This is a genomic window from Amycolatopsis sp. lyj-109 (assembly GCF_046548995.1).
In the GTDB taxonomy this organism is placed as follows: domain Bacteria; phylum Actinomycetota; class Actinomycetes; order Mycobacteriales; family Pseudonocardiaceae; genus Amycolatopsis.
Window position 1 is genome coordinate 1 of sequence record NZ_JAJPWR010000044.1, and the last position, 42,274, is coordinate 42,274.

The window sequence follows — 42,274 nt, forward strand, 5'->3', positions numbered from 1 at the left end:
GACTGAATGACGGCCTCGACCCAGCGCCAAGGACACACGACGTCACGCAAGCGACCAGACACGATTTTCACCCCAGCACGGACGTCCCGCCAGGGACACCGACAACTGAATGAGTCATTCAAGACGCGCTTTCAGGCGCCGGAGCGGGGCTTCCCGTCCGGTCGGCGCCCGTCGGCGACCTGCCGCAGGAAGGCCACCGGGTCCGCGCCGAGGCGGGTGAGGCTGCGGTGGCGGATCACCGCCGTCACCGTCGCGGTCGCCACCGCCCACACCGCGATCACCAGCACCACCGCCGGGGCGGGCAGGACCCGGTCCAGGAACGCCAGGTTCACCGTCGCCGCCAACGCCGCCACGCGGGCCAGTGCGAAGTACCAGCGGTGCGACCCCTCCGCGAAAACCCGCGTCCCGGCCAGGTAGATCGCCAGGCCGGCCGTCGTGAACCAGGCCGCCGCGTGGGGTGGGGACTCGTGCAGGGACAGGTTCACCCCCGCCGCCATCAGCACCAGGGCGAACGCCGGCATCAGGTGCCCGCCCGCGTACAGCGAATACGCCAGCGCCGGGTTGCCGCCGGAAAATCCGAGCATGCGCTCGTAGATCTCCACCGCCGAGGAGAAGTACACCCACCACAGCGCCCCCGCCAGGACGAGTCCGCCGGCCAGGGCCAGCCAGTACCCCAGATCGTCGGCCGGCCGTTCGAGCGCCGCCGTGCCGACCGTGAACACCAGCTCGCCGAGCAGCAGGATCATGAACAGCCCGAACCGCTCCGCGAGGTGCGCCGAGTCGATCGCCAGGTTCGGGTCGCGCGGCGGCGCCAGCATGATCCGCCACCTCGCCTCCCGTGTGGGCCGCTCGCCCCGGCGCCGTTCGCGACGGTCGCCGAGCAGCAGGAATCCGGCCTCCTGCACCAGCGCGAGCGCCCACAGCACCCCGTAGTGCGGCAGGACCGCCGAGGCGCCGAACAGGACGGCCGACAACGTGTAACCCCAGCTGATCCGCCGCTGGTCGATCCCGGCGCGTGGCCAGCGGTGCGCCGCCGCCAGGATCAGGCGGACCCCGGCCATCGCCGCGGCGAAGATCGCCGGATGCCCTTCGAAGACGTGGTGCGCCTGCGTCGCGGCGATCCCGCAGGGGATCGTGCCGGCGAGCACGAACAGCCGGTCGGCGACGCGGCTGTCGTCGCCGCGGCGGTTGTACAGCACCGCGAAGCCGATCCACGTCCACCAGAGCGTCGCGAACAGGCCGAGCGCCGCGGCGGCGCGCGCCCAGTGCGGGTCCGCGACGATGCCGTGCGCCACCTGTCCCACCGCGAACACGAAGACCAGATCGAAGTACAGCTCGACCCACCCGACCCGCTTGCCGCCGCGTTCGTCCACTTCGGTCACGGCGGCGATTCTGCCGGGTCCCGGGTCGGGACTTCCACCCGGGCACCTCGTGGAAATTAATAACCCACCATTCGAACGAAAGCCGAATTAGCCCCGGTGACTGCTGTGGGTAATTCTGCCGCCAGTGTCCGGATCGTTTTATCTACCGCCGAGTAGGCGTCGGAGCTGCGGCAATGTGCTTGAACGATGTACAAGCAGCGACCGCAAGAACACGATGCGTCAACCGCGGGAGTGCGCGGGAAATGATTCGATCACAGCGTTCCGAAACGCCGCGGTACAGGGTTGACAAGCACGCCGGGGGTGATGTCTTCTGCTGATCGGCCGATCAACGCCACGTCGTGCCCGGTGCGGGAGCCGGGTTTCCGTCCACTTCTCCGGCGTCCGTGATCGGTCCTGGGGCCCTCGTCCTGTCCGAGTTCGACGTCAGCCGTGCGCGCGGCTGGGAATCGAGCGATTCCGCCATGCACGAAAGCAGATCCACGCCCCGCCGCCCGGCGGACGCCGCGTGGTGGCCGGCGCACTGGAGCGTCCGCACCAAGATCAGCGTCGTCCTGCTGCTGCCGGTCCTGGTCGCGGTGGCGCTCGCGGAAATCCGGATCCAGGGTGAACTCGACCGGGCGACCGCGCTCAGCGCGGCCCGCGACCGGCTGCCGGTGCTGCGCGACACGATCGACCTGACCGGGTCGCTGGGCGAGGAAATGGTCGCCGCCGTCGCGATCCCGGCGGGTGCGCCGGACACGCTGATCGCGGCCGTCGACGCGAAGGTGGCCGCGGTCCAGCGCGACGCCGGTTTCGCGCCGCTGCCCGGAGACACCGGCCGGGCGCTGAACACCGCGCTGGGCAAGCTCGCCGGGATCCGCGCGGCCGGTGTCGGCGGTGGCGACGTCCGCACGAAAGCCGCCGGCTACAACGACATCATCGCCACCCTCGGCGACCTCGTGCCCGAGTTCGTCCCGGCCGACGCGGGCCCCGAAACCACGGCCGGCGCGGAAAACGCTCGGCTGCTGGTGCACCTGCGGGCCGAGCTGGCCACCGAGGAGACGTTCGCGCGGGCCGCGCAGAGCAGCCCCGACGACGCTTCGCTGCGGCCGGCGATCGTGCGGACGGCGGCCGAGCAGGAGGTGCTCGGCGAGCAGGCCGAACACCAGCTCCCGGGTAACCTGCTGGGCCGGTTCAAGGTCGCGACGAGCTCGGCCGAAACCCGCCTCGACACGTTGCAGGAGACCGGCGCGCCGCTCGCGTCGTTCGTCCCCTCCATCGCCGCCGAGACGACCGGCGTGACGGCCGTGCTGACCGACGTCGCGGCGAAGCTGGCGGCCGACGTCTCGACCGCGGCCGACCGGGCCCGCGCGGACTCGCTGCGCGACACGGCGCTGGTGCTCGGATCGCTGCTCGGCGCGCTCGCGATCGCGCTGCTGGTGGTGCGGTCGCTGGTCACGCCGGTGCGCCGGCTGCGCGCGGCCGCCCTGCGCGCCGCGAACGACCAGCTCCCGGCGACCGTCCGGCGGATCCGCGAGGGCCAGGACGTCGACTGGCGCGCGGTGCCCGGCAGCGGGGTCCGGACCGACGAGGAGATCGGGCAGCTGGCGCGGGCGTTCGACGACATGCACCGCCAGGCGGTCCGGCTCGCCGTCGAGCAGGCCGAGCTGCGCAAGCAGGTCAGCGAGATGTTCATGACGCTGTCGCGGCGGAGCCAGTCGCTGGTCGAGCAGCAGCTGTCGATCATCGAAGACCTCGAGGCGGGAGAGCAGCACCCGGGCCGGCTCGACGAGCTGTTCCGCATCGACCACATCGCGACCCGCCTGCGCCGCAACGGCGAGAACCTGCACGTGCTGGCGGGCGGCCGCCCGGTCCGCCACGGCCGTGAGCCGGTGCCGACCCGGGACCTCCTGCGCGCGGCGACCTCGGAGGTCAAGGACTACCGCCGGGTGGCGCTGGGCAACGCACCGCGCGGTTCGGTCCAGCCCGAGGCGGCGGCGGACGTGGTGCACATCCTGGCGGAGCTGCTGGAGAACGCGACGCGCTTCTCGCCCCCGGAGCACAAGGTGGCCCTCACGGCCGACCGCGGCGCCGACGGCGGGCTGCTCATCGAGGTGGTCGACCAGGGCCTGGGCATGACGCCGGAGGAGCTGGCCGCGGTGAACGACCGCCTGGCGGCGGCCGGGACGGTCGGCCCGGAGACGACCCGCCGGATGGGGTTGTTCGTGGTCGGCAGGCTGGCGGCGCTGCACGGCGTGACGGTCCGGTTGCGCGCGACGGGAACGGCGGCCCGGCACGCCGGCGTGACGGCGAGCGTCCACGTCCCGGGCGCGCTGGTGATCGCGGACCTGGCCCGCCCGATCGGCGCGGGCCGCCTGATCTCGGCGGCCCGCAACGGCCACTCGCGGCCACCGGTGGTGCCGGCCCAGGCCTCGACGCCGATCTTCGAGCAGGTGGTGACGAGCTGGTTCACCGAGCCGGCGGCCAAGCCGGTGGTGCGGCGCAACGGTGCGGCGGGCCCGGTGAAGTGGCCGGCGGTGGGCGAGCGGGCGGCCGAGCTGCCGGGCCACGCCGAGCAGAGCGAAACCGCTGCGGGATCTCCGGCCGGAACGAGCGCTGACGGCCGCCCCGGTTCCGCCGCGGCGCACCGGGCCGCCTCGGCTGAGCCGGCGGATCGGCCTTCGCCGGCCGAGCCCGTGGAGTGGCCTCCCGCGGTCGAGCCCCCCGCGGTCCCGGCCGACCGGGTCGCCGAAGCGGCGTCGGCGAGAGAGACGTCCGGAGCGCACCGGGCGATCTCGGCGGAAATCGCCAGGGATGCACCGGCGGCGCACGCCGCGGATCCCGGCACCCACTCCCCACTCGCCCCCGTCGGCGACTGGGACACCCCTGCCGACCGCACGCGGCAAGCCGCCGAAAGCGCTCTCAAGCCCGCCGTCGCCCAGCGGCTCACCGATGCCGGCCTGCCCACCCGGCGGCCCGGTGCCCAGCTCGCGCCCGGTGCCGTCCTTCCTCGCGGTCGTGAACAGACCGGCGGCGCCTTCCGCGACGCCGCCGCCGTGCGCAGCAGTCTCTCGCGGCACTACCAGGGCATGCGTGCCGCGCGGTCGGAGACCGCCGCGCGTGCCGAACAATCCGGAAAGGACGAAGTGGATCCGCGATGACGGAACTGCACCCCCGGCGCTCCGCCACCGAGCCGGCGGCCCGATCCCTCAGCGGGACACTCCCCGCGCCACCCGAACGGTCCGCGACGCTGAACTGGCTGGTCCACGGGTTCGTCCAGGACGTCTCGGGCGTCGCGCACGCCGTGCTCGTCTCCGCCGACGGGCTGCTCGTCGCCGCCGACGAAAACCTGCCCCGGGAACGCGGCGACCAGCTCGCGGCCATCGCGGCCGGCCTGTCCAGCCTCTCGCTGGGCACCGCCGAGCTGTTCACCGCCGGGCGGGTCGTGCAGTCGGTGATCGAGATGGAGCAGGGGTTCCTGCTGCTGATGAGCGTCGGCGACGGCTCGAACCTCGTCGTGCTCGCCTCGACCGGCTGCGACATCGGGCTGGTCGGCTACGAGATGACGATGCTGGTCGAGCGGGTGGGGCGGAAGGTCGACGTGCCCGCGCGCGAGATGCCGGTGGCCCAGGACCACCGGTGATCGACGACGCGCCCGGGGACGAGCCGCGCCGCAGCCCGGCGCTGGCCCGCCCCTACGCGTGGACGGAAGGCCGGACGGCCCCGGCGATCGACATCGCCGTCGAAGCGCTGGTCGAGACCACCGCCGACGGCCGGGCCGAAGCCGTCTACCAGACGTCGAGCGCGCTGGCGGAGGTCCTCGAGCTGTGCGTCCGGCCGCGGTCGCTGATGGAGATCGCCGCGCTGCTGGCGCTGCCGCTCGGCGTGGTCCGCGTGCTCGTGTCGGACCTGATGGAGGACAGCCTGGTGATCGTCCGCGACACGCTGTCGGACACCGCCACCTGGGACGAGCGCCACGACCTGATGGAACGCGTGCTGTACGGGCTGCGCGACCTGTAGAGAGGACTTCGCCATGGAGCACTTCGCGCTCGGGCACTGGCTGCTCGTGCTCGCCTACCTGACGTCGGTGGTCGGCTGTGCGCTCGGCCTGGCGTGCGCGGTCCAGGCCCGCCACGCCGCCGAGGCCCGGCACCGGATGCGCTGGCTGGTGCTGGCGGCGATCTCGATCGGCGGCGTCGGCATCTGGCTGATGCACTTCGTGGCGATGCTCGGCTTCAGCACCCCGGGCATGCCGGTCCGCTACGACATCTTCCGCACGGTCCTGTCGGCGATCCTTTCGGTGACGGCGGTGTTCGCGGGGCTCGTGGTGGTGGGCGGCCGGGCGAAGTTCGGCTGGTGGCGCCTCGCGCTCGGCGGTGTCATCACCGGCCTGGCGGTGAATGTCATGCACTACACCGGGATGTCGGCGCTGCGGGTGAAGGGCGACTTCGGCTACGACGGCGGCCTGGTGGCGCTGTCGGTGGTGATCGCCGTGGTGGCGGCGACCGCGGCCCTGTGGTTCGCGGTCTTCCTCGACCGCCTTTCGTTGCGGCTGCTGGCGGGTTTCGTGATGGGCGCGGCGGTCACCGGTATGCACTACACGGGCATGGCGGCGGTCCGGATGACGATGGACATGAACGCCCCGGACCCCGCGGGTGCGGAGGTGTTCTCCTTCCTGTTCCCGGTGTTCGTGCTGGCCGCGATCGCGATGGCGGTGCCGCTGTGTGCGGTCCTGATGGCGCCGGCCGTCTCGCCGAAGGCCCTTGAGCCGGCCGACGCCATCACGTCACCTCCCTACAGGATGCACAGCAGCGAACAGGCCTTCGCCGCCGACCAGTCCGTTGTGGACGGAGGCGTCCCCGGCGGGACGTTCACCGGTAGGTAGCTCACCTTCGCCTTGTTGGTGATCGGGAACAGGTTCAGCAGCGCGTACGTCGCGCAGTACACCTGCTTCGACTGGCCCGCCGCCAGCGTGAACGGGCCTGTCTGGCACGACGGCTCCACCGTGTCGACCACCTGCGCGGACGTGATCCCGACCGGACCCTGGTTCGTCACCGTGATCCGCCAGTACGCCGACGCGGCGAGCACGCCGAGCAGGCCCACCGGGGCCTGTTTGGCCCACGGTCCGGCGCCGCCCGGGCCGCAGCCGGCCGGGTGGACCGCCGTGCAGATCTCCTTCTCCACGGTCACCTTCGGGGTGCACGACGCGCCGGGAGCGACCGGCAGCGTCACCGTGTTGGACGTGAACGAACCCGTCGAGTCCGTGCCCGTCGCCGTGTTCGCCACCGACGTGACCAGGCAGTCCGCCGAGATCGTCGTGCGGAAGCACAGCTGGGGTGCGTCGCCCGCGAAGTCGACCACCAGCGAACCGCTGAAGCCCGCCGCACTGTGCAGGACCAGCGTCGTCGTCACGGTGATCGACGGGTGTGCCGCCACCGAGACGCCGCTGAGGTCGACCGAGCCGTCCGGGGCGAAGCCCGGCGTCGGCACCACGGCGTTGTCCTGGTCGACGACCGTCACCCGCGACGCCGCGAAGTCGACGTTCGCCGGGTCGACGCCCGTCAGCCGCGCGGACGTGTAGCCCTGCACGTGCGAACCGCCGTCGCAGTAGAAATCACCCGGACGCAGGGTCACCTGTCCGCCGGAGCGGACACACGGGGTGGCCCCGGTGGCCGGGTCCATCGAGAACAGCACCCCGGCGTCGCCCAGGCCGATCAGGCAGCCCGACGGCGGGTCGTACGCGTAGCCGTAGTCCCGCGTGGCCCCGCCGTTCACCGACGGGTGGGTGATCCGGGCGGGCAAGCCGGCGCACGCCGCCCCCGTTGCCCAGTCGTGGCACACCGCCGCGCCCGCGACACCCCCGTTCCAGATCGGGAGGTAGCTGCGCACGTGGCCGCTCGGGTCGGTGACGACCTCCGGGTTGAAGACGTAGATCCCACCCGTCAGCGCGGCCGCACCCGGCGGCGCCGGCAAGGCCGACCCGTCCAGCGCGTAGCAGGTCGTGACGTTCGTGCCGCCGGTCGTCGACGAGCACGCCCCCACCGGGACGCCGGTCGTGCTGAACGCCGTGTAGGCGTTGTAGGTGTGGTTGCCCGCCGGTCCGGTGGGTCGCGACGAAGCCCAGCCGGCGCACGCCGTGGCCGTCGCCGGGTCGAAGCAGCCCAGTGCCGGCTGGAGCGCGGCGCCCGGGTTCGACGTCGACGCGAACACCTTGCCCGCCACCACGGTCATGCCGCCGACGACGTACGGCTGGTTGACCGCCGGCAGGATCGGCGCGTACGGCTGGCTGCCGCAAGCGCTCTGCGTGGCGATCGTCCAGCAGACCACCGCGCCGGTGCTGAGCACGCCGTACAGGTTGCCGCCGCTTTCCACGAGCCCGGCGAGGTTGCTCACCGGCGGCGACCCGCCGAGGGTGGCCAGCGGCCAGTAACCGCAGTTGGCCGCGGCGGCCATGTCGAGACAGGCGACGCCGGCCGATGTCGCCGTGACGGCCGGGTAGTAGACCTTCGCGGGCGCGGCGGGGTCGCGCACGTACTGCTCGATGAGGGTGGTGGCGATGTCCCCGGCCCCCAGGGTGCCGAGCGGTCCGGACGCGGTGTTGAGCACCTTCGGCCACGGGCCGCCCGGGCACCGCGTCCCGGTGGCGAGCTCGGTGCAGACCACCTTCGGCGACGTGGCCCCCAGGTGGTGGTAGATGTTCCAGGCCTGCAGCGCGCCGCCCTGGGTGCGGTACAGGATCGGCGAGTAGCCGTCGCCGCCGGTCGGGGTGGTCACGGCCTGCACGGGCGGGGTGAGGGCGCCGGTCAGCTGGGTCGCGTCGGGACCCGCGGCGGGATTCGTGCCGCGGACCGCGGTGACGCCGGACGCCGGTTCGGTGCCGGTGAACGTGCTGCCGTCGGTGGACCACGCCGGCGTCCAGCCGGGCGGGGCGTGGAGCGAACCGGACTGGTAGGCCTGCCCGGCCCCGACGGCGTCGGTGATCGTGGCGGCGCCGGTCGTGGTCGCGTGGTCTTCGTAGCCGACGACCCAGTTCGCGGTCGCGCCGTGCGCGGCCGGGGAACCGGTGCCCTGCACCGACTTCGTCAGCGCCGAGACCGGTGGGGCGGGGTCGGCGGCCGCGGGCAGCGGGACGGCGGTGGCCGCGGCGAGCGCCAGGGGCAGGACCGCCCCCAGCATGCGTCTTCGCATGATTGGTCCTCGATTCCGGAAATGGACAGAATTCGCCAGGAAACGTTTTCCTGGCCGAAGGAAAATCCTATGCCGAACCGGCAGTGTGGTTGAAGTACTCTCACCCGGGCGCCGAAAAGGCGATGCGAACAGCGCAATTCTTGGGTTGTATGCCGTGGTCGGCCCATGCCGTGACGAGCGGATTTCGGGGTGGACGTCACCCGGACGCCGCCCGCGTTCACTCGTTCGGGTAATGAGGGCAAGCTAAGAAAGCGCGTTTCCCGACGTGGCCGATGATTTATTAACCGGAAGCCCGATCCGGCGAGTCGTGATCCGCTGTGAGCGAATTCGCTGGCCGTGCGGTGATCTTGGTGCTTGGGTGTCGGTATGGAGATCCTGGTGCTGGGCGGAACAGCGTGGGTGGCTCGGGAGCTGTCCCGCCAGGCGATCGGACGCGGCCATCGCGTGACCTGCCTCGCGCGCGGCGAGAGCGGGGGAGTCGCGGAGGGAGCGACCCTGGTCGCCGCCGACCGGCGCGATCCGTCGGCGTACGAGTCCCTGCTCGGCCGGGTGTGGGACGCGGTCGTCGAGGTGTCGTGGCAGCCGGGTTTCGTCCGTGGGGCGCTCGACGCACTGGGCGGCAAGGCCGGGCACTGGGTGTACGTCTCGTCCGTCAGCGTCTACGCCTCCCACGCCACGCCGGGGGCGGACGAGTCCGCGGCCCTGCTCGCCCCGACCGACCGGAGCGAGGTCGACCGGGAGCTTTACGGCGAGGCGAAAGTTGCTTGCGAGCAGGCGTCGGCGGCCGCGGTGGGGGACCGCCTCCTCGTCGCCAGGGCCGGGCTCATCGGCGGCCCCGGCGATCACGGCGGGCGCTCCGGCTACTGGGTCGCCCGAGCGGCCCGCGATCCGCGCGGGCCGATGCTGGTCCCGGCCACGCCGGCGGTGCCCACCCAGGTGGTCGACGTACGGGACCTCACCGCGTGGCTGCTCGACTCCGCGGAGACGGGCACCACCGGCACCTACGACGCCGTCGGCCCGGTCGTCCCGTTCGGGGAGTGGGTCGAGCTGTCCCGCGCCGCCGGCGGGCACACCGGTCCGGTGGTCACCGCCGGGGCGGAGTGGCTGCTCGCCCACGGCGTGGCCGAGTACATGGGGCCCGAATCGCTGGCGATGTGGCTGGTCGAGCCGGGCTGGGAAGGCTGGTCGGCCCGGGACGGGTCCGCGGCGCGCGCCGCGGGGCTGCGGCACCGCCCCCGGACGGAGCTGCTGGCCGACACCCTGCGCTGGGAACGCGAGCAGGGGCTGGACCGGGACCGGCGCGCCGGCCTCAGCCCACAGCGCGAACGCGAGTTGCTCGCCGCCCTCGGCTGACGGCCCAAGCGCCCCAAGGCGGCCTTGGTTGCGTCTCACGCACCCAAGGCGGCCTTCGGTGCGTCAGACGCACCGAAGGCCACATTGGGGCGCTTGAGACTCAGCTCCCGCGGCCGCCGGGGTGGACCACAACGCGTGCGGCGCCGAACCGAGTCAGCCGACCCAGCCGCGGTAGGCGGTCAGGTCCACGTTGCCGCCGCACACGATGGTCACCACGTGCCGGCCGGCGAAGCGGTCGCGGTCTTCGAGGATCGCCGCGATGCCCAGTGCGGCCGACGGTTCGACCACCAGGCCGGCGTGCTCCAGCAGCAGCCGCATCCCGGCGATGATCGACGCTTCCGCGACCAGGACGGCGTCGTCCGCGACGACGAGGAGATCGGCCAGGACCTCCGGGATCGGCCGCCGCCCGGCGACGCCGTCGGCGATCGTGTGCGTCGGGCCGGTGGTGACCACGCGCCGCGCGTGCCACGAGCGCGTCATCGCCGGGGCGCCCGCCGGCTGGACGCAGACCACCTCGGCGCCGGGAGCCTCGGACCGCACCACGTGCCCCACGCCGGTCGCCAGCGCCCCGCCGCCGAGGGCGATCAGGACGGCGTCGAACGACGGCGCGGCGGCCACCAGTTCCAGGCCGATGGTGGCCGCACCCTCGCACGTTTCGAGGTCCAGGCTGTCCTCGACGAGCCGGATGCCGTCGCGGCGGGCGATCGCCGCCGCGCGCTCGCGGGCCAGTTCGTGGTCGCCGTCCACCAGTTCCAGCCGGGCGCCGAGCGCGCGGATGCGCTCGAGCTTGGCCGCCGTCGCGTGCCGGGACGCGACGACGGTGACGTCGAGCCCGCGGCCGCGCCCGGACCACGCGAGGGCTTGGCCGAGGTTGCCCGCGCTGGCGCACACCGCCGCCCCGGCGAGCCCGCTCACGACCACTTCGGTGCCGCGGCCCTTGAAACTCCGCACCGGATTCGCCGTCTCGAGCTTGATGCTCACCGCGCACCCGAGAACGGGTTCCAGCGCTTCGCAGCGGTACAGCGGCGTGTCGAGGAAGACCGGGTCGATCACCTGGCGGGCCGCCCGGATCCGGGCGAGGTCGAGGCGCGTTTCCGGCACGGCCGCAGCCTAGTGGTCGGTTTCGGAGATCCTTCGGGGTCTCGACGGCCCAGCTTCCCGCTGGACGCACGGCCGAAAGGCCCAGCGGAAACCTGGATCCGCCGATACCCACGAAGGACTTCCGAAACCAATCACTCAGTGTGCGGGCTGGAACAGCTCCACGAGGTTTCCGGCCGGGTCCGCCAAGAGGATTTGCCGCCCGCCCGGACCCGACACGACGCCGGTGCGGAAGGCCACCCCGGCGTCGGTCAGCCGGGCGACCTCGGCGTCGAGGTCGTCGAGCACCAGGTGGATGCGGTTCCGGCCGGCGGTGGCGGCGTCCGCGGGGGTGGCGCGGGCGCCGGAACTCGCCGGGCCGGACAGCAGCAGCCGCAGCGGGCCGCGGACGACGTCGGCGAACGCGGGCGCCGCGCTCATCCGCACCGTGAACCCCAGGTGCGTGGTGTAGAAGCCGATGGCCGCCTGGACGTCGTCGACGACGTACCGGACGCTGGCGTACTGCTCGCTCATGGCCGGACCTCCTTGCCGGGTGCGAGTTCCGGCAGCAGGTGCCGGACGCGGGTGTCGAGCTCCGCCGCCGTGTGCGCGAAGGAGCCGGGATCCGCCGCGGGGTCGGGGATGCTCCAGTGGCGGCGGCGCGGGTGGTGCGGGAACTCGGGGCTGACCTCGCGGACCCGGTCGCACACCGTGATGACGTGGTCGAACCGCCGGCCGGCGACCGTGTCCAGGTGCCGCGGCCGCTGCCCGGTGACGTCGATGCCGAATTCCTCGCCAAGTACCCGGATCGCGCCGGGGTGCAGGGCGGCCTTCGGGTGGCTGCCCGCGCTGGTCACCGTCACCGTCCCGGCGGTTCGCCGGCGCAGCAGGGCTTCGGCGATCGGGGAGCGGGCGCTGTTGCCGGTGCAGAGGAAGAGCACGGCGACCCGGCCGGGCGGCGGCGCGATTCCGGGGCGCAGGGCGGGATGCAACGCCGCGGCGGTTTCGGTCAGCGCGCCCGCGCAGCGGTCGAGCTCGAGGTGGTAGTAGCTGTCCCGGCCGTCGAAGCTGCTGCGGGTGGCGGTGACCAGGCCGCCGCCGCGCAACAGCCGCAGGTGGTAGGAGACCAGGTTCTGCGGCTCGCCGACGCGGTCCACCAGCTCCCGGACCCGCAGGTCGCCACCGGCGAGCGCGGTCAGCAGCGACCACCGCAGCGGGTGGGCGGCCAGGCGGACGAACTCGGGTGGCTGGGCGGCCATCCCCGGAGAATACATCAAATGAGTTTGATGGAAAAGGGCGTCATGATGAGGGCGCGACCCGAGCGAGAGGACAGCGGATGGACGGGCTGACCGAGGAAGAAGCCGCGGTCGTCGCGGTGGTGCGGGACTTCGTCGACCGCGACGTCCGGCCGGTGGCGCGGGAACTGGACCACACCGACACCTACCCCGAAGCGCTCATCGAGCGGATGAAGGAGCTCGGCGTCTTCGGCCTGGCCGTTCCCGAGACCTGGGGCGGGACGCCGGTCTCGGCCCGGTGCTACGCCGAGGTCACCGAGGAACTGGCGCGCGGCTGGATGAGCCTCGCCGGCGCGATGGGCGGCCACACCGTCGTCGCGAAGCTCCTCGACACGTTCGGCACCCGCGAACAGCGGGCACGCTACCTGCCGCGGATGGCCACCGGCGAGGTCCGCGCGACGATGGCGCTGACCGAGCCCGGCGGCGGGTCCGACCTGCAGGCCCTGCGCACCACCGCCCGCCGCGACGGTGAGTCCTATGTGGTCGACGGCGCGAAGACCTGGATCACCAACGCCCGCCGGTCGCAGCTGGTCGCCCTGCTGTGCCGGACCGACCCGCACGCCGAACCCGCGCACGCGGGCATCGGCATCCTCCTGGTCGAGCCCGGGCCGGGGTTCGAAGTCGCCCGTGACCTGCCGAAGCTGGGCTACAAGGGCGTGGAGAGCTGCGAACTGTCCTTCGTGGACTTCCGCGTCCCGGCCACCGCGCTGCTGGGCGGGGAAGAGGGCCGGGGCTTCGCGCAGATGATGCGCGGGCTGGAGATCGGCCGGATCCAGGTGGCCGCCCGCGCTCTCGGCGTCGCCCGTGCCGCCCTGGAGGATTCGCTGCGGTACGCCCAGGAGCGCGAGACGTTCGGCAAGCCGATCTGGCAGCACCAGTCGGTCGGCAACCACCTCGCCGACATGGCCACCAAGCTGGAGGCGGCCCGCCAGCTGGTCCACCACGCCGCCCGTCGCTACGACTCCGGGGAACGCGCGGACCTCGAAGCGGGGATGGCGAAGCTGTTCGCCTCCGAGGCGGCGATGGAGATCGCCCTCGACGCGGTCCGCATCCACGGCGGCTACGGCTATTCGACGGAGTTCGACGTCGAGCGGTACTTCCGGGACGCGCCACTGATGATCGTCGGCGAGGGCACCAACGAAATCCAGCGGACGGTGATCACCCGCGGGCTGATCCGGCGGCACCGGCACGGCTGAGGAGGGTGAGCGTGGTGGGGCCGTGCCGACTTGGGGGGAGGGGAAGGCACGGCCCCAGCACGCTCTGCCGGGCGACGCGAGGTGGCAACGCGTGCCCGGCTGGTCCGGAATGGCCTATCGGGTCCGGTTTTGCGTCGAGTGCGCCACCCAGGGCAGGTTGCCGCACTGCGGGCGCCAGGTGCCGACGTGCACCCACTGACGGCCCCAGGCGTGGGACATCAGGACCGTCGGCCGCCGGCACTGGGGACAGGTCTGCGGCGCCGAATCGATGGACACCTCGTCCTCCTCCGGGCGGTGTGTGGTCGCACGAACAGGATCGTCCGAACCGGACCGGAGGGGACCGGGGAAACTACCCGGACGGCTACGCGGGTTGCCGGGGCTGGCCCGCGAGCCACGAAGCGACCTGGGTGCGCGAGGTGAGGCCGAGCTTCACCAGGATGTTCTCGACGTGGCCTTCCACGGTCCGTCCGCTGAGGACCAGGGCGGCCGCGATCTCCTTGTTGGTCATCCCGCGCGCCACCAGCTCGGCGATCTCGCGCTGCCGCCGGGTCAGCCCGCCGGGTTCGGCCGCCTTGCCCGCCACGCGCGTGGCCGGCCGCTCCCGCAGCGCGTACCGGACGACCTCGTCGATACCGGAGCCGGCGGCCTCGGCGAACGCCGTGTCGAAGACGTCGTCCCCGAGCGCCTTGCGGGCCAGGGCGGCGCACTGCTCGTCGACACCCTGGTACGGGCTCATTTCGCCGACGCGGGCGCCGCTGAGCCGCCAGACCGCGCCGGCGCCGCCGAGCAGCCGGGCCACTCGCTCGTGCTCGCCTTCGGCGGAGTGGCACCACGCGAGCGCCTCGAGGAGGAACGCGAGCAGCGTCCGGTCGGGCAGCCGTAGGGCGACGGCCTCGTGCAGCAGGTCCGCGGCCTGCCGGGGCTCGCCGGTGCGCCAGCGGTGGATCGCGACGGCCCACAACGCGTAGCCGCGGGACCAGCGGGCTTCGTGCCGCTCGGTGAGGGCGAGCGCCTCCTCCGCGGCGGCCATGCCCCGCGGATCGCCGAGGAAGAAGCGCGCGGCGGCGAGCAGGATCAGCGTGTCGAACACCAGCAGCGCGTCCCCGGCGCTGCGGTACCCGGCCAGCGCCCGCTCCAGCAGCTCGGCCCCGCCGGTCAGGTCGCCGGTGAAGAACGTGGCCATGCCGGCGCATTCCGCGTGGCCGGCCCGGAGCCGTTCGTCGGCGAACTCGTCGGCGAGTTCGGCCAGCTCCGCCAGCAGTTCCGCGTGCGGCGCGCCGGTCTGGATCGCCAGGAACGCCATCGCGTACAACCCCCGGGCCCGGACCAGGGTGCGCTCGCCGCACAGTTCGAGGCCGCGCCGCAGGTAGCCGCAGCCCTCCGGGACGAGGCCGCCGCCGTACCAGAAGTTCCACAGCGAAGCCGCGATGTCGAGCGCCTGGCTCGCCTCCCCGGGACCGGACAGGCAGTGTTCCAGCACGGCCCGGAGGTTGGCGTGCTCGCGGCGGAGCCGGCCGAGCCACTCCGACTGCCGCGGGCCGAACCCCTCGGTCCGGTAGCGCCGCGCGAGGTCCGCGTAGTACCCGGCTTGCCGGGCCCGGACGCCGGCCTCGCCGCCGCCGGTGGCCAGCCGGGCGCCGCCGTAGTCACGGACGGTCTCCAGCATCCGGTACCAGGCGCGCCGCCCGAACGTGCCGTTCTGGCGGCTGAGGACCGATTTGTCCACCAAGCCGGTCACGACGTCCAGTGCGTTGCCGCTGCCGTCGTCCGCGGGCGCGCAGACGTGCTCGGCGGCGTCGAGGTCGAACCCGCCGGGGAACACCGACGCCAGCGCCCACAGCCGCTGTTCCGCGGGCGTGCACAGCTCGAAGCTCCAGTCGATCGCCGCTTCCAGGGTCCGGCGGCGGGGCGGCACGGCGGCCGGGCGCGAAGTGAGCAGGCCGAGCCGGTCGTCGAGCCGCTCGAGGACCTGGTCGACCGACAGCACGCGCACGCGGACCGCGGCCAGTTCGATGGCCAGCGGGATGCCTTCGAGCCGGCGGCAGATCCGGCTCACCGTCGCGCGGTTGTCCGGGGTGAGCTCGAAGCCGGGGGAGACGGCCGCCGCGCGATCGGCGAACAGCGTGACCGCTTCGACCGGGCCACCGCCGGTGTTCCCGGCGCGGGGGACGGGCAGTGGCTCGACGTGCAGGAGGTGCTCGCCCTCCCCGTGCAGCGTGTGCCGGCTGGTGGCGAGGACCCGGAGCCCGCCGGAGACCGCGAGCAGTTTCGCGATCAGCGTCGCGCACTCGTCGGCGACGTGCTCGCAGTTGTCCAGCACCAGGAGCAGCTGCTTGTCTTCGAGGTACTCGGCGAGCCCGGCGGCCTGGTCGCTGGTGCCGCGCAGGCCGAACGCCGTCGCCACGGTGTTCGGCACCAGGTGCGGATCACCCACGTCGGCCAGCTCGACCAGCCACACGCCGTCCGGGAACGCCCGGCGCACGTCGGCGGCGGCCCGCAGGGCCAGCCGCGTCTTGCCGACGCCGCCGGCGCCGGTCAGCGTGACCAGCCGGGCCGTGGCGAGCAGGCGTTTCGCTTCCCCGAGCTCGTGGCGCCGGCCGACGAAGCTGGTCAGCTCGGCCGGCAGGTTGCCGACGTTTCGGCGGGAGCGGGCACCCATGCGCAGAGTCTAGGTCCGCGGCCCCGTGTCGTCCGTGTGATCACGCGTGATGCCCCGCCAATCACGCGTGATGCCCGCTCAATCACACATGAAGCCCGTTCCCGCCCATCGAGCCGTGTGCGGAAGGAGGCATCTCGCGTGATCAGGGAGGCATCACGCGTGATTGAAGGGTCGACACGCGTGATTGAAGGGGCATCACCCGTGCCAGGCGGCGAGAGTCCCCATCGGCCCCGGCCTGACCGTCGGCGATGGTGGCCGGCCTCCGCACGCGCTACCGTGAGCCTCTTGGGCAACGCTCTGCGTGACAATGCCTGGGGGTGGGGATGGGCGCGACGCGGTCCGCGTTCGCGGTTCGCGGCTTCCGCCTGCTCTGGCTGGCCGGCCTGCTGTCGGTCGCCGGGGACCAGCTCGCCCGGGTCGCCTTGTCGATACTCGTCTTCCAGCGCACCGGTTCCGCCGCGCTGAGCGCCGCGACCTACGCCCTGTCGATGCTGCCCGCCCTCGTGTCCGGCGCGCTGCTGTCGTGGCTCGCCGACCGGTACCCGCGCCGCCGCGTGATGGTCGCCTGCGACGTGCTCCGGGCGGCGCTGGTCGCCGTGATGGCCGTGCCCACGGTGCCGTTGCCGCTGATGGCCGCGCTGCTCGTGCTCGTGCAGCTGGCCGAAGCCCCGTTCTCGGCCGCCCAAGGCGCCGTCCTGCCCGAGCTGCTGGGCGCTCGTTACGAGGCGGGGCAATCGGTCCAGCAGGTCACCACGCAGCTGTGCCTGGTACTCGGGTTCGCCGCGGCCGCCTTCGTGGTCACCGGCGTCGGTGCGCACCCCGCCCTGGCCGTCGACGCCGCCACCTTCGCCGCGTCCGCCCTGCTCATCCGCGCCGGCCTCGGCCCGCACCCGCCACCCGCGGCCACGGAAGGCGAGGCGACGTGGTTGCGCCGGCTCGCCGCCGGTGCGGTGGCCGTGGGCAAGGACCGCACCCTCGGCACGCTGGTCTGGCTGGGCTGGCTGGCGTTGTTCACCGTCGTCCCGGAAGGGCTCGCGGTCCCGTTCGCCCACCAGGCCGGGGTGGGCGCCGAATGGATCGGGGTGCTGCTCGCCGCGGAACCGGCCGGGGCGGTCGCCGGCGCGCTGCTGCTGCGGCGGGTCGCCCGGCCGGTGCGGGTGCGCGCCCTCGGCGTCTTGGCGGTCGGGACGTCCGCGCCGCTCGTGGCCTTCTGGGGCCGGCCGACGCTCGGCATGGCGCTGGCGTTGCTGTTCCTGTCGGGGCTCTGCTCGGCCTACCAGGTCACCGCGGGCGCGACGTTCGTCCAGCTGTCCCCGCCGCGGGTGCGCGGGCGGACCCTCGGGTTCGCGCGGACCGGCATGATCGCCGGGCAGGGGCTAGGGATCGTGGCCGGGGGCGTCCTCGCCCAGCTGGTCGGGCCGGCGGCGGCGATCGCCTGGGCGGGGACCGCGGGAGCGCTGGTCGCGCTCGCCGCGGCCGCGGCGTGGGCGCGCCGCCGCCCCAACGTCGTTTCGGCCGCGCTCCCGGCCGAGGCCTGAGGGTTCACCAGCCTTTGTCGCTCATCGCGGGCTCCTTCCCGGTGGCAGGGGAGTGGGTCTGCGGTTCACCAGCCCTTGTCGCTCATCGGCTCGCCTTTCCGTGCGGTTCGTCCGGTCCCGGATACCCGGAATGGTCTCAGCCGCCCGGTCGGGTCGCGATGGCGGGAATTGCCTGACATCCGGCCGGGACGCGACTACCCTGGGCAGTCGGGGGATCACCGGCGCGGGGGAGGCGCTGCGATGGGGGAAAACGTGGTCACCGGCGGGGGCTGGTCGCCGTCGGGCTGGAAACTGTGGTCGTTGCCGGGGCGGGTGCGGTTCCTCGTCCTGGGCGTGGACCTGCTGGCGGTCGTTGTGTTCGCGCTCGCGGCCCGCGCGGCACCGACACCGGGACAATGGGTGACGGCGGGCTGGCTCGCGGCGGCGGCCTTGCCGCACCTGCACGCTTCGCACCTCATCGAACGGCGGCGCCGCGACCGCTCGGGCACGCCGTACGTCGACCTCTGCAGTGTCTGGATCTTCGCCGGGGCGATCGCCGTGCCCCTGGTGCTCGAACTGGCGCTGGTGGCGGTGATCTACGCCCACCGCTGGGCGCTGGTCAACCGGTTCGACGCGGTCCGGCCGCCGCACCGCACCGTCTTCACCGCCGCCACGCTCGCACTGGCCGCGGCCGCCGCGGCCGCCGTGCTGCGCTCGAGCGGCGTCCAGGAGCACCTCGCCGCCGGCGCGCGGCCCGGCTGGGCCGACCTGGTCGTCGTGGTCGCCGCCGCCGCGATCCAGTGGGCGGTCAACACCGGGCTCGTCGGCACGGCCATCGCCTGGACGGTCACCGTCGACCACCCCCGCCGGCTGCTGGGCAGCGCCTCGGACAACCTGCTGGAGGTCAGCCAGCTGGCGCTCGGGGTGTTCGTCGCGCTCGCGCTGCTGTGGTGGCCGCCCGCCGCGTTGCTGATGATCATCCCGACTTTCGCGCTGCACCAGTGCGTCCAGCTCGACCAGCTCAAACTGGCCGCCCGCACCGACCAGCGCACAGGGCTGCTCAACGCGATCGCCTGGCACGAGCAGGCCGAGCACGTGCTCGAACGCACCCGTGGCCGGATCGGGGTCCTGATGATCGACCTCGACTGGTTCAAGCGCATCAACGACACCCACGGCCACCCGGTCGGCGACGACGTCCTCGCCGAGGTGGCCACCGTGCTCACCCGGGCCGTCCGCCGCGGGGACACGGTCGGCCGGTACGGCGGCGAGGAGTTCGCCGTCGTGCTGCCCGACGTCGACGAAGCCGAGGTCCGCACGATCGCCGAGCGGATCCGCCTCCGGATCCGGGCGCTGCGCATCACCGCGCCGACGGGGGAGCCGGTGACGCTGTCGGCGACGATCGGTGCGGCGCTGCACCCGCCGGAGCCGGGCGCCGGTCTCGACGAGATGATCCGGGCGGCCGACGACGCGCTGTACGCGGGCAAGAAGGCCGGCCGCGACCGGGTGGCGGTCGCCGGCTGGTGAAGCCGGTCGGGTGCCGGCGCGGTGGCGCCCGCACGCTCAGCTCGTCTCGCGCACTTCCAGGTGGTGCGGCGCGACGATCGACCTCGGGGGTTCCGGGTCGGCCGCCTGCCGCGCCAGGCGGTCGAGGGCGAGTTCGGCGATGCGGTCCTTGTCCGGCGACACGGTCGTGAGGGCCGGCACGCTGAAGCGGCCGTCCTCGATGTCGTCGAACCCCACCAGGGCCAGGGATTCCGGAACCCGGACACCGCGATCGGCGGCGGCCCGCAATGCACCGAGGGCCAGTTCGTCGGTGAAGCAGAAGACCGCGTCGGGCGGCTGGGCCAGGTCGAGCAGGCGCAGCATCGCCTGGTGGCCGTCGGCCCGGTGCAGGCGCCGCACCGGCACCTCCAGCGCCGGCTCGGCCGCCAGGCCCGCCTCGGCCAGTGCCTGCCGGTAGCCGGCGAGACGTTGCCGCGCGGTGGCGTTCAGCGAGCGCGGCTGGATGCCCAGTGCCGCGACGCGGCGGCGGCCCGAAGCCAGCAAGTGCCGGGTGGCCTCGTGCGCGGCGACGACGTTGTCGATGGCGACGTGGTCGACGCCGGCGGTGCCGTCGTGCTCGCCGAGCAGCACCAGCGGGACGGTGTCGGTGCGCGCGGCCAGCTCCGCGGGCGCCACCGCCCACGGGCTGAACAGGACGCCGTCGACGAGCTGGCTGCGCCGGCCGTGCAGCAGTTCCTTCTCGCGCTCGGCGTCGCCGTCGGTCTGGTCGATGAGCACGGTCATGCCGCGGGTGCCGGCGATCCGGACCGTCCGCGCGGCGAGCTCGGCGAAGTACGGCGAGTCGATCTCCGGGATGACCAGCGCCACCAGCCCGGTCCGGCCGCGCCGCAGGGTGCGGGCGGCCAGGTTGGGCCGGTAGCCGAGCGCGTCGATGCTCGCCTGCACGCGTTCCCGGGTCGCCGGGGCCACGTACCGGAACCCGTTGACCACGTTGGACACCGTGCGCACCGAGACGCCGGCGTGCTCGGCCACGTCACGCAGTTTCGGGTTCACCGGCGCAGCGTACCTCTTGCAACGTGGCATGCCACGTTGCAAACTCGTAGTCACCACTCAGCTGCCACGCCGTCGTGCCCCCAAGGAGGCCGGATGACCGCGCACCAGACCGTCCCCGCTCCACTGGCCGCCGCCGAACTCACGGCGCTGACCGAACGCCTGGACGCCGATGGCATCATCGGCCTGCCCCGTGCGTTCCCCCGCGAGTGGGTCCGGCAGCTCGGCGAAGACATCGACACGGCGTTCGCCGAGGCCCGCGCCCGGCCGGACGGCGCCGTCGGCCGCGGCCCGAACCGCTTCTACACCGAAATCCACCCGGAGCAGCTGCGCGGGTTCACCGACCTCGTCACCCACCCGTGGATCACCGCCGTCGCCGAGGCGGTGCTGGGGCCGGCGTACCGGATCGTCGAGGTGGGTTTCGACGTCCCGCTCGCCGGCGCGGTCGACCAGCCGTGGCACCGGGACTTCCCGATGCCTCCCGAAACCGCCCGCGAGCGGCGGCTGACGTCGCTGGCGGTGAACGTGACCGCCGTCGACACCGAGCCGGACATGGGGCCGTTCGAGATCGCGCCCGGCACGCACTGGGACGACGGCGGCGCGTTCGAGCACGGCATGTTCCCGCCGCGCGAGGCATATCCGCGCTACCGGGAACTCGCGACGCGCAAGTTTCCGCAGAGGGGTGACATCTCGATCCGGTCGGCCCTGACGGTCCACCGCGGCACCGCGAACCACTCGGCGAAGGCGCGCCCGGTCCTGGTGCTGGGCCTCGACGCGCCGGGCGCGGGCAACGACGAACGCCACGACACGGCGGTGACCCGGCAATTCTGGTCTTCGCTGCCGGAATCCGTGCGCGCGCACCTGGACTGCCCGGTCGTCGACGTCCTGCGGCCGATCACCCAGAAGCACACCATCGAAGGTCTCGTGATGGGAGCTTGATGTTTGGTGCTCCCGCACCCGGGCACCTGATGGCCATGGCTGAAGCGGGAATCACCGAAATGACGGGCCGGGCCGGCGTCGTCGCGGCGCTCCGCCGCGTACTGCTCGCCTTCGGGGTCGGCGGTGCGCTGGCGTGCCTCGCCTGGATGGCGTTGTGGCTGGCCATGCGCGTCTGAGACGGCAGGCTCCGGCCACGCGGGTCGCGCTGTGGCCGGAGCCCGGTTTCACTGGCAGGCTTCGCAGTCCGGGTCGTCGATGCGGCAGGCGGCGCCGTCGGCGAGCGGGAAGTCGAAGTCCTCCAGCTCGGGCACGGCGACGGACTCTTCCGGAGTGGTGGTGGCGGACATGGCCCTCCCTTGTGGACGAACGGTCTCTCCTGTGTGTAGCGCCGAAGATCGCCGCGCATTCCGTGACGCGCGCCACACCGTGGTCACCCTTCGAGGAGCTCAGTCTCGAGGTGCCGGACGAAGTCGGTGATCGGCGGCAGCACAGCGGAACTCGAGTGCGGCCGAGCGGAAGGCCGGCTCGCCGAGGACGCGCTCCACAGCGGCGGCCAGTCCGTCCGCCGTCAGTCCCACGGCGTCGACCGGCACCCCGGCGCCGAGTTCCTCGATGCGCCGGGCGTTGGCCGGCTGGTCGGCGAACAGCGGCACCGCCACCATCGGAACCCCCGCCGACAGGGCTTCGCGCACACTGCTGAAGCCCGCGTGCGTCACGAAGACGTCGCTCGCGGCGAGCAATGCGGTTGCGGCACGAAGCCTGGTGTGGCCGCGGTGTCTTGAATGAGTCATTCAGGGCTTCGGAGGATGCTGTTGGCGAATTCGGGTTCGTGCCCACCGGAGCGGCCAACTCGCCGACCGGAGCGGCCAACTCACCGGCTGCAACGGCCAACACGCCGGAGAACCCGGGCGAGTTGGCCGGTCCGGGTGGCGAGTTGGCCGGTCCGGGCGATCCGCTCGCCACCGGAGCGGCCTCAGCGCACCCGCTCGAATTCGCCAACAGCATCTTCGGAGGTCCTGAATGACTCATTCAAGACGTTGGCTGAGCTGCGCTGCCGGGTGAGCGAGCCACCGCGACTTTGCCGGGGCCCTGCCTTGGCGGCCGGTGGGCCGCCTTGCCCATCCGGGCCTCCACGCACGCGGCCTGGTTGGTGCCCGACTGCGTGTTCCACTCGACCCGCAGCTTCCCGCGCCAGCCGCTCGCCGGGCTGGTGTACGAACAGTGCTTGGACACCGGGCCCCACTTCGCCACCGCACCGGTGGCCGTGCCGGAGCACAGGGCGGACGTGCCGAGCGTGCCGGCTCCGGCCGGTGCGGCCGTCAGGGTCGCCAGCGCGACGGCCGTCCCGACGACGGCGGCCGTACGGCCGCGGGCCTGCTTGCTGGTCTTGGTGCGCATCGGAATATCCGTTTCCTTTCTCGACGACCGGCGGTTCGGTGCCGGTGTCGTCGGAGCCTGACAGCGCGCCGGGAGACGGGACAAGGAGGCGAATGTCTGCTCAATGTCTTCGCACATCAGGACATTGTTTTGTGTCCGCGACGGTCGTCCTGGGTAGTCCTTCCCCAGACGATCACGATCCGGCGGAAGGTGGCATTTCGTGCCGCAATGGGTGGAGGCGGGGCTCTGGGGTCTTGTCGGCGGGGCGGCGCTCGTACTCGGCGCCGCCGTCGCGTGGTGGGTGCGCGTGTCGAGGCGGGTCGTGGCCGGGATCATGGCCTTCGGGGCCGGGGTGCTGATCTCGGCGCTCGCCTTCGACCTCGTCGACGACGCCCAGAAGTCCGGCGGGCTCTGGCCGACCGCGGGCGGCTTCCTCGGCGGCGCCGCCGGCTACGTCCTGATCAACGTCCTGCTCGCCCGGCGGGGTGCCCGGCACCGCAAGCGGTCCGGCGGGCAGCAACCGTCCGAACAGGACACCGCGGGGAGCGGGGCCGCCATCGCCATCGGCGCCCTGCTCGACGGGATCCCGGAATCCGTCGTACTCGGCGTGTCCCTGCTCGGGGGTGGCGGTATCGGCGTCACCGTGCTTGCCGCCGTGTTCATCTCGAACGTCCCCGAAGGACTGTCCAGCGCCGCCGGCATGAAGACCGCCGGCCGCAGTGCGCGGTACGTCTTCGGCGTCTGGAGCGGCATCGCGGTCGCCAGCGGGGCCGCGGCCCTCGCCGGCAACCTGCTGCTGCGGACGGCGTCCCCCGCGACCATCGCGGCGATCACGGCCGTGGCCGCGGGGGCGATCCTCGCCATGATCGCCGACACCATGATCCCCGAGGCGTTCGAACGCACCGAGCTCTACACCGGGCTGCTCGCCACCCTCGGGTTCCTGACCGCGTTCGTCATCGGGCACGCCGGCTGACCGCGACCGCGACCACGACGCCCGCCGTCGTGAACAACGCGGTGGCCACCGGACTCAGGAACTTCGACAGGCTCGGCGCACTGCTCGGTCCGGCCAACCAGGTCGTCAGCGCGGCGGCGTAGACCGCGGCGAGGCCGGCGGCCCACCAGCGGTGCGTCCGCCGGCGCCGGGAACCGATCAGCACGACGGCGATGGGCACGCCGGACAGCAGGGCGAACTGGCCGGCCACCATGACCGGGACGGCCCAGGCCGCGATGAGCACGGCCTTCGAGGTGCGGGGCGGGGCGATGACAGTCATCGTGGCTCCTTGGTTAGTGCCTGTCGGGATGGTTAGAACCTATAACCAAGTCGACGCGAGTGTCAATAAGAAAAGTGATAACCTCTAACGGTGATGAGTGAGAGCCCTCGAGAGCGTTATCGAGCCCAGGTGCGCGAGGAGATCAAGCGCCACGCGTGGGAGCAGATCGCCGCGGCCGGCGTGCCCGCGCTGTCGCTCAACGCGATCGCCAAGCAGGTGGGCATGAGCGGCCCCGCGTTGTACCGGTACTTCGCGAGCCGCGACGAGCTGATCACCGCGCTCATCCGGGACGCCTACCGCAGCCTCGCCGACACCGTCCGCGCGGCCCGCGACACCGGTCTTCCGGGGCTGGCGAGCACCATCCGCGACTGGGCGCGCAGCGACCCCCAGCGGTACTTCCTCATCTACGGCACGCCGGTGCCCGGCTACCACGCGCCCGGCGACACCACCGCGATCTCGTCCGAGGTCATGGCGGTGCTGATCGACGTCTGCGCCGAAGAGGCGGGCGACGAGCCACCCACGCCGTTCGGCACCCACCTCGAGACCCACCGCGAGTGGGCGGAGGGCCACCCGGCACCGGCCGCCGCCCTGCACCGCGCGCTGTCCTTCTGGACCCGCCTGCACGGGGTGCTCTCACTCGAGCTCGCCGGCCACTTCGCCGGCATGAAGTTCGACCCGGACCTGCTGATCACCGAGGAGCTGGCCGCCCTGCGGCCGCGGTGACCGCCGGGGTCAGCCCGTCTGCTCGCGGATCCAGTCCGCCACGACGTCCACCCGGGCGATCGTCTCGGCCCCGGGCTGCGGGCACGGCGGCCCGGTGTTGACGATGGCCACCAGCGTCCCGGTGCGGTCGTCGTCGGAGACGAAGAACGGGCCGCCCGAGTCCTCGGGGCACGGGCCGTTTTCGACCGTGCGCCTGCCGACCGGCTGGGCTTCCAGGGTCGCCTGGCCGATGCCCGACACCGTGAAGCGGCCGCGTTTGAGGTGATCGGACGGGCCGAGCACGGTCGCCGAGAGCGAACCCCAGCCCGCGAACTGGAGCTGCCTGCCGATCGACGGCCGGGTCGTGGCCAGCTTCACCGGGACGATGTCCTCGATCGGGCCGGCGAGCTTGGCCACGGCGAGGTCGTTGACCGGCGACTGCCGGACGTCGACGACCTCGCTCGTGTACCCGCCGGGGTCGCTGTCCTTCAGCCGTCCGACGGTGACGGTCATGGTGTACGGCGGCCGCCCGCCGATCCGGGTGTCCTTGACGTCGTGGAAGCAGTGCCCGGCGGTGACGATCCACTGCGGCGCGACCAGGGACCCGCTGCAGGCGCCGCTGCGCACCCCACCGCCCAGGACGGGGATGTCGTCGGACGTCAGTTTCGCGTTGAACGGCAGGACCGGGTTCGGCGCCGGGCGGGTCGACGTGACCACCGGCTCCCGCGCGGGTGGGGGTGCGACGGCCGCCGTGTCGGGCAGGCTGTTCCCGCCGGCCGCGGCGGCCAGGATGGGGCCGCCGACCGTCGCCCCGCTCAGGGCGTGGGCGAACGCGAGGCCGGCGCCGCTCAGCACCGCGACCGCCACTGCTCGTGCCCGGAACTGCCGTCGTCGATCCGAAGAGGTCCTCACACCTCTAATGCACGGGTGGGAGCCCGGAATGGTTGCGAATACCGGGCAGCAGTTGCATTCGCGCCGGTCAGCCGCGTCGGCGCCGGCCCGGCTGCGGCGCCGCGATCGCCGGCCACAGCACCGAGACGACCGCTTCGGGGATTTCGTCCCGGCTCTCGCCCCGGTGGAAGGCGGCGAAGTAGCTGCCGAAACACAGTGTCGCGATGGTGTGCTTGTCGATGCCCCCGGAGACCGCGCCGCGTTCCTGCAGCCGGGACAGCACGTCCTCGACCAGCGTGACCCGCGGTTCGACGGCGTGCTCCCGCAGGATCCCGAGCAGTTCGGGGGTGCGGATCGCCTCGCCGGCGAAGTTGCCCATGAGCACCATGGCGTCCGGGTTGAAGTAAGCCGGATCGAGCCGCCGGACGGCTTCGGTGAACGCCTCCCGCGGTGCCATTTCGGTCAGGTCGACGGTGTAGGAGTCGCGCTGCTTGCGGAAGCCGTAGTCGAGCGCGTCGACGACGAGCTCGAACTTCGTGCGCCACCGCCGGTACAGCGTCGGGCGGCTGACCTTGGCATCGGCCGCGATGTCGCCGATGGTCATGAGGGAATACCCGTCGCGGACGAGGCGCTCGCGCGTGGCCAGGATGATCGCCTCGTCGAGCGCGGCGTCGCGGGGCCGCCCGCCGGGCCGCGGCGTGTCCGGGTTCGGCTCGCGTGCTGACGCCATGGGGGAAGTCTAGTCGATCCGTTACGCTGCATGGTCGTAACGGACGGCTCGCCGGGACCCGGGGCGGGTCCCGGCGAGCCGGGCAGGTCAGGGACGCTGCCCCACCTCGTCGACGTAGGTCTTCACCGTCACCGCACTGTCGGTCGTGCCCAGGAACTGGTACGTGGTGGCGTCGAAGACCATCACGATCGGCTTCGCATTCGGGCTCGAGCCGGGGGGCACCGGGAACGTGATCCCGACGCCCGGGCGGCCGGCACCGTCGGTGACGTGGTCCAGGGCCGTCAGGCCCGGCACCTTCGCCGCCGCCTCGAACAGGGCCGCGTAGGACGCCGGCTGGAGGACCTGCTCGTCGACGAGACCCCACACGTCCTTGCCCATCGCCGTGGGGTTGTCCTTCTGTGTGCCGGGCTGGGAGTTCAGGTAGGCCAGCATCGCGTCGGCGGTCGTCGGCAGGTCCGTCCGGTAGACCGGCTTCGGCGTGCAGTCCTCGAGCATCCCTTCCTTGCGCGGGTCGTTCGTGCCGTAATTCGGCGCCTTGCCGTTGCGGCAGCCACCGATCTTGGTGGTGCCGATCAGGCCGTCGCGGGTGCCGTCGACCGAAAACCAGACCTCGCGGAAGTGGTGATCCGCCTGCTCCGTCTTCACGTACAGGAACTGGTCGGGGCGGGGCGGCTTGGCCGGCTCCTTCAGTGCGCTGCTCGCCGCCGCGGTCAGCACCTTGACCGGGTCGGCGTGTGCCACGGAGGGCCCGACACCGACCTGTTCGGTGGGGGCCAGCGCCACGACGGCGGTGATCGCCGCGGCCAGGCCGACCGAGCCACCGGCGATCCAGAGCCAGCGGCGCGGCCGGGACCGGCGTTCGCCGCGGGCGGCGGCCAGCAGCCGCTCGCGGGCCGGGGTGAGGTGCTCCGCCGGCGCGAAGCCGGTGGTTTCCGCGCGGTTGCGGATCAGGTCCAGTTCATCCATGACCCGAGGTCTCCTTCACGAGGTCGAAGGCGCCGAGCTCGGCGCGGACGCGGCCGCGAGCCCGGCTGAGCCGCGATTTGACGGTGCCGACGGGAATGTCGAGCGCTTGGGCGACTTCCTGGTAGGCCAGGCCTTCCGCGGCGACGAGCAGCAGGACGTCCCGTTCACGGGGCCGCAGGGCGGCCAGGGCCCGGTCGAGCCGGGCGCCGAGGGCCTGCGCGCTGACCTGGTCGGCGACCCGGTCGGCGTGCCCTTCCTCGGCGGCCGGCGGTCCGACGGCCAGCCGGAGCTTCAGCTCCCGCGTTTCCGCCCGCCGTTGCCGCGAGATGAGGTTCGTGGCGATGCCGTAGAGCCACGGCCGGGCGTCGGACCGGGCCGGATCGAACTTCGCGCGTTTGTCGAAGGCGATCAGGAACGTGTCCGCCAGGACGTCGTCGGCGGTCGTCGGACCGAGGCGTCGGGCCAGGTAGCGGTGGATGTGGCGCGAGTGGCGGTCGAAGATGACCGCGAACAGGCTCGGCTCATGCCGCGATCGCGCGATCACGCTCGCGTCGTCGTCGGAATCGGGGTCTTCCGGGGTCATCGCCCGCCTTTCGATCCAGCCAGTGTCATGGGCTGTTCTCAGGGGGCGCGGGTCGGGTTCCGGAATCAGCGCCGATCAGCGCGGAAAGTGACGCGAGTCACTCAGGGGCAGCCGTCGGCGCTGTCACCGGTGCTGTCGCCGACCGCGAGCATGCGGCGGTTCGCCTCGCCGAGGCCGTCGGCCAGCGCGTGCAGCTGGTCCGGCGTGAGGACGTCGATCAGCAGCTCGCGGACCAGTGCGACGTGCCCGGGCGCGGCCTCCTCCAGCAGAGTGATGCCCTCGTCGGTGAGCACGGCGTAGACGGCCCGGGGATCGCTCTCGCACGCGCGGCGGCGCACCAGGCCGGCCCGCTCCAGCTGGCTGATCTGGTAGGTCAGCCCGCTCTTGGAGTTCGACACCGCGCAGGCGAGCTCGGCCATCCGCAGTTCGCGATCCGGGGCGCCGCTGAGCCGGGCGAGGATCACGTACTGGAGGTGGGAGATGCCGGAGTCCTGCTTGAGCTGCTGGTCCAGCCGCCGGTTGAGCAGCTCGTAAGTGCCGAGGAACGCGTTCCAGGCGCGCTTCTCTTCGGCGTTCAGCCACCGTGGACGACCCATGTCACAACGGTACCTGTTGTTCAAATTCGAACTCAAGAGGTACGGTGCGATCAAGGTTCAAATTTGAACGGAGTCGCCATGATCCCCGTCGCCACCGTCCGCACCCGCGTCCGGGTCCCGCTGCGCTTCGCCGACGGTTACTCGGCCTCGGCCGAAGTCGTCACCTTCGACGGGCTGACCGACGGTGCCGAGCACCTCGCCCTGGTGTTCGGCGACCCGGCCCGGCCGCTGGTGCGCCTGCACTCGGAGTGCCTGACCGGCGACGTGTTCGGCTCCGCCCGCTGCGACTGCGGGCCGCAGCTGCGCGAGGCCGTGGAACGGATCGACGGCGCCGGCGGCGTCCTGCTCTACCTGCGTCAGGAGGGCCGGGGCATCGGGCTGTACGCCAAACTGGACGCCTACGCCCTGCAGGACGCGGGGCTCGACACCTACCAGGCGAACACCGCGCTGGGCCTGCCCGAGGACGCCCGCGACTACACCGCCGCGGCCCAGATGCTCGCCGCGCTGGGCATCACCGAGGTGGACCTGCTCACCAACAACCCCGACAAGGTCCGGCAGCTGCGCGACCGGGGCGTCACCGTCGCCGGGACAGTGCCCACCGGTGTGCACGCGACCCCGGACAACCTGCGGTACCTCGACGCGAAGGTCCGGCACACGAACCACACGCTGGCCCTGCCCGAACTGGCCGGGTGACGCCGGACGAGCTGGTCAGCGCCGGGAAGCCACCGTCGCCAGCTGCTCGGTGAGCTCCGCCAGCAGCTCGGCGGCCGCGTCACCGAGCGCAGCCAGATCGGCCCTGGTGATCTCCGTCTCACCGCATCGGGTGGCGCAGTTGCAAAGTTCGTGAAGGCCACCTTGAGGAAGTTTAAGTTCCTCAAGGTGGCCTTCACGAACATCAGCGGCTCAGCTGGCCCGGATCGCCCCGCAGTGCCACGGGATCCGCTGCGGCCGCACGCTTTCCAGCGTCGGGACGACCGGGGCGATCGTGCCGTCGCGGCGGAACGTCAGCTTGTCGATCGTCGTCTCGCGGTGGGTGCCGTCGCCGCCCGGGATGCCGAAGCGGTGGTAGGCGAGGTACCAGTCGTCGGTGCCCGGGACCTGCAGCATCGAGCTGTGCCCGGTGCCGAGGACGCCGAGGTGGGCGTCCTTGCTCAGGATCAGGCCGCGGTTGGTGAACGGCCCGGTGGGGCTCGGCGCCGTGGCGTAGCCGACGCGGTAGTCCGGGCTGCGGGTGTCGTCGATGGACCAGCTGAGGTAGTACGTGCCCTTCCGCTCCACCATGAACAGCCCCTCGCGGAAGTCGGTCAGGCCGGCCAGCCGGGTGATCTTCGCCGGGTCGTAGGACACCATGTCGTCGTTCAGCGGGACGACGTAGGCGTTGCCGTTGCCCCAGTACAGGTACGGCTGTCCGGTGTGGTCGATGAACACCGCCGGGTCGATGGCCTGGCCGCCGTCGGGGTTCTTCGCGATCAGCGGCTTGCCCGAGTCGACGAACGGGCCGGTCGGGGAGTCGCTCACCGCGACACCGATCTTGGCCTCGGCGCAGAAGTAGAAGTAGTACTTCCCATTGCGCTTCGCGATCGTCGGCGCCCAGGCGTTCTTGTCCGCCCAGCTGACGTCCTTGCCCAGGTCGAGGATGACCCCCTCGTCCTTCCAGTCGACGAGGTTCTTCGACGACCACGCCGAGAACTTCGTCCCGCTCCAGCCGTCGAAGCCGTCGGTGGTCGGGTACAGGTAGTAGGTGTCGCCGAACGCGACGATGTTCGGGTCGGCGTTGTAGCCGGGCAGGACCGGGCTGCGCACCTCGTGCGCCTCGACCGTCCACTCGCGACGATCGCCGCCCGCACCGGTGACGGTGAACTTCCTCGGCGAGCTGAGGTTCACCGGCTTCCCGTTGTCCGGCTTGATGGTCGCGCCCGGCGCCAGGCCGAACTTCGGTTCGAGCCGGCGCAGGTCGGTGCCCGGCTTGACCGGCAGCACGACCGTCCCGACGCCCGCGTCGATGACGGCCGGCGTCTTGAGCGCGTCGAGCTGCACCGAGCGGATCGCGGTGCTGTTCGACGGGAGCGCGGCGACGTCGAGCCCGGACAGCGCCCGGTTGTAGAGCCGCACGTCCTTCATCTTGCCGGTGAAGGTCTTGTCGCCCGCGTACACCGAGCGGCCGAGGTAGTTCGCCGCCGTGACGCCGCCGCCGAGGTCCGACGGCTTGATCGTGGCGTTCGCGTTGCGGGCGACCTCGACGCCGTCCAGGTAGAGCACCTCGACGCCGTTGCCGACGGTGAGCGTCACGTTCTTCCACACCCCGCGCGGCAGCCCGCCGGCTCCGGCCGCCTGCTCGGTGGTCCAGTTGCCGGTGGCGATGGCGCCGCGGAACCCGCCGCTCGCGGTGCCGCCGGTGGTGAAGAGGTAGCCGTTGCCGGTGCCGTCCTTGGCCGTGTTGCCCAGGCCCCACAGGAAGTACGGCGTCTGCTGGTTCGGATCGACCAGGACGTCGGCCGACACGGTCGCCGCGGCGGCCCCGGTGAGCAGGTTGTTCGGCAGCTGGACGTGGCCGTTCTTGCCGCCGAAGGCCAGCGCGCCGCCGGCCCAGGAGACGTCACCGGCGAGGGCGCCGTCGTAGCCGTGCCCGGTGGTGTCGGTCGCGACCGTGCCCGACTTCGCGTCGAGCGGCCAGTGCGCGACGAGGCCCTTCGCGTCGGCCTGCACCGGTGCCGGGGGCAGGCTGAGCCGGTTCATTTCGGCCTGGGTGACCGGCAGGACGGTGCCGTGCCGCGGTGACGCGGGCAGGTGCGCGCCGGTCGACATCGTCCACTTGCCCGAGTTGAGGTCGGTGGTCTCGAACGGGACGTAGCCGCGGCCGCCGAACTCGTCGATGAACAGGTACCACTTGTTCTCGGTGTTGGACTTGAACCCGGTCGGACCCTCACCCGCGGACAGGCCGGGGCTGGTCGCGGTGGCCTTGCCGATGCAGTCGGCGACGAAGCCGTAGTGCGGGTCGAGCAGGTCGGTGGCCTTCTCCTCGGTGATGAACTTGCTGCACGGCGTCGAGGAGGTGTTGTTGCGCTCGTCCTTGGTGAACCGGTAGTAGGTGTCCTGGTTCTTGATGACCGTCGAGTCGATCACCGAGTAGCCCGGGTCGATCCACACCTGCGGCGCGCTGAAGGTGTGGAAGTCGCGCGTGGTCGCGTACATCATCCGGTTGTAGCTGTCGCCGAGGTGGTTCGGGTCGTTCTCTGCATAGAGCTTCGAGGCCCAGTAGACGACGTACGTGCCGCGCTTGGCGTCCCAGAAGGCCTCCGGCGCCCACGTGTTGCCCGCGGTTGGCGGCGACACCTGGACGCTGCGCTGGCGCGACCAGTGCGCCAGGTCGGTGGACTCCCAGACCATGATCGACCGGCTGCCGGTGCGCTGGGCGGCGTCCCAGCCGCGCCCGGCGTAGATCCGCAGGTCGGTGGCCAGCAGGTAGAACTTGTCGCCGTCGGGGGAGCGCAGGATGAACGGGTCGCGCACGCCCAGTTCGCCGAGGCTGGACTTGAGCACCGGCTGGCCGTTGTTGAGCTCGGCCCAGTTCAGCGGGTCGTTGCCCTTGCTGAGCGCCGAGTAGATCTGCTCGCCGTTGGAGGTGCCCTCGCCGGTGAAGTAGAAGAAGCTGTAGCCGGCCAGGGGTTGCGGGGCGGGCTTGGGGACCACGGTGGCGGTGAACCGCCGTGTGGTGCTTTCGCGGCCGAGGCTCACCTTCGCGGTCAGGACGACCTTCGCGGGAGCCGCGCCGGCCGGCGGCCGGGTGACCTCACCGGTCGGGGTGATCACCGACGGCGCGGACGACGTCCAGGCGACGTTCGTACCGTCCGGGCCGCTCGCCGGCAGCGTCAGGTTGCCGCGGACGTCGTCGATGTCGGGTACGGACAGCGTGCTCGCGGCGGCGCGGACGCCGGTACCGCTGTCGGCGGCCGGCGTCGCACCGGCGCCGGCGCTGCCGAGGGGGACGAGTGCGGCCGCGACGGCCAGCACGACGCCGAAACGGCGCGGGGAGAACAACTTCATCGTTGTCGGTTCCTTCGGGGCACGTCGGGGACCAGCGCATGTTAACGTTAACATGATCCGGGGTACGCTGACTTTAGGTCGGTGTCGTCCGGTGGTCAAGAGCCGGACGGATGGCGCGCCAGCTGCTCGGCGATCTCGTCCCGCGGATACGGTGTCTTTCGGCTCTCGGTGTGCAGCGCGAAGTAGAAGTCGTTCACGACGGCGGCCAGCGGGGCGTACCGGCGGATGAGCGGGGCCGGGTCCGGCACTTCCCCGGCGGCGCACGCGCGGACGAAGTCGTTGCGGGTGCGGGCATCCGGCCACGCGCGCAGGCCGCGGACGTGCCGGTTGACCAGCTGGGTCAGGACGTAGGCCCGGTCGTGATCGGCGTGTTCGGCCAGGAACTCCGCTTCGGCGTCCGAGAGGTCGAAGCCCGGGGCCACGGTCAGGCCGAAGTCGGTCAGGTAGAGGCGTTCGCCGTCGGTGACGATGTTGGCGAAGTGCGCGTCGAAGTGCTGGACGCCCCGCGCGGCCAGGAATTCGGTGATGTGCCGCAGGTCTTCCTCGAGCGGCAGGCCGTCCCCCGGCCACCCGGCGAGGTCGTGCGGCAGGTGCTCGAGGAACAGCACGAGGTCGGTCGTGGCTCCGGCAAGCGCTTCCAGCCGCCGCCGGACGCCGTCGTCGCCGTGCCAGAACGCGACGTCGGCTTCGATGTCGCCGCGCGGGCGGGGCAGGCCCGGCCGGAGCCGCCAGTGGTGCAGGAGCGGGAAGTTCCCGCACTCGCCGCCGCGGACCCAGGCGGTCGTCATGAGGTGCGCTTCCAGTTCGCGCCAGGCCCCGCCGCCCGCGGACCCGACCCCGTAGTGCGACCACGGCGGCAGCCCGTAGAGGTCGGCCGTCGAGCGGGGGTTCGCCAGCTCGACGTCGGTGAGCGGGACGCGCTTGACGAAGACGGGTTCGCCGGCCACCTGCAGCAGCCAGGACGACCCGCCGATGCCGGTGCCGAGCGGGCGGGCCGCGGCCAGGAGGTCGTCGCCGGCTTCCGCCAGTGCGGTGGCGATCTGCTCGTGGCGAGCGAGCCGGGGTGTCATGCGCGCACCAGGGGGAGGTAGACCTCGTCGACGATCTCGACGAGCACGCCGTCTTCCACTGTGGCCAGTCCGTGCGTGAGGTATTCGTTGCGCAGCAGCACGAGAGCCACGGTGGCGACGCGCGGGTGCCGCGCGCTCGGCCGGGCCTCACCCCGGGCCACCGCGTGGCCGACCAGAGTCACCCAGGCGGCGCTGCCTCCTTCGGCGGCTTGTTCGTGCAGCTGTTCCCGGAGTTCCGGTTCGTCGCCCACGCCGGTGAGAAGGCTGCGGAGGGCGCGCGCGGCGGGCGAAGTCTGGCCACAGTTGATCGCCCGCAGCAGCGTCAGCGCGTCTTCGCGGAGGTCGCCGGTGTCGGGCGGCTTGAGCGTGTCTTCGGCGAGGTGGCGGTAGGCGGCGACGCCGAGCGCGGCGCGGTTCGGCCAGCGCCGGTAGATCGTGTTCTTGTTCGTGCCGGCGCGCCGGGCGACCCGTTCCATGGTCAGGCCGGGGTAACCGGCCTCGGCGAGTTCGGCCGCCGCCGCGCGCAGGATCGCCTCTTCCAGTTCCGTGCCCCGGCGCCGGGTCTTCGGTGCGGCCATGGGCGCCAGCCTAGCCTATTAGGGTACGGTACGGTCCGTACCCTAATGAGAGGAGCGACCATGCGAGCCAAGGGCATCGGCTACGACACCGGCTTCGAGCGTGACGGGCGGTTCAACAGGCCCTTCGAGCCGGACCTCGTCCGCCGTGAGCTGACGATCATCCGCGACGACCTGCACTGCACCGCGGTGCGGCTGATCGGCACCGACCTGGACCGGATCGAGTTCGCCGCCCGCGAGGCGGCCGCGCTGGGGCTGGAGGTGTGGTTCTCGCCGTTCCCGTGGGACCGCACCCCGGACGAGCTCCTGGCCCTCCTCGCCGACGGTGCTGCCCGGGCGGAACGCCTCCGCGAGGCGGGTGCCGAAATCGTGTTCGTCACCGGTGCCGAGCTGAGCCTGTTCTGCCACGGCTTCCTGCCGGGCGCCGGCCTCACCGAGCGGCTGGACAACCTCCTGGCGTCGCGGGAACTCGTGGCCGGGCTGCCCGGGCGGATCAACGCGTTCCTCGCCCAGGCGGTGGAAGCGGTCCGCGCCCGGTTCGGCGGCCGCGTCACGTATGCGGCAATTCCCCTGGAGCGCGTCGACTGGGCGCCCTTCGACATCGTCTCGGTGGACGCGCACCGCTCGAAGGAGGTCGAGCACCTCTACCGCGAGGGCGTCCGGAGCCTGGTCGTGGCGGGCAAACCGGTGGCGATCACGGAGTTCGGCGTGACGCCCTACCGCGGCGCCGCGGATCTGGGTGCCCGCTGCGGCGAGATCCTCGAGTACGAAGACGATGTCCCGGTCCGGCTGAAGGGCGACTACGTCCGGGACGAACAGGAGCAGGCGCGCTACCTGCGCGAACTTGTGGAGATCTTCGCGGCCGAAGGCGTCGACGCGGCTTTCGCCTGCACGTTCGTGTGTTACGGGCTGGTGCACCGGGCCGATCCCCGGACCGACCTGGACATGGCGAGCTGGGGCGTGGTGAAGGTACTGGAGGGCGGCGCGGGGGAGACGTACCCGGGCGTTCCGTGGGAGCCGAAGGCGGCGTTCGGCGCGCTGGCCGAGTGCTATGCGGTCGGATGAATTCTTGGCCAACCGTCGCGACAACCGGGTCGTCATTGACAGAAAGCGCTGTCTCTTCTAGCTTCATAGCGCAAGACATCGGATGTCCAGCCCGGTTTCCGGGTCCGTCCGCCGACCGATGTGCACCCCTGCCGAACAGCTCGTCAGGAAGGACACACCGACGATGCCGAAATTCCCCCGCCGGACGGCCCTGCGCTCGCTCGCCGTCTCCGCGCTCGCTGTCCCATTCGTTCTGGGCACAGCTGTCCCCGCCCACGCGGCCCCGTTGTGGCACCCGGACCCCGCTACCGACGGCCTGAAGGCCTTCGAGGGCATCGAGGCCGACCGCGGCAACCACCACCCCGACCGCAAGTACGTCGTCGTCGAAGGCGACCACTACCGGTTCAACATCTGGAAGGACGACCGCGACACCACCGGCGGCGGCGACCGCCAGCGCACCGAGTCGAAAGGCATGGTGCAGAACGGCACCACGCTGAAGATGCACAACGGCGAGACTTGGACGCTCTCCTATGAGATGTACATCCCCGCGTCCCTGCACGGCACCAGCAAGTTCACCCACATCTTCCAGACGAAGACGCCGTCGACCAACGGCGGTCCGTGGGTGACACTGGACCTCACCCGCAGCGGCGGCAAGGAAATGCTCAACGCGCGCGCGTACGCCAACTCGGGTTCGCCGAGCATCGCGGCCACGGACCTGGCGCCGCTGCGGGACAAGTGGATCACCATCGAGTGGACGTTCACGCCGGGCGCCAAGGGCAAGGCGGGGTGCGTCATCCGCAACGGCACCGGGTCGGGCGCGCCGGTTGCCGCGCAGGGCTCGATGTCGAACGTGAACCTCCCCGACCAGGGCGACTACGTCCGCCCGAAGTGGGGGATCTACCGCTCGGTCGAGAGCGCGTCGTCCGACATTCTCAACACCTACCTGCTGTTCCGGAACTACACGGCGGCCCGCAAGTAGGTGCGCCTTCGCGCGACCAGGGTGACACTGGCGGCATGAGGGTCGTCGACGGGCAGCGTGGTGCGTACCGCTCGTCGACGACCCTGTCGACCGCGCCGTCGGCGCTGCGCCGTGGTCCGTTGCTGGTCACGGCGGTTTTCGCGGCCCTCGGCGGCGCGGTGATCCCGGCGGCCGCGCTGCCCGCGTTGTGGCGGGTCTGGCAGCTGTACGCGATGCTGTTCGGCGCGGTCGCCGCCGTCGGGATCATCGCCGCCGTCGCGGCGCTCGGGTGGCCGACGCGCAAGACGGCGCACGTCGGCGCCGCGGCGGCGGCCGGCGCGCTCGTCCTGTGGGTGGTCAGCCGTCCGCTGGGGCTGCTGACGCGGTTCGATCCCTGGCAGCCGGCGGACACGGTGGCCGGTTTCACCGACTACGTGTCCGCCGGGCTGCAGGTCGTCGCGCTGTTCGGGTTCCTCGTCGTGGCCCGGCGGCGGGCGCACCCGTGGCCGTCCGCGGCGCGCCGGGTGACGGCGTGGATCGTGCTGTTCCCGGTGCTCGTGACGGTGCTCGCGACCGGCGTGGCGGGCGCCGTCGCGGCCGGCGACAGCAGCTCCGGGCCGGCCGCTTCGCCGTTGCTCGACGCCGGTCCTGGCACCTACGAGTACTGCCGTCCGGCCGGGATTCCGCTGGCCATGGACGTCTACCGGCGGAGTTCGGGCGGGCCGCCGGTTCCGGTGGTGCTGGTGCTGCACGGCGGCGGGCTGGTGGTGGGCAACCGCAAGCCCACCGGGCCGGGTGCGCTGCTCGCCGGCTCGCGGTTCGGTCCGCTGCGCGACGAGCTGACCGCCCGCGGGTTCGCGGTCGCCGTGATCGACTTCCGGCTCGCGCCCGCGGCGCCGTGGCCGGCCCCGCTCGCCGACGCCCGGTGCGCGGTCCGGTTCCTCAAGGCCAACGCGGCCGCGCTGGCCGTCGACCCGGCCCGGATCGCGGTGGCGGGCACCGGCACGGGCGGCACCCTGGCGTCGCTGCTCGGTGTCGCGCGGGGTCAGGACACCGGCCAGTACCCGGGCCAGGACAGCACGGTCCGCGCGGTGGCGGCGCTGTCGGCGCCCGCGGACTTCGACCTCGCGGGCCTGGACCCGCTCACCCGCGCGTCGGTGCTGGTGGCGCTGGGCCGCTCGCCGTCGGCACTCCGCTCGGCGAGTCCGCTGACCTACGCCGGCCCGGGCGCACCGCCGTTCCTGCTCGGCAACGGCGGCCGGAAGTCGGCCGAGTTCGCGGCCCGCCTGCGTGCGGCGGGGGTTCCGGTGACCGAGGGCCCGGTGTCCGAGCGCTCGGCCGCGGACTTCTTCGCCTCGACCACCGGGTGAGGCTTGCGCTGGAGCGCGCTCCAGGACCTAGCGTGGGGGCACACCGACCATCTCAGGAGTGCGTTTCATGGAACTCGGCTTCCACCTTCCCATCTTCGACATCGACGGCGGGCCGTCCGCCATCGCCGGCGAGCTCGCCCGCGTGGGCACCGCGGCGGAGGAAGCGGGGGCGACCTGGCTGTCCTTCATGGACCACTACTTCCAGATCGAGCCGACCGGCCTGCCCGCCGAGTCGCACATGCTGGAGGGCTACACCACGCTCGGCTACCTCGCCGCGCACACGTCCCGGATCGAGCTGGGCCTGCTGGTCACCGGCGTGACGTACCGGCACCCCGGTCTGCTGGCGAAGATCGTCACCACGCTCGACGTCCTGTCCGGCGGCCGGGCCGCACTCGGCATCGGGGCCGCGTGGTTCGAGCGCGAGCACCGGGGGATGGGCGTGGCGTTCCCGCCGATCTCCGAGCGGTTCGAGCGGCTGGAGGAGACGCTGCGCATCTGCGCGCAGATGTGGGACCCGGCGGACAACGGCCCGTTCGAGGGCAAGCACTACCAACTGGCCGAAACGCTGTGTTCGCCGCAGCCGATCACCCGGCCCAAGGTGCTCATCGGCGGCGCCGGGGAGCGCAAGACGCTGCGGCTGGTCGCCCAGTACGGTGACGCCTGCAACATCTTCGGTACCTCGCCGGAGGAGGTCGCGCACAAGCTGGACGTGCTGCGCCGCCACTGCGACGACCTCGGCCGCGACTACGATGCGATCCGCAAGACCATCCTGGCCAACAACCCCCGCCCGGCACCGGAAACCCGCGACGACTTCGTCCGTTCGATGGCGGGCTACGCGAAACTCGGCGTGCAGACGGCGATCATCACCCCGACCACGGGTTCTCCGGCCGCGTGGATCGAGGGAATGGCGCCGGCGGTGCCGCAGCTGGCCGAGCTCGGCTAAGCGGTCAGGATCCGCGCGGTGACCAGCTCCGGCCGTTGCAGCGGCAGGGCATGGGTCGCGCGCGACACGATTTCGACGTCGAGCAGCGGGTTGAGCGCCTTCACCCGCTGCTCGACGTCGCGCGCGGGGTGGATCACGCTGCGCCCGCCCAGGACCAGCCGGACCGGGACCGCTATCGCGCGCAGCTGCTCGTCGGTGAACACGTAGTCCTGCGGGTGGTGCGCCCGGTACTTCAGGCCACCGAACAGCAGCGGACGGAGGGTGCGCCGCACGGCCGCGCGGGGACGGGGGTCGAACCAGGTCGCGATCTCCCGCATACTCCACCAGATGAAGCTCCACCCGATCGGCGCGAAGCCGGCCGGCTCGATCGCGACCACGCCCGCGATCCGGGCCGAGGTGCGGACGGCCAGGTTGAGCGCCAGCCAGCCACCCCGCGAAACCCCGGCCAGCAGGACTTCTTCGTGGCCGAGGCCGTCGAGGAGCTCGCCGAGCCAGGCCGCGCAGTCTTCGCCGGTCGTGGCCGGCCGCGTCTGACGCGAGCGCCCGGGTTCGCCGATCGTGTCGACGGCGTACACGCGGTGCCGCGCGGCCAGGTCCGCGACGTGCGGGTACCACGAGAGTGAGGTGCCCATGACTCCCGGGAGCAGCACGATCGGCGGCCCGGCCGCGCCACTCGCCCGGACCCGCGTCGGGCCGTAGCGCGTCGCGATGTCAAGGTCCCGCACCGGGACGGGCCAGTGGGCGGCGATCTCGTCGTACGCCGCCAGGTACCGCTCTTCGCTGCGCGCGTCCTTGAACTTCCCGATCAGCATCGGCCCTCCCCAGGGTTCATGGTGCAGATGCACGATAACACTCCGTGGCGTTCTGTGGCAGGGTGACCGCGTGCCGAAACGCGTCGATCACCAGCAACGCCGGCGTGAGATCGCGGAGGCGGTGTTCCGGATCGCCGCCCAGGGCGGGTTACCCGCGGTGACGCTGCGTGCGGTCGCCGCCGAAGCCGGAATCTCGATGAACCTGGTCCAGTACTACTTCCCGGCCAAGGGCGACATGCTGCGGTTCGCCTGGCGGCGGGTGGTGGAGCTGAGCATCGAGCGGGGTACCGTGGAGGTCGGCCGCGCGCTGAAGAGCGGCGACGAGCGCGCGGTGGTGCACGCGTACCTGACCGCGGTGCTGCCGTCGGACGAACGCACCCGGCTGCTCTGCGCGGTGCAGATCGCGTACTTCGCCGTGGACGTTTCCCGCGGCGGGCAGCACCCGGAGCAGGAAGCATTGCTGCCACACCTGGTGCGCGGGCTGGCGGAACAGATCAGCTTGGCGCAGAACGGAAAACGCGTCAGCTCGGCGCTGGACGCCGCCCTGGAGGCGGGCGCCCTCGCCACGATGGCTGCCGGTCTCGTGACCGGAATCCTCGTGGGAGCATACACCGTCGAGGAGGCTTTCGCTCTCATCGATTACCGACTGGGTCACCTGTTCCCGGCGTCTTGAGTCAAGTCCACAGTAGACATTCAGTGTATTTTCCTTACCGGTGAACCGCTTCGCCGAATTGTCCGTGTGCCCTGGTGAGGTGGCGACCAGAGAGGAGGGGCTTGATGCCCCACGTGCGCACGACAGGACGACACCGCAAACGCGCGACGATCGGACTCGCGGCACTGGTGGGCGTAGCCGGTGCAACGGCAACGGCAATCGCGTTGACCAGCCCGGCAAGCAATGCGGCCACGGAACAGTGCAGCGGTCTGGACACGGCGTTGCAGAACAATCTGACGTTCATCGCGAGCCAGCGCACGGCCCCGGACGCCCAGTCGGAAGCCCGCATAGCCAACCGCCAGGCGGTGGTGGACCAGATCGGCCGGCAACGCCAGGCGGCGGGCTGCGCGAAGCAGGTGGCGGCGAACGAAGTGGCGGCCCAGTGCGCGGCGCTCGTCGCGGCTCCGGATGCGGCTTCGCAGGATGCGGCCGGGCGGAAGAAGACCGCTGACCAGGGTGAAGCGGGCGCCGGGAAGGCGCAGCGGAAGGGCATGGCGGGCAACGGCGCGGCCGACGAGAACGGCATGGCGGCGGAGAACGGCATGGCCGGCGCGAACGGCGCCGCCGACGAGAACGGCATGGCCGGGAACGGCGCCGCCGAGAAGAAGGGCGCGGCGGCCAAGAAGGGTGCGGCCGCAGAGAACGGCGAGGCCGGGAACGGCGAGGCCGGGAACGGTATGGCGGCCGACGAGAACGGCATGGCCGGGAACGGCGCCGCCGGGAAGAAGGGCGCGGCCGAGCAGAACGGTATGGCGGGTCAGAACGCCGCCGACCAGGACGCCGCTGCCGCTCAGGCCTGCGAGGTGGTCCAGAAGTGCCTGGCCCAGGCCGCCGGTGTGGACAACGCCAACGCCATGGCGAATCAGAACGGCAAGGCCGAGGAAAACGGCATGGCGGACCAGAACGGTATGGCTGAGCAGAACGGCATGGCCGGCATGAACGACGCGGCCGAGCAGAACGGCATGGCGGACCAGAACGGTATGGCCGAGGAGAACGGCAAGGCTGCCAAGAAGGACGCCGCCGACCAGAACGGCATGGCCGACCAGAACGGCATGGCCGACCAGAACGGCATGGCGGCGGAGAACGGCGCCGACGAGAACGGCAAGGCCGCCAAGAAGGACGCCGGGCAGAAGGATGCGGCGAAGCAGAACGGCATGGCCGGTGAGCAGCAGAATGCCGGCAAGATCGTCCTCTCGGCGCAGGACTGCGCGGCCATCCTGGACTGCGCCGCCCAGGCCGCCGATCCCGCTGCCGCTGCGCAGCAGCAGGGCATGGCCGGCGAAGAGAACCAGAACGCGCAGGACCAGAACGCGCAGGACCAGAAGGCCGAGAAGCAGAAGGCCCAGGACCAGAAGAAGGCCCAGGACCAGAAGAAGGCCCAGGACCAGAAGAAGGCCAAGAACAACAAGGCCGATAAGGCTGCCCAGGCCGCCGAGAAGGCCGCCGGCGCGGCCGCGGCCCAGTGCGTCGCAGCGGCGGTGGCCGCGGCCGAAAAGGCACCCGCGGGACGCTGATCAGCACCGGACCCGGACCGGCAGCCCCGGCCCGGGTCCGGCGGCGTACCTGACCTGCCGCCGTAGTCGAAACCCGGTCTACCGAACCCAGTCGTGTACCCGAACCGGTGACCGGCGGGAACTTCGGCCCGTCGCCGTCCGTTCTCCGGACAGAGCGCAGTACTCTGGCGCCCGGACAACGACCGACGACAGCACCACGAGGCTTCAGTGACCACCGACCCGGCGGCCGAGGATCTGCGCGAGGCGGCCGATGAGCTCGCCGTCGCCGGGCAGCTCCCGCGATTCCTCCTGATGTACAAGTTCGCCATCGAAGAGCTGATGACGAAGCTGCGGATCCTCAGCGAGGAGTTCGACTTCGTCCACCAGCACGACCCGATCGAGCACATCACGAGCCGGGTCAAGCGGCCGGAGGCCATCAAGGAAAAGGTGCACCGCCGGGGGCTGACCGGCGACTGGGTTTCGGCGGCTGCCGCGCTCGATGACATCGCCGGTATCCGGGTCGTCTGCCCGTTCGTCTCCGACGTCCACGAAGTCGCCCGGATGCTCACCGCGCAGGACGACGTCGAGCTGCTGCGCACCAAGGACTACATCGCGAGCCCGAAGGCGAATGGCTACCGCAGCCTGCACCTCATCGTCCGCATCCCGGTCTTCCTCTCCGACCGGGTGGAAAAGGTCAAGGTCGAGGTGCAGCTGCGCACCATCGCCATGGACTTCTGGGCGGCGGTGGAGCACAAGCTGTCCTACAAATACCGCGACAGCGTCCCGCCCGACTTCGCCGGCGAGCTCGCGGCGGCCGCCAGGACGGCGGCCGACCTCGACAGCCGGATGGCCGCGCTCCACGAGCGGATCCGCTAGTACTGCAGGGCGAGATCTTTGTTCGGTGCGGCCGAAGACAGCCTGCCAGGACAATCCTGGACGCCGGCCTGCCGGTCTGCCGCAGCTGGTCGTGAGTGGTAATTCGGGTTAGAACCCGAATTA

Annotated in this window: 41 protein-coding genes; 20 read left to right on the top strand and 21 right to left on the bottom strand. The window is 72.1% G+C overall.

The features are described 5' to 3' along the window. Window positions 1–131: 131 nt before the first annotated feature. Window positions 132–1,382, bottom strand: coding sequence for a low temperature requirement protein A (locus ACLJQF_RS46965; RefSeq protein ID WP_410617029.1), 1,251 nt, complete (start codon window positions 1,380–1,382; stop codon window positions 132–134). A 461-nt stretch (window positions 1,383–1,843) separates the two neighbouring features. Between ACLJQF_RS46965 and ACLJQF_RS46970 the strand changes: the two genes are divergently transcribed. Genes ACLJQF_RS46970 through ACLJQF_RS46985 form a run of 4 tightly spaced genes read left to right on the top strand, consistent with a single transcriptional unit; the run spans window position 1,844 to window position 6,246 of the window. Then, window positions 1,844–4,522, top strand: coding sequence for a sensor histidine kinase (locus ACLJQF_RS46970; RefSeq protein ID WP_410617030.1), 2,679 nt, complete (start codon window positions 1,844–1,846; stop codon window positions 4,520–4,522). Beyond that, a complete protein-coding gene (locus ACLJQF_RS46975; RefSeq protein ID WP_410617032.1) occupies window positions 4,519–5,004 on the top strand; it encodes a roadblock/LC7 domain-containing protein in 486 nt (161 codons plus the stop codon). The genes ACLJQF_RS46970 and ACLJQF_RS46975 overlap by 4 nt, the downstream gene beginning before the upstream one ends. Then, entirely contained in the window at window positions 5,001–5,381 is a 381-nt protein-coding gene (locus ACLJQF_RS46980; protein WP_410617034.1) for a DUF742 domain-containing protein, read from the top strand. Before ACLJQF_RS46975 ends, ACLJQF_RS46980 begins: the two co-directional genes overlap by 4 nt. Window positions 5,382–5,394: 13 nt before the next feature. Beyond that, a complete protein-coding gene (locus tag ACLJQF_RS46985; protein WP_410617035.1) occupies window positions 5,395–6,246 on the top strand; it encodes an MHYT domain-containing protein in 852 nt (283 codons plus the stop codon). Here the strand turns inward: ACLJQF_RS46985 and ACLJQF_RS46990 are convergent. Continuing rightward, entirely contained in the window at window positions 6,156–8,549 is a 2,394-nt protein-coding gene (locus ACLJQF_RS46990) for a hypothetical protein (RefSeq protein WP_410617037.1), read from the bottom strand. The genes ACLJQF_RS46985 and ACLJQF_RS46990 overlap by 91 nt on opposite strands. 366 nt (window positions 8,550–8,915) lie before the next feature. Between ACLJQF_RS46990 and ACLJQF_RS46995 the strand changes: the two genes are divergently transcribed. Next, the gene (locus tag ACLJQF_RS46995) at window positions 8,916–9,902 is read left to right on the top strand and encodes an NAD-dependent epimerase/dehydratase family protein (RefSeq protein WP_410617038.1); all 987 of its coding nucleotides are present in this window, start codon (window positions 8,916–8,918) and stop codon (window positions 9,900–9,902) included. A 153-nt stretch (window positions 9,903–10,055) separates the two neighbouring features. Here the strand turns inward: ACLJQF_RS46995 and ACLJQF_RS47000 are convergent, their stop codons facing one another. From ACLJQF_RS47000 to ACLJQF_RS47010, 3 genes are all read right to left on the bottom strand, one after another. After that, window positions 10,056–11,003, bottom strand: a complete 948-nt coding sequence (locus tag ACLJQF_RS47000) for a threonine/serine dehydratase (protein ID WP_410617039.1) — start codon at window positions 11,001–11,003, stop codon at window positions 10,056–10,058. A 135-nt stretch (window positions 11,004–11,138) separates the two neighbouring features. After that, complete coding sequence (locus ACLJQF_RS47005; RefSeq protein WP_410617041.1) at window positions 11,139–11,513, bottom strand: VOC family protein; 375 nt, start codon at window positions 11,511–11,513, stop codon at window positions 11,139–11,141. Then, the gene (locus ACLJQF_RS47010; RefSeq protein WP_410617042.1) at window positions 11,510–12,238 is read right to left on the bottom strand and encodes an ArsR family transcriptional regulator; all 729 of its coding nucleotides are present in this window, start codon (window positions 12,236–12,238) and stop codon (window positions 11,510–11,512) included. Before ACLJQF_RS47010 ends, ACLJQF_RS47005 begins: the two co-directional genes overlap by 4 nt. A gap of 77 nt (window positions 12,239–12,315) precedes the next feature. Between ACLJQF_RS47010 and ACLJQF_RS47015 the strand changes: the two genes are divergently transcribed. Further along, the gene (locus tag ACLJQF_RS47015; RefSeq protein ID WP_410617044.1) at window positions 12,316–13,470 is read left to right on the top strand and encodes an acyl-CoA dehydrogenase family protein; all 1,155 of its coding nucleotides are present in this window, start codon (window positions 12,316–12,318) and stop codon (window positions 13,468–13,470) included. Window positions 13,471–13,584: 114 nt separating this feature from the next. On the opposite strand, the gene ACLJQF_RS47020 is transcribed toward ACLJQF_RS47015, so the two are convergent. Continuing rightward, window positions 13,585–13,746 carry a hypothetical protein gene (locus ACLJQF_RS47020; RefSeq protein ID WP_410617045.1) on the bottom strand — a complete coding sequence of 54 codons (162 nt, stop codon included), beginning with the start codon at window positions 13,744–13,746 and terminating at the stop codon, window positions 13,585–13,587. An 85-nt stretch (window positions 13,747–13,831) separates the two neighbouring features. Next, window positions 13,832–16,129, bottom strand: a complete 2,298-nt coding sequence (locus tag ACLJQF_RS47025; protein ID WP_410617047.1) for an ATP-binding protein — start codon at window positions 16,127–16,129, stop codon at window positions 13,832–13,834. A gap of 323 nt (window positions 16,130–16,452) precedes the next feature. Here ACLJQF_RS47025 and ACLJQF_RS47030 point away from each other — a divergent pair, with 323 nt between their 5' ends. Next, window positions 16,453–17,667 (top strand): MFS transporter, encoded by a 1,215-nt coding sequence (locus ACLJQF_RS47030; RefSeq protein WP_410617049.1) that lies wholly within the window; start codon window positions 16,453–16,455, stop codon window positions 17,665–17,667. A gap of 240 nt (window positions 17,668–17,907) precedes the next feature. Then, window positions 17,908–19,170, top strand: coding sequence for a diguanylate cyclase domain-containing protein (locus ACLJQF_RS47035; protein ID WP_410617050.1), 1,263 nt, complete (start codon window positions 17,908–17,910; stop codon window positions 19,168–19,170). Window positions 19,171–19,206: 36 nt separating this feature from the next. On the opposite strand, the gene ACLJQF_RS47040 is transcribed toward ACLJQF_RS47035, so the two are convergent. After that, a complete protein-coding gene (locus ACLJQF_RS47040; RefSeq protein ID WP_410617051.1) occupies window positions 19,207–20,202 on the bottom strand; it encodes a LacI family DNA-binding transcriptional regulator in 996 nt (331 codons plus the stop codon). A gap of 93 nt (window positions 20,203–20,295) precedes the next feature. Here ACLJQF_RS47040 and ACLJQF_RS47045 point away from each other — a divergent pair, with 93 nt between their 5' ends. Then, window positions 20,296–21,138, top strand: a complete 843-nt coding sequence (locus ACLJQF_RS47045; protein ID WP_410617053.1) for a phytanoyl-CoA dioxygenase family protein — start codon at window positions 20,296–20,298, stop codon at window positions 21,136–21,138. 35 nt (window positions 21,139–21,173) lie between these two features. After that, complete coding sequence (locus ACLJQF_RS47050; RefSeq protein ID WP_410617055.1) at window positions 21,174–21,314, top strand: hypothetical protein; 141 nt, start codon at window positions 21,174–21,176, stop codon at window positions 21,312–21,314. A gap of 48 nt (window positions 21,315–21,362) precedes the next feature. Here the strand turns inward: ACLJQF_RS47050 and ACLJQF_RS47055 are convergent, their stop codons facing one another. From ACLJQF_RS47055 to ACLJQF_RS47065, 3 genes are all read right to left on the bottom strand, one after another. Next, window positions 21,363–21,485 (bottom strand): hypothetical protein, encoded by a 123-nt coding sequence (locus tag ACLJQF_RS47055; RefSeq protein ID WP_410617056.1) that lies wholly within the window; start codon window positions 21,483–21,485, stop codon window positions 21,363–21,365. Between the two features lie 99 nt (window positions 21,486–21,584). After that, the gene (locus tag ACLJQF_RS47060; RefSeq protein WP_410617057.1) at window positions 21,585–21,929 is read right to left on the bottom strand and encodes a nucleotide disphospho-sugar-binding domain-containing protein; all 345 of its coding nucleotides are present in this window, start codon (window positions 21,927–21,929) and stop codon (window positions 21,585–21,587) included. 238 nt (window positions 21,930–22,167) lie between these two features. Beyond that, window positions 22,168–22,536, bottom strand: a complete 369-nt coding sequence (locus ACLJQF_RS47065) for a hypothetical protein (RefSeq protein WP_410617058.1) — start codon at window positions 22,534–22,536, stop codon at window positions 22,168–22,170. A 199-nt stretch (window positions 22,537–22,735) separates the two neighbouring features. Between ACLJQF_RS47065 and ACLJQF_RS47070 the strand changes: the two genes are divergently transcribed. Continuing rightward, window positions 22,736–23,488 (top strand): ZIP family metal transporter, encoded by a 753-nt coding sequence (locus tag ACLJQF_RS47070; protein ID WP_410617059.1) that lies wholly within the window; start codon window positions 22,736–22,738, stop codon window positions 23,486–23,488. Here ACLJQF_RS47070 and ACLJQF_RS47075 read toward each other — a convergent pair. Then, window positions 23,469–23,786 (bottom strand): hypothetical protein, encoded by a 318-nt coding sequence (locus ACLJQF_RS47075; protein ID WP_410617060.1) that lies wholly within the window; start codon window positions 23,784–23,786, stop codon window positions 23,469–23,471. The two genes, ACLJQF_RS47070 and ACLJQF_RS47075, sit on opposite strands and share 20 nt — an antisense overlap. Before the next feature lie 93 nt (window positions 23,787–23,879). Between ACLJQF_RS47075 and ACLJQF_RS47080 the strand changes: the two genes are divergently transcribed. Next, on the top strand, window positions 23,880–24,509 hold the full coding sequence (locus ACLJQF_RS47080; protein WP_410617061.1) for a TetR/AcrR family transcriptional regulator: 630 nt from the start codon (window positions 23,880–23,882) through the stop codon (window positions 24,507–24,509). A 9-nt stretch (window positions 24,510–24,518) separates the two neighbouring features. Here the strand turns inward: ACLJQF_RS47080 and ACLJQF_RS47085 are convergent, their stop codons facing one another. The 5 genes from ACLJQF_RS47085 to ACLJQF_RS47105 form a co-directional block, all read right to left on the bottom strand. Continuing rightward, window positions 24,519–25,400 (bottom strand): S1 family peptidase, encoded by an 882-nt coding sequence (locus ACLJQF_RS47085; RefSeq protein WP_410617063.1) that lies wholly within the window; start codon window positions 25,398–25,400, stop codon window positions 24,519–24,521. A gap of 67 nt (window positions 25,401–25,467) precedes the next feature. Continuing rightward, a complete protein-coding gene (locus ACLJQF_RS47090; RefSeq protein WP_410617065.1) occupies window positions 25,468–26,109 on the bottom strand; it encodes a TetR/AcrR family transcriptional regulator in 642 nt (213 codons plus the stop codon). A gap of 87 nt (window positions 26,110–26,196) precedes the next feature. Then, entirely contained in the window at window positions 26,197–27,075 is an 879-nt protein-coding gene (locus tag ACLJQF_RS47095; RefSeq protein ID WP_410617067.1) for a CU044_5270 family protein, read from the bottom strand. Next, window positions 27,068–27,658: an RNA polymerase sigma factor gene (locus ACLJQF_RS47100; RefSeq protein WP_410617069.1), complete on the bottom strand. Its 591-nt coding sequence runs from the start codon at window positions 27,656–27,658 to the stop codon at window positions 27,068–27,070. The genes ACLJQF_RS47095 and ACLJQF_RS47100 overlap by 8 nt, the downstream gene beginning before the upstream one ends. 101 nt (window positions 27,659–27,759) lie before the next feature. Continuing rightward, a complete protein-coding gene (locus ACLJQF_RS47105; RefSeq protein ID WP_410617070.1) occupies window positions 27,760–28,254 on the bottom strand; it encodes a MarR family winged helix-turn-helix transcriptional regulator in 495 nt (164 codons plus the stop codon). Window positions 28,255–28,332: 78 nt separating this feature from the next. Between ACLJQF_RS47105 and ACLJQF_RS47110 the strand changes: the two genes are divergently transcribed. Next, a complete protein-coding gene (locus ACLJQF_RS47110; RefSeq protein ID WP_410617072.1) occupies window positions 28,333–28,947 on the top strand; it encodes a GTP cyclohydrolase II in 615 nt (204 codons plus the stop codon). A gap of 210 nt (window positions 28,948–29,157) precedes the next feature. Here the strand turns inward: ACLJQF_RS47110 and ACLJQF_RS47115 are convergent, their stop codons facing one another. The 3 genes from ACLJQF_RS47115 to ACLJQF_RS47125 all read right to left on the bottom strand — a co-directional run bounded on the left by ACLJQF_RS47115 (window position 29,158) and on the right by ACLJQF_RS47125 (window position 33,946). Further along, on the bottom strand, window positions 29,158–32,298 hold the full coding sequence (locus ACLJQF_RS47115) for a family 43 glycosylhydrolase (RefSeq protein WP_410617074.1): 3,141 nt from the start codon (window positions 32,296–32,298) through the stop codon (window positions 29,158–29,160). Window positions 32,299–32,393: 95 nt separating this feature from the next. Next, complete coding sequence (locus ACLJQF_RS47120) at window positions 32,394–33,368, bottom strand: hypothetical protein (protein ID WP_410617075.1); 975 nt, start codon at window positions 33,366–33,368, stop codon at window positions 32,394–32,396. Continuing rightward, complete coding sequence (locus ACLJQF_RS47125) at window positions 33,365–33,946, bottom strand: TetR/AcrR family transcriptional regulator (protein ID WP_410617076.1); 582 nt, start codon at window positions 33,944–33,946, stop codon at window positions 33,365–33,367. Before ACLJQF_RS47125 ends, ACLJQF_RS47120 begins: the two co-directional genes overlap by 4 nt. Before the next feature lie 60 nt (window positions 33,947–34,006). Here ACLJQF_RS47125 and ACLJQF_RS47130 point away from each other — a divergent pair, with 60 nt between their 5' ends. The 4 genes from ACLJQF_RS47130 (at window position 34,007) to ACLJQF_RS47145 (ending at window position 38,258) form a co-directional block, all read left to right on the top strand. Beyond that, complete coding sequence (locus tag ACLJQF_RS47130; RefSeq protein WP_410617077.1) at window positions 34,007–35,008, top strand: hypothetical protein; 1,002 nt, start codon at window positions 34,007–34,009, stop codon at window positions 35,006–35,008. 163 nt (window positions 35,009–35,171) lie between these two features. Next, window positions 35,172–35,966 carry a hypothetical protein gene (locus ACLJQF_RS47135; RefSeq protein ID WP_410617079.1) on the top strand — a complete coding sequence of 265 codons (795 nt, stop codon included), beginning with the start codon at window positions 35,172–35,174 and terminating at the stop codon, window positions 35,964–35,966. Between the two features lie 35 nt (window positions 35,967–36,001). Beyond that, window positions 36,002–37,315 carry an alpha/beta hydrolase fold domain-containing protein gene (locus ACLJQF_RS47140; protein WP_410617080.1) on the top strand — a complete coding sequence of 438 codons (1,314 nt, stop codon included), beginning with the start codon at window positions 36,002–36,004 and terminating at the stop codon, window positions 37,313–37,315. A 67-nt stretch (window positions 37,316–37,382) separates the two neighbouring features. Further along, on the top strand, window positions 37,383–38,258 hold the full coding sequence (locus ACLJQF_RS47145; RefSeq protein ID WP_410617082.1) for an LLM class F420-dependent oxidoreductase: 876 nt from the start codon (window positions 37,383–37,385) through the stop codon (window positions 38,256–38,258). On the opposite strand, the gene ACLJQF_RS47150 is transcribed toward ACLJQF_RS47145, so the two are convergent. Continuing rightward, the gene (locus ACLJQF_RS47150) at window positions 38,255–39,070 is read right to left on the bottom strand and encodes an alpha/beta fold hydrolase (RefSeq protein ID WP_410617084.1); all 816 of its coding nucleotides are present in this window, start codon (window positions 39,068–39,070) and stop codon (window positions 38,255–38,257) included. The two genes, ACLJQF_RS47145 and ACLJQF_RS47150, sit on opposite strands and share 4 nt — an antisense overlap. Before the next feature lie 70 nt (window positions 39,071–39,140). Here ACLJQF_RS47150 and ACLJQF_RS47155 point away from each other — a divergent pair, with 70 nt between their 5' ends. The 3 genes from ACLJQF_RS47155 (at window position 39,141) to ACLJQF_RS47165 (ending at window position 42,151) form a co-directional block, all read left to right on the top strand. After that, complete coding sequence (locus ACLJQF_RS47155; RefSeq protein ID WP_410617085.1) at window positions 39,141–39,743, top strand: TetR/AcrR family transcriptional regulator; 603 nt, start codon at window positions 39,141–39,143, stop codon at window positions 39,741–39,743. Window positions 39,744–39,847: 104 nt separating this feature from the next. Further along, on the top strand, window positions 39,848–41,296 hold the full coding sequence (locus ACLJQF_RS47160) for a hypothetical protein (RefSeq protein ID WP_410617086.1): 1,449 nt from the start codon (window positions 39,848–39,850) through the stop codon (window positions 41,294–41,296). A gap of 207 nt (window positions 41,297–41,503) precedes the next feature. Continuing rightward, complete coding sequence (locus ACLJQF_RS47165; protein ID WP_410617088.1) at window positions 41,504–42,151, top strand: GTP pyrophosphokinase family protein; 648 nt, start codon at window positions 41,504–41,506, stop codon at window positions 42,149–42,151. The last annotated feature ends 123 nt before the right edge of the window (window positions 42,152–42,274 follow it).

Bases quoted from the DNA above. Each gene is read 5' to 3' on its own strand.
- ACLJQF_RS47060 (WP_410617057.1), bottom strand. From the start codon at position 21,929: ATGACTCATTCAAGACACCGCGGCCACACCAGGCTTCGTGCCGCAACC.
- ACLJQF_RS46985 (WP_410617035.1), top strand. From the start codon at position 5,395: ATGGAGCACTTCGCGCTCGGGCACTGGCTGCTCGTGCTCGCCTACCTG.
- ACLJQF_RS47130 (WP_410617077.1), top strand. From the start codon at position 34,007: ATGCGAGCCAAGGGCATCGGCTACGACACCGGCTTCGAGCGTGACGGG.
- ACLJQF_RS47090 (WP_410617065.1), bottom strand. From the start codon at position 26,109: ATGGCGTCAGCACGCGAGCCGAACCCGGACACGCCGCGGCCCGGCGGG.
- ACLJQF_RS47110 (WP_410617072.1), top strand. From the start codon at position 28,333: ATGATCCCCGTCGCCACCGTCCGCACCCGCGTCCGGGTCCCGCTGCGC.
- ACLJQF_RS47135 (WP_410617079.1), top strand. From the start codon at position 35,172: ATGCCGAAATTCCCCCGCCGGACGGCCCTGCGCTCGCTCGCCGTCTCC.
- ACLJQF_RS47005 (WP_410617041.1), bottom strand. From the start codon at position 11,513: ATGAGCGAGCAGTACGCCAGCGTCCGGTACGTCGTCGACGACGTCCAG.
- ACLJQF_RS47045 (WP_410617053.1), top strand. From the start codon at position 20,296: ATGACCGCGCACCAGACCGTCCCCGCTCCACTGGCCGCCGCCGAACTC.
- ACLJQF_RS46970 (WP_410617030.1), top strand. From the start codon at position 1,844: ATGCACGAAAGCAGATCCACGCCCCGCCGCCCGGCGGACGCCGCGTGG.
- ACLJQF_RS47010 (WP_410617042.1), bottom strand. From the start codon at position 12,238: ATGGCCGCCCAGCCACCCGAGTTCGTCCGCCTGGCCGCCCACCCGCTG.
- ACLJQF_RS47105 (WP_410617070.1), bottom strand. From the start codon at position 28,254: ATGGGTCGTCCACGGTGGCTGAACGCCGAAGAGAAGCGCGCCTGGAAC.
- ACLJQF_RS47140 (WP_410617080.1), top strand. From the start codon at position 36,002: ATGAGGGTCGTCGACGGGCAGCGTGGTGCGTACCGCTCGTCGACGACC.
- ACLJQF_RS47025 (WP_410617047.1), bottom strand. From the start codon at position 16,129: ATGGGTGCCCGCTCCCGCCGAAACGTCGGCAACCTGCCGGCCGAGCTG.
- ACLJQF_RS47035 (WP_410617050.1), top strand. From the start codon at position 17,908: ATGGGGGAAAACGTGGTCACCGGCGGGGGCTGGTCGCCGTCGGGCTGG.
- ACLJQF_RS47100 (WP_410617069.1), bottom strand. From the start codon at position 27,658: ATGACCCCGGAAGACCCCGATTCCGACGACGACGCGAGCGTGATCGCG.
- ACLJQF_RS47160 (WP_410617086.1), top strand. From the start codon at position 39,848: ATGCCCCACGTGCGCACGACAGGACGACACCGCAAACGCGCGACGATC.
- ACLJQF_RS47065 (WP_410617058.1), bottom strand. From the start codon at position 22,536: ATGCGCACCAAGACCAGCAAGCAGGCCCGCGGCCGTACGGCCGCCGTC.
- ACLJQF_RS47080 (WP_410617061.1), top strand. From the start codon at position 23,880: ATGAGTGAGAGCCCTCGAGAGCGTTATCGAGCCCAGGTGCGCGAGGAG.
- ACLJQF_RS46995 (WP_410617038.1), top strand. From the start codon at position 8,916: ATGGAGATCCTGGTGCTGGGCGGAACAGCGTGGGTGGCTCGGGAGCTG.
- ACLJQF_RS47055 (WP_410617056.1), bottom strand. From the start codon at position 21,485: ATGTCCGCCACCACCACTCCGGAAGAGTCCGTCGCCGTGCCCGAGCTG.
- ACLJQF_RS46975 (WP_410617032.1), top strand. From the start codon at position 4,519: ATGACGGAACTGCACCCCCGGCGCTCCGCCACCGAGCCGGCGGCCCGA.
- ACLJQF_RS47015 (WP_410617044.1), top strand. From the start codon at position 12,316: ATGGACGGGCTGACCGAGGAAGAAGCCGCGGTCGTCGCGGTGGTGCGG.
- ACLJQF_RS47030 (WP_410617049.1), top strand. From the start codon at position 16,453: ATGGGCGCGACGCGGTCCGCGTTCGCGGTTCGCGGCTTCCGCCTGCTC.
- ACLJQF_RS47145 (WP_410617082.1), top strand. From the start codon at position 37,383: ATGGAACTCGGCTTCCACCTTCCCATCTTCGACATCGACGGCGGGCCG.
- ACLJQF_RS47075 (WP_410617060.1), bottom strand. From the start codon at position 23,786: ATGACTGTCATCGCCCCGCCCCGCACCTCGAAGGCCGTGCTCATCGCG.
- ACLJQF_RS47120 (WP_410617075.1), bottom strand. From the start codon at position 33,368: ATGACACCCCGGCTCGCTCGCCACGAGCAGATCGCCACCGCACTGGCG.
- ACLJQF_RS47115 (WP_410617074.1), bottom strand. From the start codon at position 32,298: ATGAAGTTGTTCTCCCCGCGCCGTTTCGGCGTCGTGCTGGCCGTCGCG.
- ACLJQF_RS47125 (WP_410617076.1), bottom strand. From the start codon at position 33,946: ATGGCCGCACCGAAGACCCGGCGCCGGGGCACGGAACTGGAAGAGGCG.
- ACLJQF_RS47150 (WP_410617084.1), bottom strand. From the start codon at position 39,070: ATGCTGATCGGGAAGTTCAAGGACGCGCGCAGCGAAGAGCGGTACCTG.
- ACLJQF_RS46990 (WP_410617037.1), bottom strand. From the start codon at position 8,549: ATGCGAAGACGCATGCTGGGGGCGGTCCTGCCCCTGGCGCTCGCCGCG.
- ACLJQF_RS47050 (WP_410617055.1), top strand. From the start codon at position 21,174: ATGGCTGAAGCGGGAATCACCGAAATGACGGGCCGGGCCGGCGTCGTC.
- ACLJQF_RS47095 (WP_410617067.1), bottom strand. From the start codon at position 27,075: ATGGATGAACTGGACCTGATCCGCAACCGCGCGGAAACCACCGGCTTC.